This is a genomic window from Salipiger marinus, assembly GCF_035481585.1.
Taxonomy (GTDB): Bacteria; Pseudomonadota; Alphaproteobacteria; order Rhodobacterales; family Rhodobacteraceae; genus Salipiger; species Salipiger marinus.
In genome coordinates this window covers 1-54,101 of record NZ_JAYKSL010000024.1, presented here as the reverse complement: position 1 = coordinate 54,101, position 54,101 = coordinate 1, and the positions used below count along the sequence as shown (strand labels likewise).

The 54,101-nt window shown below is 66.2% G+C and carries 56 protein-coding genes, 2 tRNA genes and 1 pseudogene; 37 read left to right on the top strand and 22 right to left on the bottom strand.

The window, feature by feature from the left end; all coding sequences use genetic code 11:
• Positions 1-191: 191 nt before the first annotated feature.
• Positions 192-1,772 carry an RNA repair transcriptional activator RtcR family protein gene (locus tag VK682_RS22905; protein ID WP_230797823.1) on the bottom strand — a complete coding sequence of 527 codons (1,581 nt, stop codon included), beginning with the start codon at positions 1,770-1,772 and terminating at the stop codon, positions 192-194.
• A 176-nt stretch (positions 1,773-1,948) separates the two neighbouring features.
• Here VK682_RS22905 and VK682_RS22900 point away from each other — a divergent pair, with 176 nt between their 5' ends.
• The 3 genes from VK682_RS22900 to VK682_RS22890 all read left to right on the top strand — a co-directional run bounded on the left by VK682_RS22900 (position 1,949) and on the right by VK682_RS22890 (position 4,510).
• Positions 1,949-3,505: a vWA domain-containing protein gene (locus VK682_RS22900; protein WP_324782598.1), complete on the top strand. Its 1,557-nt coding sequence runs from the start codon at positions 1,949-1,951 to the stop codon at positions 3,503-3,505.
• Positions 3,506-3,686: 181 nt separating this feature from the next.
• Positions 3,687-3,835, top strand: a tRNA-OTHER gene (locus tag VK682_RS22895).
• Positions 3,836-4,000: 165 nt separating this feature from the next.
• Positions 4,001-4,510: an RtcB family protein gene (locus tag VK682_RS22890; RefSeq protein WP_230797825.1), complete on the top strand. Its 510-nt coding sequence runs from the start codon at positions 4,001-4,003 to the stop codon at positions 4,508-4,510.
• Between the two features lie 274 nt (positions 4,511-4,784).
• Here the strand turns inward: VK682_RS22890 and ggt are convergent, their stop codons facing one another.
• Complete coding sequence (gene ggt, locus VK682_RS22885; RefSeq protein WP_230797826.1) at positions 4,785-6,575, bottom strand: gamma-glutamyltransferase; 1,791 nt, start codon at positions 6,573-6,575, stop codon at positions 4,785-4,787.
• 418 nt (positions 6,576-6,993) lie between these two features.
• Between ggt and VK682_RS22880 the strand changes: the two genes are divergently transcribed.
• On the top strand, positions 6,994-7,590 hold the full coding sequence (locus VK682_RS22880) for an ATP-binding protein (RefSeq protein ID WP_230797850.1): 597 nt from the start codon (positions 6,994-6,996) through the stop codon (positions 7,588-7,590).
• Positions 7,591-7,668: 78 nt separating this feature from the next.
• Here VK682_RS22880 and VK682_RS22875 read toward each other — a convergent pair.
• Positions 7,669-8,058: pseudogene (locus VK682_RS22875) on the bottom strand (GNAT family N-acetyltransferase); the annotation flags it as partial.
• Positions 8,059-8,174: 116 nt separating this feature from the next.
• Positions 8,175-8,819, bottom strand: a complete 645-nt coding sequence (locus tag VK682_RS22870; RefSeq protein WP_230797827.1) for a GntR family transcriptional regulator — start codon at positions 8,817-8,819, stop codon at positions 8,175-8,177.
• A gap of 117 nt (positions 8,820-8,936) precedes the next feature.
• On the opposite strand from VK682_RS22870, the gene VK682_RS22865 reads away from it, so the two are divergent.
• From VK682_RS22865 to VK682_RS22855, 3 genes are all read left to right on the top strand, one after another.
• Complete coding sequence (locus VK682_RS22865; protein WP_230797828.1) at positions 8,937-9,131, top strand: hypothetical protein; 195 nt, start codon at positions 8,937-8,939, stop codon at positions 9,129-9,131.
• Positions 9,132-9,416: 285 nt separating this feature from the next.
• Positions 9,417-9,584, top strand: coding sequence for an SDR family oxidoreductase (locus tag VK682_RS22860; protein ID WP_324782602.1), 168 nt, complete (start codon positions 9,417-9,419; stop codon positions 9,582-9,584).
• A gap of 11 nt (positions 9,585-9,595) precedes the next feature.
• Complete coding sequence (locus tag VK682_RS22855) at positions 9,596-10,786, top strand: mandelate racemase/muconate lactonizing enzyme family protein (RefSeq protein WP_230797829.1); 1,191 nt, start codon at positions 9,596-9,598, stop codon at positions 10,784-10,786.
• Positions 10,787-11,009: 223 nt separating this feature from the next.
• Here VK682_RS22855 and VK682_RS22850 read toward each other — a convergent pair whose 3' ends face one another.
• From VK682_RS22850 to VK682_RS22840, 3 genes are all read right to left on the bottom strand, one after another.
• A complete protein-coding gene (locus VK682_RS22850; protein ID WP_324782597.1) occupies positions 11,010-11,204 on the bottom strand; it encodes a hypothetical protein in 195 nt (64 codons plus the stop codon).
• A gap of 313 nt (positions 11,205-11,517) precedes the next feature.
• On the bottom strand, positions 11,518-11,970 hold the full coding sequence (locus tag VK682_RS22845; protein ID WP_230797831.1) for a GNAT family N-acetyltransferase: 453 nt from the start codon (positions 11,968-11,970) through the stop codon (positions 11,518-11,520).
• A gap of 421 nt (positions 11,971-12,391) precedes the next feature.
• Entirely contained in the window at positions 12,392-12,856 is a 465-nt protein-coding gene (locus tag VK682_RS22840) for a helix-turn-helix domain-containing protein (RefSeq protein WP_230797832.1), read from the bottom strand.
• A 52-nt stretch (positions 12,857-12,908) separates the two neighbouring features.
• Here VK682_RS22840 and VK682_RS22835 point away from each other — a divergent pair, with 52 nt between their 5' ends.
• The 4 genes from VK682_RS22835 (at position 12,909) to VK682_RS22820 (ending at position 14,384) form a co-directional block, all read left to right on the top strand.
• A complete protein-coding gene (locus VK682_RS22835) occupies positions 12,909-13,388 on the top strand; it encodes a hypothetical protein (protein WP_230797833.1) in 480 nt (159 codons plus the stop codon).
• A gap of 13 nt (positions 13,389-13,401) precedes the next feature.
• A complete protein-coding gene (locus VK682_RS22830; RefSeq protein ID WP_230797834.1) occupies positions 13,402-13,623 on the top strand; it encodes a hypothetical protein in 222 nt (73 codons plus the stop codon).
• Between the two features lie 19 nt (positions 13,624-13,642).
• Positions 13,643-13,942, top strand: a complete 300-nt coding sequence (locus VK682_RS22825; protein ID WP_230797835.1) for a hypothetical protein — start codon at positions 13,643-13,645, stop codon at positions 13,940-13,942.
• Between the two features lie 244 nt (positions 13,943-14,186).
• A complete protein-coding gene (locus VK682_RS22820; protein ID WP_324782596.1) occupies positions 14,187-14,384 on the top strand; it encodes a hypothetical protein in 198 nt (65 codons plus the stop codon).
• A 249-nt stretch (positions 14,385-14,633) separates the two neighbouring features.
• Here VK682_RS22820 and VK682_RS22815 read toward each other — a convergent pair whose 3' ends face one another.
• From VK682_RS22815 to VK682_RS22790, 6 genes are all read right to left on the bottom strand, one after another.
• Positions 14,634-14,957 carry a PRC-barrel domain-containing protein gene (locus tag VK682_RS22815; RefSeq protein ID WP_230797836.1) on the bottom strand — a complete coding sequence of 108 codons (324 nt, stop codon included), beginning with the start codon at positions 14,955-14,957 and terminating at the stop codon, positions 14,634-14,636.
• 369 nt (positions 14,958-15,326) lie between these two features.
• A complete protein-coding gene (locus VK682_RS22810) occupies positions 15,327-16,619 on the bottom strand; it encodes a PQQ-dependent sugar dehydrogenase (RefSeq protein WP_230797837.1) in 1,293 nt (430 codons plus the stop codon).
• Between the two features lie 129 nt (positions 16,620-16,748).
• A complete protein-coding gene (locus tag VK682_RS22805) occupies positions 16,749-17,672 on the bottom strand; it encodes a plasmid partitioning protein RepB C-terminal domain-containing protein (protein ID WP_230797838.1) in 924 nt (307 codons plus the stop codon).
• Positions 17,669-18,571 (bottom strand): plasmid partitioning protein RepB C-terminal domain-containing protein, encoded by a 903-nt coding sequence (locus VK682_RS22800; RefSeq protein WP_324782595.1) that lies wholly within the window; start codon positions 18,569-18,571, stop codon positions 17,669-17,671. Before VK682_RS22800 ends, VK682_RS22805 begins: the two co-directional genes overlap by 4 nt.
• Positions 18,568-20,130 (bottom strand): recombinase family protein, encoded by a 1,563-nt coding sequence (locus VK682_RS22795; protein ID WP_269062099.1) that lies wholly within the window; start codon positions 20,128-20,130, stop codon positions 18,568-18,570. Before VK682_RS22795 ends, VK682_RS22800 begins: the two co-directional genes overlap by 4 nt.
• A 390-nt stretch (positions 20,131-20,520) precedes the next feature.
• Positions 20,521-20,610, bottom strand: a tRNA-Ser gene (locus tag VK682_RS22790).
• Positions 20,611-20,829: 219 nt separating this feature from the next.
• Here VK682_RS22790 and VK682_RS22785 point away from each other — a divergent pair.
• The 6 genes from VK682_RS22785 (at position 20,830) to VK682_RS22760 (ending at position 27,753) form a co-directional block, all read left to right on the top strand.
• On the top strand, positions 20,830-21,720 hold the full coding sequence (locus VK682_RS22785) for a LysR family transcriptional regulator (protein WP_230797917.1): 891 nt from the start codon (positions 20,830-20,832) through the stop codon (positions 21,718-21,720).
• Positions 21,721-21,812: 92 nt separating this feature from the next.
• Positions 21,813-22,289, top strand: coding sequence for a formate dehydrogenase subunit gamma (locus tag VK682_RS22780; RefSeq protein ID WP_230797916.1), 477 nt, complete (start codon positions 21,813-21,815; stop codon positions 22,287-22,289).
• Positions 22,286-23,806 carry a formate dehydrogenase beta subunit gene (locus VK682_RS22775; protein WP_324782594.1) on the top strand — a complete coding sequence of 507 codons (1,521 nt, stop codon included), beginning with the start codon at positions 22,286-22,288 and terminating at the stop codon, positions 23,804-23,806. The genes VK682_RS22780 and VK682_RS22775 overlap by 4 nt, the downstream gene beginning before the upstream one ends.
• Positions 23,803-26,712 (top strand): formate dehydrogenase subunit alpha, encoded by a 2,910-nt coding sequence (fdhF, locus tag VK682_RS22770; RefSeq protein WP_230797914.1) that lies wholly within the window; start codon positions 23,803-23,805, stop codon positions 26,710-26,712. Before VK682_RS22775 ends, fdhF begins: the two co-directional genes overlap by 4 nt.
• Positions 26,709-27,542: a formate dehydrogenase accessory sulfurtransferase FdhD gene (gene fdhD, locus VK682_RS22765; protein WP_380714680.1), complete on the top strand. Its 834-nt coding sequence runs from the start codon at positions 26,709-26,711 to the stop codon at positions 27,540-27,542. The genes fdhF and fdhD overlap by 4 nt, the downstream gene beginning before the upstream one ends.
• Positions 27,532-27,753 (top strand): formate dehydrogenase subunit delta, encoded by a 222-nt coding sequence (locus tag VK682_RS22760; protein WP_230797912.1) that lies wholly within the window; start codon positions 27,532-27,534, stop codon positions 27,751-27,753. The genes fdhD and VK682_RS22760 overlap by 11 nt, the downstream gene beginning before the upstream one ends.
• 19 nt (positions 27,754-27,772) lie before the next feature.
• On the opposite strand, the gene VK682_RS22755 is transcribed toward VK682_RS22760, so the two are convergent.
• The gene (locus VK682_RS22755; RefSeq protein WP_089851633.1) at positions 27,773-28,018 is read right to left on the bottom strand and encodes an accessory factor UbiK family protein; all 246 of its coding nucleotides are present in this window, start codon (positions 28,016-28,018) and stop codon (positions 27,773-27,775) included.
• Positions 28,019-28,113: 95 nt separating this feature from the next.
• On the opposite strand from VK682_RS22755, the gene lgt reads away from it, so the two are divergent.
• The 5 genes from lgt (at position 28,114) to VK682_RS22730 (ending at position 32,167) form a co-directional block, all read left to right on the top strand.
• Positions 28,114-29,001, top strand: coding sequence for a prolipoprotein diacylglyceryl transferase (lgt, locus tag VK682_RS22750; RefSeq protein WP_089851635.1), 888 nt, complete (start codon positions 28,114-28,116; stop codon positions 28,999-29,001).
• On the top strand, positions 28,998-30,062 hold the full coding sequence (locus tag VK682_RS22745; RefSeq protein ID WP_324782592.1) for a class I SAM-dependent methyltransferase: 1,065 nt from the start codon (positions 28,998-29,000) through the stop codon (positions 30,060-30,062). The genes lgt and VK682_RS22745 overlap by 4 nt, the downstream gene beginning before the upstream one ends.
• On the top strand, positions 30,059-30,814 hold the full coding sequence (gene pgeF / locus VK682_RS22740; protein ID WP_089851639.1) for a peptidoglycan editing factor PgeF: 756 nt from the start codon (positions 30,059-30,061) through the stop codon (positions 30,812-30,814). Before VK682_RS22745 ends, pgeF begins: the two co-directional genes overlap by 4 nt.
• A gap of 142 nt (positions 30,815-30,956) precedes the next feature.
• The gene (locus VK682_RS22735) at positions 30,957-31,100 is read left to right on the top strand and encodes a hypothetical protein (RefSeq protein ID WP_324782591.1); all 144 of its coding nucleotides are present in this window, start codon (positions 30,957-30,959) and stop codon (positions 31,098-31,100) included.
• Positions 31,101-31,375: 275 nt separating this feature from the next.
• Positions 31,376-32,167, top strand: coding sequence for a Hint domain-containing protein (locus VK682_RS22730; RefSeq protein ID WP_324782590.1), 792 nt, complete (start codon positions 31,376-31,378; stop codon positions 32,165-32,167).
• Here the strand turns inward: VK682_RS22730 and VK682_RS22725 are convergent.
• Positions 32,164-32,664: an Lrp/AsnC family transcriptional regulator gene (locus VK682_RS22725; RefSeq protein ID WP_089851641.1), complete on the bottom strand. Its 501-nt coding sequence runs from the start codon at positions 32,662-32,664 to the stop codon at positions 32,164-32,166. The two genes, VK682_RS22730 and VK682_RS22725, sit on opposite strands and share 4 nt — an antisense overlap.
• Positions 32,665-32,858: 194 nt before the next feature.
• Between VK682_RS22725 and trxB the strand changes: the two genes are divergently transcribed.
• Positions 32,859-33,863 (top strand): thioredoxin-disulfide reductase, encoded by a 1,005-nt coding sequence (gene trxB, locus VK682_RS22720; protein ID WP_324782589.1) that lies wholly within the window; start codon positions 32,859-32,861, stop codon positions 33,861-33,863.
• A 222-nt stretch (positions 33,864-34,085) separates the two neighbouring features.
• Positions 34,086-35,807 carry a bifunctional sulfate adenylyltransferase/adenylylsulfate kinase gene (locus VK682_RS22715; RefSeq protein WP_230797906.1) on the top strand — a complete coding sequence of 574 codons (1,722 nt, stop codon included), beginning with the start codon at positions 34,086-34,088 and terminating at the stop codon, positions 35,805-35,807.
• Positions 35,808-35,911: 104 nt separating this feature from the next.
• Here the strand turns inward: VK682_RS22715 and VK682_RS22710 are convergent, their stop codons facing one another.
• Together VK682_RS22710 and VK682_RS22705 are read right to left on the bottom strand one after the other, a co-directional pair.
• Positions 35,912-36,139 (bottom strand): DUF1150 family protein, encoded by a 228-nt coding sequence (locus VK682_RS22710; protein ID WP_089851644.1) that lies wholly within the window; start codon positions 36,137-36,139, stop codon positions 35,912-35,914.
• Between the two features lie 3 nt (positions 36,140-36,142).
• Positions 36,143-36,553, bottom strand: coding sequence for an Hsp20 family protein (locus VK682_RS22705; RefSeq protein WP_089851647.1), 411 nt, complete (start codon positions 36,551-36,553; stop codon positions 36,143-36,145).
• A gap of 159 nt (positions 36,554-36,712) precedes the next feature.
• On the opposite strand from VK682_RS22705, the gene VK682_RS22700 reads away from it, so the two are divergent.
• Positions 36,713-36,937 (top strand): YdcH family protein, encoded by a 225-nt coding sequence (locus tag VK682_RS22700; RefSeq protein ID WP_089851649.1) that lies wholly within the window; start codon positions 36,713-36,715, stop codon positions 36,935-36,937.
• Between the two features lie 6 nt (positions 36,938-36,943).
• Here VK682_RS22700 and VK682_RS22695 read toward each other — a convergent pair whose 3' ends face one another.
• Positions 36,944-37,873, bottom strand: a complete 930-nt coding sequence (locus VK682_RS22695; protein ID WP_230797905.1) for an L-lactate dehydrogenase — start codon at positions 37,871-37,873, stop codon at positions 36,944-36,946.
• A gap of 121 nt (positions 37,874-37,994) precedes the next feature.
• Here VK682_RS22695 and purE point away from each other — a divergent pair, with 121 nt between their 5' ends.
• The 3 genes from purE to VK682_RS22680 all read left to right on the top strand — a co-directional run bounded on the left by purE (position 37,995) and on the right by VK682_RS22680 (position 40,732).
• A complete protein-coding gene (gene purE, locus VK682_RS22690; protein ID WP_089851651.1) occupies positions 37,995-38,489 on the top strand; it encodes a 5-(carboxyamino)imidazole ribonucleotide mutase in 495 nt (164 codons plus the stop codon).
• A gap of 73 nt (positions 38,490-38,562) precedes the next feature.
• Positions 38,563-39,636 carry a 5-(carboxyamino)imidazole ribonucleotide synthase gene (locus VK682_RS22685; protein WP_089851653.1) on the top strand — a complete coding sequence of 358 codons (1,074 nt, stop codon included), beginning with the start codon at positions 38,563-38,565 and terminating at the stop codon, positions 39,634-39,636.
• A 1-nt stretch (position 39,637) separates the two neighbouring features.
• On the top strand, positions 39,638-40,732 hold the full coding sequence (locus VK682_RS22680) for a glycosyltransferase family 4 protein (protein WP_230797904.1): 1,095 nt from the start codon (positions 39,638-39,640) through the stop codon (positions 40,730-40,732).
• Here VK682_RS22680 and VK682_RS22675 read toward each other — a convergent pair.
• Positions 40,725-41,867, bottom strand: coding sequence for an alpha-D-ribose 1-methylphosphonate 5-triphosphate diphosphatase (locus VK682_RS22675; RefSeq protein ID WP_230797903.1), 1,143 nt, complete (start codon positions 41,865-41,867; stop codon positions 40,725-40,727). The two genes, VK682_RS22680 and VK682_RS22675, sit on opposite strands and share 8 nt — an antisense overlap.
• Positions 41,868-41,948: 81 nt before the next feature.
• Between VK682_RS22675 and VK682_RS22670 the strand changes: the two genes are divergently transcribed.
• The 5 genes from VK682_RS22670 (at position 41,949) to VK682_RS22650 (ending at position 47,099) form a co-directional block, all read left to right on the top strand.
• Positions 41,949-42,392, top strand: coding sequence for an NUDIX domain-containing protein (locus VK682_RS22670; RefSeq protein ID WP_230797902.1), 444 nt, complete (start codon positions 41,949-41,951; stop codon positions 42,390-42,392).
• Positions 42,393-42,431: 39 nt separating this feature from the next.
• Positions 42,432-43,376 (top strand): ABC transporter permease, encoded by a 945-nt coding sequence (locus VK682_RS22665; protein ID WP_324782587.1) that lies wholly within the window; start codon positions 42,432-42,434, stop codon positions 43,374-43,376.
• A complete protein-coding gene (locus VK682_RS22660; RefSeq protein ID WP_089851663.1) occupies positions 43,373-44,191 on the top strand; it encodes an ABC transporter permease in 819 nt (272 codons plus the stop codon). The genes VK682_RS22665 and VK682_RS22660 overlap by 4 nt, the downstream gene beginning before the upstream one ends.
• Before the next feature lie 217 nt (positions 44,192-44,408).
• Positions 44,409-46,025 carry a dipeptide ABC transporter ATP-binding protein gene (locus tag VK682_RS22655; protein ID WP_324782586.1) on the top strand — a complete coding sequence of 539 codons (1,617 nt, stop codon included), beginning with the start codon at positions 44,409-44,411 and terminating at the stop codon, positions 46,023-46,025.
• A 72-nt stretch (positions 46,026-46,097) separates the two neighbouring features.
• Positions 46,098-47,099, top strand: coding sequence for a P1 family peptidase (locus VK682_RS22650; protein ID WP_230797900.1), 1,002 nt, complete (start codon positions 46,098-46,100; stop codon positions 47,097-47,099).
• Here the strand turns inward: VK682_RS22650 and VK682_RS22645 are convergent.
• Complete coding sequence (locus VK682_RS22645; protein WP_089851669.1) at positions 47,096-47,884, bottom strand: SseB family protein; 789 nt, start codon at positions 47,882-47,884, stop codon at positions 47,096-47,098. The two genes, VK682_RS22650 and VK682_RS22645, sit on opposite strands and share 4 nt — an antisense overlap.
• Positions 47,881-48,477 carry a uracil-DNA glycosylase family protein gene (locus VK682_RS22640; protein ID WP_230797920.1) on the bottom strand — a complete coding sequence of 199 codons (597 nt, stop codon included), beginning with the start codon at positions 48,475-48,477 and terminating at the stop codon, positions 47,881-47,883. The genes VK682_RS22645 and VK682_RS22640 overlap by 4 nt, the downstream gene beginning before the upstream one ends.
• A gap of 258 nt (positions 48,478-48,735) precedes the next feature.
• Here VK682_RS22640 and VK682_RS22635 point away from each other — a divergent pair, with 258 nt between their 5' ends.
• The 3 genes from VK682_RS22635 (at position 48,736) to VK682_RS22625 (ending at position 52,393) form a co-directional block, all read left to right on the top strand.
• Positions 48,736-49,983: a Na+/H+ antiporter NhaA gene (locus VK682_RS22635; protein WP_089851671.1), complete on the top strand. Its 1,248-nt coding sequence runs from the start codon at positions 48,736-48,738 to the stop codon at positions 49,981-49,983.
• Positions 49,984-50,154: 171 nt separating this feature from the next.
• Positions 50,155-50,814, top strand: a complete 660-nt coding sequence (locus tag VK682_RS22630; RefSeq protein WP_089851673.1) for an ABC transporter ATP-binding protein — start codon at positions 50,155-50,157, stop codon at positions 50,812-50,814.
• Positions 50,792-52,393, top strand: coding sequence for a KpsE/RkpR family capsule polysaccharide export protein (locus VK682_RS22625; RefSeq protein WP_230797899.1), 1,602 nt, complete (start codon positions 50,792-50,794; stop codon positions 52,391-52,393). Before VK682_RS22630 ends, VK682_RS22625 begins: the two co-directional genes overlap by 23 nt.
• A gap of 70 nt (positions 52,394-52,463) precedes the next feature.
• Here VK682_RS22625 and VK682_RS22620 read toward each other — a convergent pair whose 3' ends face one another.
• A complete protein-coding gene (locus VK682_RS22620) occupies positions 52,464-53,030 on the bottom strand; it encodes an NADPH-dependent FMN reductase (RefSeq protein ID WP_089851677.1) in 567 nt (188 codons plus the stop codon).
• A 209-nt stretch (positions 53,031-53,239) separates the two neighbouring features.
• Here VK682_RS22620 and VK682_RS22615 point away from each other — a divergent pair, with 209 nt between their 5' ends.
• Complete coding sequence (locus VK682_RS22615; protein ID WP_230797898.1) at positions 53,240-53,992, top strand: MauE/DoxX family redox-associated membrane protein; 753 nt, start codon at positions 53,240-53,242, stop codon at positions 53,990-53,992.
• Positions 53,993-54,101: the final 109 nt, after the last annotated feature.

Here is a 54,101-nt window from a genome sequence, read left to right as displayed (position 1 = left end):
TTCCCGGCGCAGAGGCATTGCAGTCCGCAGGGGTGTCAGTCTCCTCGATGATTCCGAGGGCGCGCTTCCCCGCGGCATGTCCCAAAGCGGCCACTCAGACTTTCCGCCGCACCGGCGGGGTGGGAAGGGTTTCACAAAAGGCTGTTGTCACCGTGGAAAGAGGAAAAACGACCGAGATGCTGGTGTGGCCGTCAGCCGGGCTGATTGCCGGTCACTGTTCCCCAGTCGAGGCCAAAGCGCGACAAATACTTGCGCAAGCGGTCAGCGTCGTTCTGGCTGGCTTTTTCTTTCCGCGATACGGCGAACAGCCGACGCCCCGCCGCCGAAAGGCTGGCACATTCCCGGCAGGCGCGGACGACGGCGGCCAGTTGGGCGCGTTCGAATTCATCCAGACCAACGGCATCCGGGAGGAGTTCTGCCAGCAAGGCCTCGTCCAGATCGGCTGTTGCGGCGCTCCATTGGTCGGTCAGTGTTGCGATCTCGGCCTCGACCATCGGCACGGTGATGCGTCCACGCTGGGCCAGCACGGCCATGCGATGGGTCGAGGCCTGCAGATCCCGCAGATTGCCCGGCCACAGGGTGGCAGGATCCTGCGCGAACCTCAGATAGCGGGCCAGCGCATCAGCATTGAAGCCGGTCTTGCGGCCCAACTGACGCTCGGTGCTGTCGATCATGTCCAGAAGATGCGCCCGAATGTCCTGGCGTCGTTCCCGCAGGGGCGGCAGGCGCACCACCCATTGCGACAGCCTTGCGTGCAGATCGGGCCGCAGCCGCCCTGCGCGCAGCAGCGCGCCGGGGTCGCTGGCGGCGGTGGCGATCAGGTGGAACCGGGCTGTCACCTCGGCCTCTGACCCGACCGGGCAATAGCGGCCGGTTTCGATCACCTGCAGCAAAGCTGCCTGTTCGTCCGGACCTAGCTCATCGATCCGGTCAAGAAACAGAACGCCCCCGTCAGCCTCGTGCAGAAAGCCGGGCCGCTCGCTTCCCACCACGCCGGTCGCGGCGCGGCGCTGGCCAAACAGAGCGGGCAGCGCCTGTCCGCCGCGCAGGGTGGCACAGTTGACCTGCACCAGCCGTCCCTTGATGCGACGGCGCACCAGTTTCAGCTCATGAATACGGGCGGCGAGGGCGGATTTTCCGGTGCCCGGCTCTCCCAGAAGCAGGATCGGTCCGTCCGATCCGGTGGCAATCAGGTCCAGCCGTTCGGCCACGGCCTGCATCGCGGGGTTGGCGGTGTCCACCCCGCCCAGCAGCAGGGCGGAATGGTCCCGCGCGGCCGCCTCGAACCGACGCTGCAAAGCGTTGTAGCGGGCAAGATCTAGGTCGATGATATCCAGCGTGCCTTGTGGCGCCGCGCCATCACGCGGCGGGCCGGTCTGCACCAGCCGCGCCGGGATGTGGCGGCTTTCCGTCAGAAGAAACCAGCAGATCTGCGCCACATGCGTGCCGGTGGTCAGGTGGACATGATAGCGCTCGCGATCCTCGTCAAACCCGTAATCGGCGGCAAGGTCGTAAAGCTTGCCGTAGACCTCCTGGAAATCCCAAGGGTCGGCCATGTCGATCCTGACCTGGCGCACCTCGGTTTGGGGTGAGGTCTTGGCGATGGCGGCAGCCACATTGCAAGCCAGATGGTAGTGGCGCTGGTCGTGGATCAGTTCCAGCCGGTCGATGGGGAAATCGGGGTGCGCGCAGAGTTGAACCGAAGGCCGCCATTGGCGTCGCTTGCCCATGTCGAGCTGGGTGCCGAGAAAGCCAATGACGACATTGCGCATAGAGGTGATCCTTTTGGATAAATCCATATATCATCAGATAAATTTCGACGGAAGGCTTTCTGCCAATTCGTGGTTTAGTTTAATTTTTTCAACGACTTGAACGAAAGGCATGAATTTCTTCATGTCCCGCCCTGAACCGGGCAGAACGAGAGGGCGAAAACTGAAGGAATTCGATCATGGCAAACAAATCCGTGTTTGCATCGCGGGCAGAGCGGCTCCTGCCGCGAGCAACCGCCACCAACGCTGCAGGGGCCAAGGCTTATGCCTCTGGTGCCGAGCACAGGCTGGCGCAGCTGGCGATGACCGGCACCTTTGGCGGCGGGTACTATCAGGACGCACAGGCCGAGGTCTCGACCCTGGTCGAGGTGGCGATGGCGGTGGACCCGATGTTTCTGGCGCAGACGGCCGTGCATGTCCGCGAAAAGGGGCATATGAAGGATACCCCGGCGTTGTTGCTGGCGGTGCTGTCGGCCCGCGATCCGGCGCTGTTTGCGCAGGTTTTCGGTCGGGTGGTCACCTCGAGCAAGGTGCTGCGCAGCTTCGTGCAGATCCTGCGGTCGGGGCAGACCGGGCGGAAATCGCTGGGCTCGCGGCCCAAGGCCATGGTGCAGCACTGGCTGAACACGGCTACGGATGCGCAGCTGCTGGCAGCTTCGGTCGGGAAAGCTCCGTCGCTGGCAGATGTGATCCGGATGGTTCACCCCAAGCCGGGCACGGCGGAACGGGAGGCCTTCTATGCGTGGCTGATTGGCAAGCCTGCCGATATGGCGGCACTGCCGCGGCTGGTGCAGGATCTGCTGGCCTTCCGGGCGGGGACTTCGGCACAAGTGCCGGATGTGCCGTTCCAGATGCTGGCCGATCTGCCGATGACGCCGGACCAATGGGCCGATGTGGCGCGCAAGGGCTCGTGGCAGATGCTGCGGCAGGGGCTGAACATGCTGGATCGCAAAGGCGCCTTCACGAAGCCCGGTGTGGTCGATCATGTGGCAGGCGTCCTGCGCGATCCGGGGCGGATCCGGGCTGCGAAGGCGCTGCCCTATCAGCTGCTGGCGACGCTGAAGGCACTATCGCCCGAGGTGGACGCAAAGCTGCGCAATGCGCTGCATGACGCGATGGAACTGTCTGTGGCGAACGTGCCGGTGCTGAGCGGGTCGGTTGCGGTCTGCCCCGACGTGTCGGGCTCCATGTCCTCGCCGGTCACCGGCTATCGGCCCGGCGCCACTTCGGTTGTGCGGTGCATCGATGTCGGGGCTTTGGTCGCGGCGGCGGTGCTGCGCAAGAACCCCAAGGCCCGTGTCATGCCCTTCGAGGTGGGGGTGCGCGAGGCGACGCTGGAGGCGCGTGACACGATCCTGACCAATGCCGCGAAACTGGCGGCACTGGGCGGGGGCGGCACCAACTGCTCGGCGCCGCTGGCAGCACTGAATGCGGTCGGCCTGGCGCCCGATCTGGTGATCTTCGTCTCGGACAACCAGTCTTGGGTCGATGGTCGGCAGGGCAGGCAGGCCACGGCGATGATGGCGGAGTGGGGCAGGCTCAAGGCCCGGAACCGGGCGGCGAAACTGGTCTGCCTCGACATCCAGCCCCTTGGCACGACGCAGGCGGCCGAGCGGCGGGACGTGCTGAACATCGGCGGATTCTCGGATCAGGTCTTTGACCAGATCGCCGATTTCGCGGCCGGGCGGATGGGGCCGGACCATTGGGTCGGCCAGATCCGCGCGGTGGCGCTGTAAGCCTTTCCCGGGCTTCTGGCCGGGACGCGAGGCCGGGATCACTCTGTATCCCGTCCGGTTTGAATCCGGCCTCGCGCAGGGGGCGAAAGCCATTGCGCAGGTGTCCCGGCCCCAAGGCCTCCCGGCGAATGCTGGCGGAACTACAGACTGTCGCGGGTTCGATACCCGCCCGCCCCTTGGGGCGGTAGCTCAGCGGTAGAGCACCTGTTTCGCCGAGACCTTGTCGCCGGCGCCATTGAGAAGGAGATCACCCCCGGCGAATGCCGGCAGGACTACAGGGAAGAGCACCGGGTAAACCGGAGGTCGCGCGTTCAACTCGCGCCACGCGCAAGCGTGTAGCTCATGGAAAAGTCTTGCCAAACCTTGTCGCCGGACCCCGAAACCGGGGCGAATGCCGAAGAGACTACAACTCGACCCCGGATAACCTGTGGGGCTCAAGCCCCCACCTTGCTGGCGGTCATTCGTGTGGCCGGGCTTCCCATGGTCTCTTCCCCCATGTCGCCCCGGCCTCAACACCCCGGCGAATGCCGTGCGGCACTACAGGCTGTCAACTTCGTCTTCCGTCGCGGCGATCTGTTCCTGCACGGCAAGGGGGCGACCCCGGCCTGGGAAGGCTATGCATCAGATGCCACCGGTCTGACCCTGATCCCGCTGAACATGGCAGAGCCGGTTCTGGTGGTGCGTGGACGCGACGCCACGCGTGCGCTGGGGTTTTCTCCGCACGGGGCGGGACGCAACTTCTCGCGCACGGAACATCGCCGCCGGATGGGGGCGGTGACGCCCGCGCAGATGCTGGCGGCGGAAACGGCTGGGCTGGACATCCGCTTCCATGCCGGGGCGGTGGATGCCTCTGAACTGCCCTCCAGCTATAAGCGCGCCGGGGCGGTGATGGACCAGATGCGCGACTATGGTCTGGCCGATGTGGTCGATTGCATCGACCCCTATGGCTGCATCATGGCCGGAGGCATCGTGCCCCACTGGCAAGCAAAGCGGACCCGGCGCTAGCAGGGTTCGTTCCTTGGTCTTTGGTGGCTTTTGCGCTGTTTGCGTGATTGCCTAAACAATGTGCGGGCGCACGGCCGAACAAGATGCCGAACTTGCCACCTTGCAGGTCGCGACGAACGTCTACTGTTCTTGGGTCTTGCAAGAGCAAACGGGCGGCAGCAGATGACCGCTCTCCGCCCCCCGTGTGACGTCTATGCCTGTCCGCAGGCTCGGCGCAGACTTGCCGTTCATCCCAGCAATTGATGCTGCACTGCGACCTCACGGCGCGGCGACGTCACTCGCCCAGGGCAATGCCCTCCCGCCGCGGGTCGGCACCGCCACGCAGGCCCTCGCCAAGCGAGATCGCGTGCAGGCCCGAGGTCATCGTCGTCACGTTCGTCTCGAAACCCAGCCCGGACAGGGGCTCCGTCAGATCCTCGGCCCAGGTTCCGGCCTCGATCTGGTAGGTGCCGAAGCTGTTGACCAGATGCGGCATCGAGACGGCTTCCTGCACATCCATGCCCCAGTCGAGATGCGCGATGATCGCCTGCGCGGTGAAGCCGATGATCGTGGCGCCCCCCGGGCTGCCGATGGCCAGCACCGGCGCCCCGTCGCGCAGGACGATGGTGGGCGACATCGACGAGCGCGGGCGCTTGCCCGGTTCCACCCGGTTGGCGATGGGCCAGCCATTCGCGTGGGTGCGGAAGGAGAAATCGGTCAGCTCGTTGTTGAGCAGGAGCCCCCGCACGAAGATCCGCGATCCGAACGCGCCCTCGATCGTCGTGGTCATCGACAGCACGTTGCCGTCCGCATCGACGATGGAGATATGCGAGGTGCCCGGGCGCTCGTCGCGCAGGTCATCCCCCCAGAGAAAGGCGTGATCCCACTCCGGCGCGCCCGCCGAGACCTCCGGCAGGGCATCGTCGCCGCGCAGCAGTTCGGCCCGTTCGGCCAGATAGCTGCGGTCGATCAGCCCCTGCACCGGCACCGGGACGAAGTCGCTGTCAGCGAGGTAGCGCCCCCGGTCGGCAAAGGCGAGCCGTGTCGCATCCCCGATCAGGCGCCGCGCCTCCACATCCCGTGGCCCCATCCCGCCCAGATCGAAAGTCTCGAGCATGCCGAGGATCTGCGCGATGGCCACCGCCCCGGAGGAGGGCGGACCCATGCCGCAGACCTCGGCGCTGCGGTAATCAAAGCAGACCGCGGGCCGCTCGATCACCGCGTAGCGGGCAAGGTCGGTCACCGACAGCAGGCCGGGATGGGCGTCGGTGCGGGTCGCCGCTACGATGTCGGCCGCGATCTCGCCCGTATAGAAGGCGGCCGTGCCGTCTGCCGCGATCCGGCGCAGCGTCGCCGCGTAGTCGGGATTGACCAGGGTGGCACCGGCGGCAAGGGGCGCGCCGTCCGGCAGGAAGTACTCCGCCGCTGCGGGGAAGGTGGCAAGGCTTTCTGCTGCTGCAGCGACCGACTCCGACAGACGGGTCGAGACGCTGAAGCCCTCCTCGGCGTGCGCTATGGCCGCGTCGAAGAGGCTGCGCCAGTTCGACCGCCCCCAGCGGCGGTGCGCCTCCTCCATCAGCCTCGGCGTGCCCGGCGTCCCAACCGAGCGGCCGCTGGCGACGGCCGTCATGAACTCCAGCGGTTCGCCCTCCGCGTCCTGAAAGTAGCGCGGGTCGGCGGCCAGCGGCGCCGTCTCGCGCGCATCAAGCGTCGTGATTTCCCCCGTCGCGGCGTCATACCAGACCAGAAAGGCACCGCCGCCAAGGCCCGAGGACTGCGGCTCCACCAGCCCCAGCACCGCCTGAACGGCGACCATCGCATCCGCGGCACTCCCGCCCTCGCGCAGCACCCGGGCGCCCGCATCGACGGCCAACGGATGGGCGGCGGCGACCATCCAGTCTTCGGCTTCCGTCGGTTGACCGTCGCGCTTTGCCGCAAGCGCCGAAGCTGCGGCATCCGAGATCCCGGCAAAGTCCTGCGTGACCTGCGTTTCAGGCTCCGGCACGACGACATCGGAGGCCTGCTGCGCCATCGCGGGTGCCGCCAGAAAGAAAGCCAGAAGGGCCGTGGCTGTCGAAGGATACATGCGGATCTCCCCGGGCTGCATTGCGGGCGCTGTGCCCTGAAGACGGCACGCGACCAGGTCTCGAGGCAGTCTTTCCCCGAGACTGGCCTTCCACCTGATTTCAGAAACGCATGTCAGGGGGAGCAGATCAAGTATTTCTCGCCCTATGCGGAACTGTTCAGGACCGAGGCGCCTTCATACCTGATGCGCTCTGGTCGCCACGGCAAAAGACCGGGGACTGCAGTTCTCAGATTCATAGTCGTTAACTATTTCATCTGAAACACCGCCGGTTTGCCATCGACACGACCGGCCCAGAGCCACCATTCTGGACGCCGCGGAAGCCGCAGCGCAGCGTCACTGAACCGGCCATTTGTACTTGCCGCAGCATGCCGAGTGGCGCGAATGTCGGTAGTGCGGGACGGAGCGGACATTGCAGAAGGTGACGCGCACCGCTATTGCCCTCATGGTTTTGAATGTTAACGGCGGGACTGATGTGCCAAGAATATACTTGATCGGAGCATCATGCTCGGGCGTCTCAACGCTTGGTGCGACGCTGTCCGCGCAGATGGGCGTTCCAGTGCTGGACGTAGACGACTTCTATTGGATGCCAACAGACCCACCATTCACGACAAAGCGCCTGCCAGAAGATCGGGTCCGCTTGATGCAACAGCGGCAATCCCAGACGGATGGCTGGGTTCTGTCAGGCTCCTTTATGGGTTGGGGGGATATCCTGATTGAGCATGTCGAGATCATCGCCTTCCTATATACACCCACCGCGATACGGTTGCGACGTCTGGAGAGCCGAGAGGCACAAAGACATGGTGATCGTATCCTGCCGGGTGGCGACATGTATGAAGGCCATCTGGCATTCCGTGATTGGGCATCTCGCTATGATGAATCCTCGTTCACAGGACGCAATCTCGCGCAGCATGAACGCTGGCTCAAAGCACAAACTGCTCCGGTTCTGAGGCTTGACGGCACACAGCCTGCTGAAGTGTTAGCTGAGACAGTCACGACCGCGCTGGAACGGCTCTGAAAGGCCACGAAGGTCTCGATCCCTACCTTCGCGAATGTGGTCTGGCAGGGAATAGCCCTGCCAGACCTGTTCCCAGGTCTTTAAACGGAGTGCCACATTCGGGAACGGGAACCCGAAGTCATCGACCGCGCGCCGGGAAACCTCCTGAAATCCGAGCGTCCTGTAAAAGCGGAAGGCTTGTTCATTCTCGGTATAGACCTCAAGGGACAGTTCGCCCTTCCAGGTCAGGGCATCGGCGATAAGCGTGCGCCCGATACCGCGACCTTGCCAGCCCGGCGCGATGAATATCCCGCCAATGAAACATCCCAGAAGGCTGATGAAGCCAACAACTTCTCCGCCTAGGCAAGCCACGGAAGTCTCCGCCTTCGGCAGATAATCCTCCTCGATCAGCTTGCGCTGTTCAGTCAGCCTTTTCTCACCGATGAAGGGGTGCGCCTTCAGAGAGCCTTCGAACCAGATCACCCACAGAGAAACACTCTATGGGTGATCTGGTTCGTAGTCTGGTCGATATGCGGGTCTTTGCGGTTTAGAAAGCCGGTCCCGGGGATATCGACGGTTGGCTGAATTTGGCAACGCAATGCTCGCTATTCTCCGCTGAAGTGGTCCCGCAACGTTTCTTGTATCGCTGTGCAATCACCCGAGCGTAACAGGTCGAGAAGGCGGAGGTGAAGTTCCACCTCGCCGATCTTGTCGGAATGCCTGTGCCAGTCGCGGCAGAACTGGATGAGAAGCTGGGCGGAGAAATCGTCCCACATGCGGAGCAGAAGCGGGTTGTCTGACAACTCCATGATCGTGCGGTGGAAACGCACGTCGCATTGCGCGAGTGCGAGCATGTCCCCTCCATTGGCGAGACCATGCATGTCCTTGATGATCCGTTCGAGGGGATCGAGAAGGCCGGGCACATCCCACGATGCCGCCATCACCTTCTCGACGGCGATACCCTCCAGGCCAAGCCGGACCTCGCGGATGTTCGCGGCATCGTCGTCGGACACCGGGATGACGTGAAGCCCGCGCGCCCCGACGGGCACCAGCACGCCACGCGCGGCCAGGTTCAACAAGGCTTCCCTCGCGGGCGCGCGGCTGACGTTCATCGCCTCTGCGATCTGCGCCTCGGTGATACGCGCGCCGGGGGGCTGCTCTCCACTCGCAATCGCAAGGACGAGCCGTTCCGTGATTTCCTCGGAGATCGTCCGTTGTCGGGCGAGCGGGGCGAGTTGGAGCGCGGGCATCGGAATCCTCATGAGTTCAGGCTGACGGGGACTATCAGACATCAGCGTTGCAAAATCAAGACTTGCATACGGTATACAGTATTCCGTATGGAGTGATATGAGTGTCGAGACGACAGCATGGCGCAAATGATGATCACATGGTTTCTCTTGTGGGAGAGGGCGACCCCACCGGTCCGGCTCAACGCCCTGCGTCGCGATGGCATATTCGCCGAGGTCGATGCGCCGAGCTCCCTGACCCCGATCATTGCGATCGTCCCAGTCGCCTTGGCATTGGCTCTGACCGTGCGCCGCCAGTTTGAGATTGCACGATGACCAAGACCTACGCCGTTGCCGGCGCTGCCGGCGGAATCGAGCTTACCATCTTCCGCAGACTCGTGGCTCGTGGCGTCGTGATGCGTCTCGTCGATATCGACGCGGATGATGTGCCCGCCACGGCGGCCGCTATGAAGACCAAGCTGGCGAAAGGCGTGTGCCCCGTCATCAGAGACGAGGAGGCAATCAAGACTTTATTTTTTGGGGGGGCGACGCCAACGACGGCTTGGTTAACAACGCCAGTATTTCGGGTGTCACTCCGTTCGAGACGATGGACATGGCGCAATACCGGAAGGTCACGTCCGTCAAGCTCGAGGGGGCCGCCTGCCAGCGGGCCGGATCGGCACGCCCAAGGACATCGCCGGCCCCGTGGCATTCCTCCTCTCTCCCGACGCAGCCTACATCACCAAACAAGTCCTAATCGCCGACGGCGGCGTGACGGCATCCTACTGAAAGTATTTTCGATGACAGATGACCCTGTAACAACCCGCCAGACAACCACCAGCGATGGCTTCGCGATCACCGAGGTCGTGTGCGTTCCTTTGGTGGGCGAAAGCCCGGAAGGGGGATGGCGTGCCGAGATAAAGCCCGAGGACTCGGTCCATGGCATCATCGCTGTCCATACGGAAGGCGGCATATCCGGTTACGGATCGGTGTTCACGGACGGCTTTCTCGCAGCCGAGGCCGTGCGGCTGCTGACGCCGCACCTGATCGGTTGTGATGCCCGCAACGTCGGCCAGCTGACCGAGACGCTGCATCAGAATACGTTCTGGATGGGGCGGGGCGGCACAGTGACCCACGTGATCGGCGGCGTCGACATTGCACTCTGGGATATCCTCGGCAAGGCGACCGGACTGCCGATTTCCACCCTCCTCGGCGGGCGCTATCAGGAGAGAGTTCGCCCTTACGCGTCCATGCTTATGACGGGGGCCGAAGACATGGCCGAGCGCATCAAGCCGTACAAGGCACGAGGCTACCGCGCGGTGAAGATCGGGTGGGGGCCGTTCGGGCGATCGGAAAGTTACAGGCTGGACGAGACTATTATCGCCGCTGCGCGCGACGTGTTGGACGACGGTGAGGCGCTGATGGTCGATCCGGGGGCGAGCGATGCGTTTTGGCCAAACGGTCGTGCTTGGGCGCGGCGGACGGCCGACATGCTGGCCGCCTACGACGTGGCCTGGTTCGAGGAGGCTCTTCCTCCCGATGACATCGAAGGCTATGCGGATTTGCGCCGAATGAGCCGCGTGCCGATCGCAGGGGGCGAGGTGCTGACCCGCCGCCAATCCTTCGTGCCCTACCTCAAGGCCGGGGCCTTCGATATCGTCCAGCCGGACGTCACGAAGGTCGGCGGTATATCCGAGCAACGCCAGATCGTTGAAATGGCGCGGGCGATGGGGACCGACTATGTCGGCCATGGCTGGAACACCGCGCTCGGGCTGGCGGCGGACCTTCAAATGGCGGCGGGTCTACCGGGGGTGCGCTTCGTGGAGCACATCGTCGGCAGCAGGTACGTCGACGGCATTCTGTCCGAACCCTTTGAGATGGACAGAGAGGGGTTCATCGCGATCCCGACCGGCCCCGGCCTCGGCATAACGCTGGACCCAGACCGCTTGGAGCCGGTCACGCACGGTCTGGACGCCCTACGGCTCGGTTGACCGATGATGATGCTCTAGGGTGCCCGGGAGCATCCGTGGGTCCGACCAAGCATCGGTGCCCGAGATCGGGGCTGTCGCAAACATTTCGCTTAACCGCCTGTGACCGTGATCGTTGACTTTCGCGCTCACTTTGGCGGAGCGCCTCGCAATGATCTTGAACACTAACGCCGAGCATCTTCGCCACCTTACTCAAACCAGCCCAAAAGGTCGCATGAGATTTGGATCAGAGATCGGGGCAGATCCCGCCTATCATCGTGTCCCACCAGATATGCGGGGCCAGCTCTTCCGCTAGGTCGAGATCGGCATCACTGGGCTGAAAAGGCCCGGCAGCTTTCTGAAGGGTGGCGGATAGCTGCCGTTCCGTTCTCGACTCATATGCGGCGTTCTTTGACGAGCCGCGCGACTTGACCAGCTCCATGCCAGTAATTCAGCGGCTGGTGCGTCTCGTATCGGCGGCGATGGGGCGCCGCCTTACCCCATCCGACATCCACATCTCGGGGTTGATCGATGGCGAACACATGGCGGCGCTTGAGGCTGGCAAGGGCTATATCGAGCACAGAGTTCATTCCGTTTGGGCCTCTGGCACGCCAAATAGCGCTCTCTGGATCGGCTACCCTTTTGCGCTTTTTCACGACGGAGAAGTTGGCAGCATTTCTGAATTGAATCACGTGCGCACGAACAACCGAAGAGCGGACATGGTCTGGCAGGGAAAAGCCCTGCCAGACCTGTTCTCAGGTCTCTATATGGAGCGCCGCATTCGGGAACGGGAAGCCGAAGTCATCGACCGCGCGCCGGGACACCTCCTGAAATCCGAGTCTCTTGTAAAAGCGGACGGCCTGTTCGTTTTCGGTATAGACCTCAAGGGACAGTTCGCCATTCCGGGCCAGGGCATGGGCGATAAGCGTGCGCCCGATCCCGTGACCCTGCCAGCCCGGCGCGATGAAGATCCCGCCGATGAAACAGTCCAGAAGGCTGATGAAGCCAACAGCGTCTCCGTCAAGGCAGGCCACGGAGGTCTCCGCCTTCGGCAGATACGACTCCTCGATCAGCCTGCGCTGTTCCGTCAGTCTCTTCTCACCGATGAAGGGGTGCGCCTTCAGCGAGGCTTCGAACCAGATATTTGACAGTATTTTCAGATCCGTTGCCGCATCAAAGGGCCGGATCACCACGTTTGCGTTCCTCATGAGAACTCCACAGAAATCATGCAAAAAGGGTCGGCATCCATGTGCCGAGCGATGCCGCTACATGCGGGTCAATCGAAGCCTCTTTGCATAAATCTCCTTCTGTGACGGGATGAGCATAAGCCGCCGTGCCACCAGTTTCAATGACGACTGAGGGCTCGAAGCTGACTTGTGGCGCTACAGCACGCATGGCGTCTGGTCCGCCTTGGCCGCTAATTGATCCCCGGCCCAGAGCTCCGTCCCGCACGGATGCCTGCCGTGGTGTTGCTATACTGAAGCCTCCATTCGTGATCCACACGGAAAACTCGAACCGGCGAGATCGCCGATGCGGGACGATGCTGCCTGTCCTGCGACGACCCAGTGCGCCTCCTTCAGTCTCCGTTGCCGCGCAACCATGCCAAAAGAGGCCTCTCCGTTTCGCCTTTCACGTCCTTGCGGACAGAGTCTGCGCCAATCTTTCGCCAAAGCTGCGGCGATAGGCAGCGGCAAACCGGCCCAGATGGCTGATGCCGCTGTCCAGCGAGGTGGTGACACTGTGCCGGTCTGACAGCAGCCAGATCCGCGCCGCGTCCAACCGGATCCCGGCCAGAACGTCCTGGGGCGTCGCATGGCCTGCTTCGCGGAATGCCGCCTGCAAGCTGCGACAACTGCACCCGAGTTCCCGCGCAAGCGACGCGAGCATGACCGACTCCCTGTGCCGATCATGCATCAGCGAGATGGTCTGCGCCACGCGCCGCCGCCCGGCCGACGCGGGCATCTGATCCGGAGCAGCAAGCGCAATCGCCAGATCGGCGATGATATCTTCACTGGCCGCAGCCTGAGCAGTGACGGCATGGTCCCCCATGTCGGCTGTCAGGATCGAGCCCACCCTCAGACGAAGGCGGGCCATTGCGGCCGCCGCTGCGTCAAGACGGGAAAGAAATCGAGGCGCGTCAGCGGCAATGTCAGCACGTCTGCCAGATAAGGAGCTTGCCCGGAAGCTCGACCACCGTCCGTCTCTGGTTCGGCGCGAAGGCCAGAATCCCCCCCGCATCTGTCGCGATCATGTCATCGCGCACGGCACAGGTGAGGTGTCCGGCCCATGGAAACAGCACCGTCAGGCGGTCAGGCTCCTCCAGGGTGAGGTCGTGCCCGGTGGATCATACGCGGGCAAGGACCATCTGGTCAGCGCCGGCGCGGTGAACCGCCAGCCGCCCCGTCTTGTCCAGAAAGCGGAATCTGTCAGTGCGATGAAACAGCTGGGGCGTGTGGTCTGCGCCCTCATGCCACGCCGGAATGAAGCCATGACCTCTCATCTGCACCAGCAACTCCTTCCCGCAGGATTAAGCCTTCTCTCGCCCAGCCGTGAAGGCAGCCAGTTTCCACATTCTATGCATGTATTTTCACGTTCCGCCCTGAAAACCCTGATCTGCTTTCCCTGAAAGGTGCACTTCCATGACCCTGCGCAGATATAGCCGCATCGCGGCGCTTTTCCTGATGGTCACAGGCACGCCCGCGCTGGCGGATGACGTCCGGCGCGAGGCTGTGCATTTTGCTCCCGACACCTCGGTCACCATCCCGTCCAGCGGCAATTGCCTCATCGACGTCTATCTGATGCGCAATACTGCCCGACGCAATGAGACCGCCAATGACACCCTGACCCTTTACGTCGAATGACTCTGAAGGAGCTTTGGACATGACCACGAAATATGGGGCTTTGCTGTTGGGCGCGGTGATCCTTGCCGGATGTGACGACACGGGGATTGGTGGCGTCGCCGGAACGGGCCGCGATGATTTCCCCGAGGATGTCTCCGCCTGCAAACAGGCGATGGCGTTCCGGGAATCGACCACGCCAACCTTCATCGAGATTGTCAGCGCCGCACCCCTGCGGGACGGATCGGGGGTCCAGATGTTCGTGACGCATAACGGTCAGAACATGACCATCTGCCGCACTGACAGAAATCACAAGGTGACCGAGCTTTTCGCCTATGGCTGATCCACGATCCGGGATGCGCCTTGGCGCACCCGGCCTTTTTGCAGCATAGGTGGACATCGCATGACGGACAGGCCGGATTTTCCCTTTTATGCGGATCGCCCGATGCGTCTGGGTGGGCGGGACTGGCTGATCCTGATGGTATCTCTGGCGATTGCATTTGCCGCCTTGGTGCTGGTGCCGCTGAACCTCTTTCCCTTCAGCCCTGGCGCTGCTGTTTGTCGGCATTCCGCTGATCGTCCTGCGTATGGTGGCCGGGCCGCGCTGGACCAGCCTGTTCCGCAGGGTCGGCCCGCTCCAGATCGGCCAGATGGTGCTGTTCGGCGCGCTGCCTCTGGAGGGGTCAATGATCATTGGCCTGCTGCTGTCGCAGATCGTGACGTTCAGCCACAACCCGATTTCCATGTCGCTTGGCGCGATGACCACAGCAGAACTGCTCGCGTAGCTGATCTCCACCATTCCGCACCTGATCGGCGAGGAACTGTTCGGCATCCTGCCTTTCCTCGCCCTGCCTTCCGGCAGATCTCGGGCCCGGGTGTGCCGTCTTTGTCTTGTTTCAGGATAAATGTCTTCCGCGCGTCCGTGGTCCCTGTCTGATCCACGCAAAACTGTCCCCCGACCGTAAGCCGGGGGACAATCGTGTTTTTTGTATGGTGTGGATAAGCCGCTTCGTCAGCAGCCCGTCAAGCTGTGATCAGTCGTCCCATTTGGGAAGGTTTTTCAGCTCGTCCTCGGTCATGGAGGTGGTGAAATCGCCATCTTCGAAGGTCAGCTCTTCGAGCGGGACCACGATATCTTCGTCGCCGATGTCCAGAAAACCACCGGCTTCGACCACGGCGGCGACGGGGGTGCCGGAATCGTCGACGAGGATCTGCTCGATCTCTCCGATCCGGTTGCCATCGGGGCCCATTACGTCCGCGTCGTCGATGCTGTGCAGCGAGGATGTCTCCATGGTCTGAGCCGATGCGGCGCCAGCCATGAGGATGAGCGAAAGGGCGGGAAGGGTGATGTTGCGCATGGTGCCTCCGTTATCTTGCGTGTCAGAGTATCAATGCGGCACAGGTCAGGTGGTTCCATCCTGCGACAGGGCAGGCTGCGGGCAGAAGACTTTGCGGCTCTGCCGGAAGTCCCGCCGCACCTGCGCTGGCGGGGGGCTTCTGAGCCATTTCCCTGCGCGCCTGCCGCATCTGGCGCCCCGGTTGCGGGACCGGGATGTTCGGCATCGCCTCGGGTCGCGGGGGTTCATGGGCCTTGCGGCGCCACCTGCACATGACGTTCGGATCGTCCTTGGCAGCGTGGCGGGGGCTGGTGTGGCTGTGCTGGAGGTCTGGTCGGGGCGGCCTCTCGGCGTGCCGGGCGCGCGGGGATGTCGCGCGCCCCGGATGGTTCAGCTTGCGCCCGTAACGCGCCAGATGATGTCGCCCACGTCATCCGCCATCAGGAGCGATTTGCGGTCCGGCCCCAGCGTCACGCCGACAGGCCGCCCATAGGCCAGCTTTTCGTCCTCGGAGAGGAAGCCGGACAGGATGTCCCGTGCCGGACCGCTGGGCATTCCGTTCTCGAACGGCACGAAGATCAGCTTGTAGCCGCTCAGCTTCGAACGGTTCCACGATCCGTGCTGCCCGATCACCATGCCAGCGCCGAAGCCCGGCAGGGTGCCGTCCGGCATCCAGCACAGGCCAAGCGAGGCCGTGTGGCCGCCAAGCGCAAAATCCGGTGTGATGGCTTTGGCGACCATGGCCGCGTCCTGCGGCACGCGGTCATCCACGGTCTTGCCCCAGTAGCAATAGGGCCAGCCGTAGAAGCCGCCATCCACGACCGAGGTCAGATAGTCGGGCGGAGTCTCGTCGCCCAGACCGTCGCGTTCGTTGACGACTGTCCAGAGCTTCTGCGTTACCGGTTCCCACGCCATGCCCACGGCATTGCGCAGGCCCGAGGCAAAGATGCGCGCCTCATGGGTGGCCACGTCCAGTTCCCAGATCGCGGCGCGGCCTTCTTCGGCCTCCATGCCCTGATCGCCGATATTCGACAGCGACCCGACGCCCGCATAGATCTTGCTGCCATCGGGGGAGACGATCAGGCTTCTTGTCCAGTGGCCATGCGGCTTGAATTCGACCAGCGGCTCGCCGCTGCCCGCCAGCGCGGTGGCGCCGGGCACATAGTCAAAAACCCGGATGCCGTCGGTATTGCCGAGATAGAAGCGGTTGCCCACCAGCGCCATGCCAAAGGGCTGGTTCTGGTTTTCGACAAACACCTCGCGGATCTCTGCCGTGCCGTCCCCGTCGGCATCGCGCCACAGGGTCACGCGGTTCGCACTTGTGCCGATGGCCTTGACGCGCCGCATCGTCGCCTGCGCGGCATGATCCATCAGGGTCTTTGGCGGCCCGGCCTGTTCTTTCGACTCCGCCACCAGAACGTCGCCGTTCGGCAGAACCTCGATCCAGCGCGGATGATCCAGCCCGCTGGCAAAGGCATTGACCTTCAGCCCCGGCGCGCAGACGGGCAGGCGACCGTCTTTCCAGCCTTCCGCAGCCGGCATCTTCAGGGTCATGATCCCCTGCTTGCGGGCTGCCGGAATGTCGGGAGTGGCGCCGAAAGCCTGATGCGCGGGCGATCCCATCCGCCGCAGGAACGCGATCGTGCCGCCCACCACTGCGGTTGCTCTGGCGATAAGCTCCATGTCTGACTCCTTTAATGCCGGGAAAACCTATCGGAAGTCCTGGGTCAGTGAAAGCGTCTTGCGCCAGCGGCAGGATCGCGGAAAAGCCCGTGATGGTCGGGGGTGGGTGCAGGCTTTGCCCGGACCGGGTCAACGCGCAGGGGGCTGGCTTGCCTGTTCCGCCTCGGCAATGTCCCGAAACTCGCCAAGATATTCCGCGCGGTTTTTCTCGAGCCATCGGGTGATCCGGGGATTGCCCAGAATCCTGCGCAGATAGCCCCTCGCGACGGTCAGGTGCAGGGTGTCGACACCGAAACTCTCTTCAAAAGACCGGACCTGCGCCTGAAGGCTTGCCAGCTCACGCTCCATCTTCGCGATGTTTTCGCGGGATATGCTGCGCCCGTCAGCGACGGCAGCCCGTCCTCTTGGGTGCAGAAGCTGCGTGTCGGGTGTTGCGGCAAGCAGGGCCCTGGCAAATCCGGCGGTGAAATTGTTCTGTCCGATCATCAGATCTGCCGCCTCGATCTGGCGCAGCGGCACCATCTTGCGCAGGATGTCGAAGCTCGTCATCGGGCAGGCCGCCGCGTGAAGCAGCTCCGCCGCTTCCGGGCAGATGCCATCAAGCAGACGGGACCGGCGCAGGATCGACGTGACCTCCATGCCAAGCGCGTCCGCGATGGCCGCCTCCGGCACGCCACGGGCAATGGCCCGCTTGATCATCATGTGCTCTTGGATCGGCGGAATGCGGTTGATGCGCTTGTTATAGGTGTAGGCCTCGTCATCGGTGCTGACCAGACATTCGACGGTCGGGATCCCGAGGTCTTTCAGCGCTTCAAGACGCAAGGATCCGTCGAGCAGAAAGAAGACGCCGCTGGCCTCCGGATTTCGGGCCACCACCGGCGCCTCGACAAGGCCAACCGCCCTGACCGAGACGAGGACCTGCTTGTATTTGCTGCTGTCCTTCGTTCCGGGCCGAAGGGTCTTGAGCGGCAGGATCTGATCCAGCCGCAGCAGGACCGGGTCGGGTTCAAAGCCGAGCTTCACCGGTCGGGAGGGAGGATCGTCGCTGCTCATGGCGCCGCTTTCGGCTGAAGCCGTTCAGCCAGCGCTTTTGGCATGTCGGTCAGGCCCTCCTCCCTGAGCAGCGTGGAAAATTCGACGGCTGACAGAAGATCGCGCATCGCTTCGACGATGAAAAGAAGGCGGGCCTGCGTGACATCCGATTTCCGGACAAGGATGCGCTGGCGGTCGGCTTCCCGCTGGTAGAGTTGCATCAGATCGGTCTGGGTGAGCCTGCGTTTGGGGTCCCTGACCCCACGTCCAAGACGGCCCGTCTGCACGGTCTTTCGCTGCGCCGCCCGCTGCTCGAGGATGCGCCGGATCTGGGCGAGCTTCTTTCCCTTGAGGTGTCCGGCCTGATAGGCCTCCATCAGAAGGCTCTGCACATCATCGCCTTCGGCACGGGCAATTTCGGCGGCCAGCGTGACGGGGATCACGCCGGATTCAACCGCAGCGACCAGCCGCTCTTCGCCATTTTCCAGCAGGGCAGAGATCAGGCGCACCCAGCTTGGCGCAGAGCCGGTCTTGGTCGCGATCTCGCTTTCGGAATAGCCGCGCTGCCGCAGACTGCCGATTTCCCGCATCAGATCGATAGGCCGGTGCTGGCGACGGGCGATGTTTTCGACAAGGCTCATGACCATGCAATCGGCCTCGCTTGCGTCGATGATCACCGCAGGAATGACAGTCTGGCCCAGCATTCTGAATGCTTGCAGGCGGCCCTCGCCGCAGACCAGATCATAGCGATCCTCAGCCTCCGGGTGACGGCGCACCGTGACCGGGCGCTTCAGTCCGATGGCATCGATATTGTCGACGATTTCCTGATGGATGCGCCTGTTCCGCGCACGCGGGTTCAGGACCTCGATCTGGGATATCGGGATCATCTGCAGGGCGTGTGGTCGGGCCTTCTGCGTCATGCGACCTCCTCCAGACCCCGTCTCTCTGTCAGTGCGAAGAGCGGTGCGAGCGTTTCTGTCCGGAACGCATCCAGCGCGAGACCATTGTCCTCTCCAAGGCGGATCTGCCCCGTTCCGATGTCGATCAAGGGAAACAGGAAATAGTCAAGCGGGCGCTGGTTGCGCAGGTCCATCCGGATGACCACCGAGAGATCGGGAACAAGACCGGTGTCGAACCGGATCCGCCAGCGCAACGTACCCGAGGGCATCTGCGAGCATCGCGCGATCACAAGGGACAGGGTCAGTTCGTCATTGATGCACAGACATCCGGAAGCGGCGTCCGTGACCCGGCCCCCGGCAGTGCGAATGCCGTCGACGATGTCGCGGACGATCTCGGGGTGGACGTCGCGCAGCCGCCTGTTGATTTCGATATAGCGGTAATCCCGCCGCGGGTGGTAGCCGACAAGGCTGTAGGCGCGCAGCAGGCTTCCGAACCGGCTGGCATAGGCACGGCTGGACGGCAGGCCCTCCGCCTCGTTGATGATGAGGCCAGAAAGCGCGCCCTGTTCTGACAGAAGGCGTCCGAGGGCCGCCAGCATCTCGCCATCGGACAGGCCAGCGGAGCGCGCGGCGATGATCCGGGCGGCGGCCTTGAACGCTTCGGGATCGACAATCGCGGGAAAGCTGTTCGGCGCGCACAGCCAGTGGTCCGGATCATTCCGGATGCGGGTCTGCTTGAGCTTGAACGACACCCGGTTCCAGACATTCGTGCCGATGTATTTTTCGTTGATCAGAACCTGATGAACGGTGCCCCGAGTCCAGGCCCGGCCATGGTCGGTCAGAATGCCCCGCATGTTCAGGTCTTCGGCAATCTGCGCCTCGGTCCGGCCCTGCGTGACAAAATCGCGGTAGATGCCGCGCACAAGCGCAACCTCTTCCTCGGGGCCCGGCACAAGCACGACGCGATCGGTTTGCAGGCTCTTCTGCTCGCCTCGGGACAGCGTCGCTTTTGGCACCCCGTTCTGGTCAATCAGAAGACGCCGGAGGCCAAACCCTGCAGGGCCGCCCTGACGGAAGCCTTTCTCGATCAGGCGGCACTGGCCCGCAAACACCTTGTTTGACAGCTCCCGACTGTATTCGGCGGCCATGGAGCGTTTCATGCCTTTGAAGGCGGTCGCGATCAGGCTGCCATCATTCTCGAACGGTTCGGCGCAGTAATGAACCGCAATCCCGGCGCGGCGGCAGACATACTCGTAATAGGCGCTTTCATCAGCATCCTGAAACCGCCCCCAGCGGCTGATGTTATAGACGACGATGACCGCGAAATCGGCCTGTCCCGAACTCACCGTCTCGATCAGGGATTTGAGCGCGCTGCGGCCTTCGATGCGCAGGCCGCTCTTGCCCTCGTCGGCAAAGGTGCGCACGATTTCCATGCCGCGACCGGAGGCATAGGCCCTGATCGCGTCGGACTGGTTCTCGGTCGAATAGCGCTGGTGGTCTGTGGACATGCGCACATATTGAGCCGCGCGGAGCAAGGGCTTGGACTGCTCGTCATGTCCCGAACGCTTCGTCCGTTTCATCAGGCCCGCGCTTTCTCAATATCCGCTGACGCACCCGTCTGCTGGCATGGAACGCGCCAGAGACGAAATCGATTCCGAAATATCAATCAGAGAGCAGTGAGCGGCAGGATAGCACAAAATGCGCATGGTGGGGCAGCGCATTTCTTTCGGGGGGCAATGTCGTCGATCCAGAAGGCAAAGCTGGCGCACGCGCGGTCTGCAGATCCAGCACACTCGCAGGAGGCGCCTTGCGCCACGAGGTCGGGCAACCGCAGGCGACGGGTGTCAGGGCGCGCTTTGGAACAGCGCGAACAGCGGCCTGTCGCATGGCACCCAAAGGCTGAAAATTGAGGGGGGGAATCGCACGAAGCGCCGCAGCAGCGGGTGCTTTTGTGCACTGTCAAAGCCATATGGCGGAGACGATGGGATTCGAACCCACGAGACCCTTTCGGGCCTACTCCCTTAGCAGGGGAGCGCCTTCGACCACTCGGCCACGTCTCCGCTGACCCGTATAGCGAAGGCGGGGACGGGAGCACAAGGCGAAATTTCCCGGCTCTGGCCTGTCGCGGAACTTTCCTCTGGCGAGGGCCGCACGCGCCTGATCCGTTGCTTTGCCTGCGGTTTTCCCGCGTCGAGGCCGGGCGGGCGGAGGCGGGCAGAGTTGCGTCGCGCGGTATTATTGGCTTTTCTGATCGAAACCGCCGGATCAAAGAGGGCAGCATGATCGCCAAGCTGGAAATGTTCATTGCGCTGGCCCGGGAGCGGCATTTCGGGCGGGCGGCGCTGAGCCTTGGGGTCACGCAGCCCACGCTGTCGACCGGCATCCGCCAGCTGGAGGATCAGCTGGGCGTGAAGCTGGTCAGCCGGGGGTCGCGCTTTGGCGGGCTCACGCCGGAAGGCCAGCGCGCGCTGGTCATGGCGCGGCAGATCGTGGGCGATGCCCGCCGCCTGCGCGAAGAGATGCGCGCCTCGCGCGAGGGGCTGGCGGGCCATCTGCGGCTGGCGGTCATTCCCACGGCGCTGACATGGGGCTCGGCGCTGGCGGCGCGGTTCACGGCGCGTCATCCCAAGGTCAGCTTCACGGTGCTGTCGCGGGCCAGTGCCGACATCCTGTCGATGCTCGACGATCTGGAGATCGACGCGGGCATCTCCTATCTCGACAACGAACCGCTGGGCCGGGTCGTCACGCGTCCGCTGTACCGGGAATCCTATCGGCTGGTCTGCCGTCCGGATCATCCCTTGGCCGGGCGGGCGGATCTGGGCTGGGCGGAGCTTGCCGAGCAGAAGCTGTGCCTGCTGACCCCGGAGATGCAGAACCGCCGCATCATCAACCGCCAGTTTCTGGAGGCGGGGCTGACCCCGGCGGCGGCCATCGAGTCAAATTCCACCGTGGTGCTGGTGGCGACGGTGCTGCAGGGGCCATGGGTCACCATCCTGCCCAGCGATCTCGCGGCCTTTCTGACCGAGGGCAAGCCGCTGGCGCTGGTGCCGCTGCGACAGGAGGCCGTGGCGCCGGAGGTCGGGCTGATCGCGCCGCACCAGCCGCCCTATACCCCGGTGCTGCAGGCGCTTCTGGACGAGGCGGGAGAGCTGGCGCAGGTGCCGGATTGATAGGGATTCTTTATCGACTGACGGATCAACGCTATTGATTTAACAATGATCCGGGTGGCATCACCGGCGACATCCGCAAGGAGGAGACGCCGATGCGCCACGTTGCCCCGCAGCCAACGGTCGAAGATATCGAGACCCTGATCGCGCCGTTTCTGGCGCTGGAGGGGCCGCTGCTGCCGATCCTGCATGCGCTGCAGGAGGAATATGGCCATATCCCCGCGCAGGCGCATGTGCCGGTGGCCGAGGCGCTGAACATCAGCCGCGCCGAACTGCATGGCGTCATCAGTTTTTACCATGATTTCCGCGACAAGCCCGCCGGACGGCATGTGCTGAAACTGTGCCGGGCGGAAGCCTGCCAGTCGGTGGGCGGCGCGGCGCTTGCGGCGGAGACGCTGGCGCGGCTGGGGCTCGACTGGCACGGCACCACGCCGGATGGCGCGCTGACGGTGGAGCCGGTCTACTGTCTGGGCCTTTGCGCCTGCGCCCCGGCGGCGATGCTCGACAACCGGGTGGTGGCGCGCGTGGATGCGGCCAAGCTCGACCGTCTGCTGGCGGAGGCACGGGCATGAAGCTGCGGGTTCCCATGGACAGCGCCGCCCGGGCGCTGGGCGCCGACGAGGTGGTGGCCGCGCTGGTGGCGGAAGCCGGTCGGCGCGAGCAGCAGATCGAGGTGATCCGCACCGGATCGCGCGGGATGGTCTGGCTGGAGCCGCTGGTCGAGGTGGAGATTGACGGCATCCGCCATGGCTATGGCCCCGCCGGTCCCGAGGATGCGGCGGCCATTCTGGACGGCACCAGCGCCAAGGCGCTGGGTCCGGTCGCAGATCTGGACTGGATGCGGCGGCAGACCCGGCTGACCTTTGCCCGGGTCGGCGTGATCGATCCGCTGTCCTTGGCGGAATATGAGGCGCATGGCGGGCTGGCGGGGCTGCGCCGCGCGCTGGCCATGACCGGCCAGCAGATCGTGGACGAGGTCAAGCGTTCGGGGCTGCGCGGGCGCGGCGGCGCGGGCTTTCCGACCGGGATCAAATGGCAGACCGTGCATGATGCGGCGGGACCGCAGAAATACATCGTCTGCAACGCCGACGAGGGCGACAGCGGCACATTTGCCGACCGGATGCTGATGGAAGGCGACCCCTTCACCCTGATCGAGGGCATGGCGATTGCCGGGCTCGGCGTGGGGGCTACGCGGGGCTATGTCTATCTGCGGTCGGAATATCCTGATGCCGTCGCGGTGATGCGCCGCGCGGTGCTGACCGCGCGCGAGGCGGGGCTGCTGGGGCGCGACGTGCTGGGATCGGGCCGCGCCTTCGACATGGAGATCCGCGTGGGCGCGGGCGCCTATGTCTGCGGCGAGGAGACCTCGCTGCTCAATTCTCTGGAAGGCAAGCGGGGCGTGGTGCGGGCCAAGCCGCCGCTGCCCGCGCTGGAGGGCTTTCTGGGCCGTCCGACGGTGGTGAACAACGTGATCTCGCTGGCGACGGTGCCGGTGATCTTTGAAAAGGGCGCGCAGCATTACGCCGATTTTGGTCTGGGCCGGTCGCGCGGCACGGTGACGCTGCAGATCGCGGGCAATGTGGCGCGGGGCGGGCTGTTCGAAACCGCCTTCGGCATCTCGCTGGGCGAGGTGGTCAACGATCTGGGCGGCGGCACCGCCTCGGGGCGCCCGGTGAAGGCGGTGCAGGTGGGCGGCCCCTTGGGCGCCTATCTGCCGGTGTCGCGATTCGATGCGGCACTGGGCTATGAAGAACTGGATGCCAGCGGCGGGCTGCTGGGCCATGCCGGGCTGGTGGTGTTCGACGACACGGCGGACATGCTGGCCATGGCGCGCTTTGCCATGGAATTCTGCGCGGTGGAATCCTGCGGCAAATGCACCCCCTGCCGCATCGGTGCGGTGCGCGGGGTGGAAACGCTGGACCGCATCGCCGCCGGCGATCCGGCGGCCCTGCCGCTGCTGACCGACCTGTGCGAGACCATGAAAGACGGATCGCTCTGCGCGCTGGGGGGCTTCACGCCTTTCCCGGTGATGTCGGCGGTCACGCATTTCCCGGACGAATTTGCCCGCCTGAAGGAGGCTGCCGAATGAAGGATTTCATCCTGCCCGCCGATGCGCGCGACATGGGCACGCCCGCACGGCAGGGCGCGCCGGTCACGCTGCTGATCGACGGAGTCGAGGTGACGGTGCCCGAAGGCACCAGCGTCATGCGCGCCGCGGCAGAGGCTGGCATTTCCGTGCCCCGGCTCTGCGCCACCGACAGCCTCGAGGCCTTTGGCTCCTGCCGTCTCTGCGCGGTGGAAATCGAGGGGCGGCGCGGCACGCCCGCTTCCTGCACCACGCCGGTCAGCGCCGGAATGGTGGTGCGCACCCAGTCCGAAAAGGTGCGCCGCATCCGCCGGGGGGTGATGGAGCTTTACATCTCCGACCATCCGCTGGACTGCCTGACCTGCTCGGCCAATGGCGACTGCGAATTGCAGGACATGGCGGGCGCCGTGGGGCTGCGCGAGGTGCGCTATACCGCGCCCGAGGCCGGGATGGCCACACATTTCAAGGCGCGCAACACCTCGGGCGAGGTCAATCCGGACTGGCGCCCCAAGGACGACAGCAACCCCTATTTCAGCTATGATCCGTCGAAATGCATCGTCTGCAACCGTTGCGTGCGCGCATGCGAAGAGGTGCAGGGCACCTTCGCGCTGACTATCGAGGGGCGCGGCTTTGACAGCCGGGTGAAGGCCGGAGGGCCGGAGGACGATTTCCTGACCTCGGACTGCGTGTCCTGCGGCGCCTGCGTGCAGGCCTGCCCGACCGCGACCCTGCAGGAAAAATCCGTCATCGAACTGGGCACGCCGGAACGGTCGGTGGTGACCACCTGCGCCTATTGCGGGGTCGGCTGTTCCTTCAAGGCTGAACTGCAGGGCGACCAGCTGGTGCGCATGGTGCCGTGGAAGGACGGCAAGGCCAATCGCGGCCATAGCTGCGTCAAGGGCCGCTTCGCCTATGGCTATGCCGCGCATCGCGACCGCATCCTGTCGCCGATGATCCGCGACCGCATCGAAGATCCGTGGCGCGAAGTGTCATGGGACGAGGCGCTGCGCTTTGCCGCCGACCGAATGCGCGGCGTGCAGCAGACCTATGGCGCCAAATCGGTGGGGGTCATCACCTCCAGCCGCTGCACCAACGAAGAGGCCTATCTGGTGCAGAAGCTGACCCGCGCGGTCTTTGGCAACAACAACACCGACACCTGCGCGCGGGTCTGCCATTCGCCCACCGGCTACGGGCTGGGCCAGACCTTCGGCACCTCTGCGGGGACGCAGGATTTCGACAGCGTCGCCCATACCGATGTGGTGCTGGTCATCGGCGCCAACCCGACCGACGGCCACCCGGTCTTTGCCAGCCGCCTGAAGAAGCGGCTGCGTCAGGGCGCGCAGCTGATCGTCATCGACCCGCGCCGCATCGATCTGGTGAAATCGCCGCATGTGCGCGCAGCACATCATCTGGCGCTGACGCCGGGCACCAATGTGGCGGTGGTCACGGCACTGGCCCATGTCATCGTCACCGAAGGGCTGATGGACGAGGCCTTCATCCGCGAGCGCTGCGACTGGGACGAATTCCAGCATTACGCCGAATTTGTCAGCGAAGCGCGCCACAGCCCCGAAGCGGTGGCGCTGCTGACCGGGGTCAACGCGCAGGAGCTGCGCGCGGCGGCGCGGCTTTTTGCGACGGGGGGCAATGGCGCGATCTATTACGGGCTGGGCGTGACCGAACACAGCCAAGGATCGACCACCGTCATGGCCATCGCCAATCTGGCGATGCTGACCGGCAATGTCGGGCGCCCCGGCGTGGGGGTGAACCCGCTGCGCGGCCAGAACAACGTGCAGGGCAGCTGCGACATGGGGTCTTTCCCGCATGAACTGCCGGGTTACCGGCATGTGAAGGGCCCGGAGGTGCGCGACATCTTCCAGCAGGCCTGGGGCGTGGAGATCGACCCGGAGCCGGGCCTGCGCATCCCCAACATGCTTGACGCGGCGGTGGCGGGCAGCTTCAAGGGGCTTTACTGTCAGGGCGAGGACATCCTGCAGTCCGATCCCGACACCAAACATGTGGCGGCGGGACTGGCGGCCATGGACTGCGTCATCGTGCATGACCTGTTCCTGAACGAGACGGCGCATTACGCGCATGTCTTCCTGCCCGGCAGCAGCTTTCTGGAAAAGAACGGCACCTTCACCAATGCCGAACGGCGCATCAACCGCGTCCGCAAGGTGATGGCGCCCCGCAATGGGCACGAGGACTGGGAAGTGACGCAGCTTCTGGCCAATGCCCTGCTGGAGGGCACCGGGCGCCCGCTCTGGTCCTATACCCATCCCGAACAGATCATGGCGGAGATCGCCGCCACCACGCCCAGCTTCGCGGGCGTGAGCTATGATCTGCTGGACCGGCTGGGATCGGTGCAGTGGCCCTGCAATGACGACCATCCCGAAGGCACGCCGCTGATGCATGTGGACGGGTTCATGCGCGGCAAGGGCCGCTTCATCGTCACCGAATATGTGGCGACGCATGAACGCTCCGGGCCGCGCTTCCCGCTGCTGTTGACCACCGGGCGCATCCTGTCCCAGTATAACGTCGGCGCCCAGACCCGGCGCACCCATAATGTGCTGTGGCACGAGGAGGATCTGCTGGAAATCCACCCGCATGATGCCGACAACCGGGGCGTGAAAAACGGCGACTGGGTGCGGCTGGCCTCCCGCGCGGGGGAAACGACGCTGCGCGCCACGGTGACCGACAGGGTCAGCCCCGGCGTGGTCTACACCACCTTCCACCATCCCGACACGCAGGCCAACGTGATCACCACCGATCACTCGGACTGGGCCACCAACTGCCCCGAATACAAGGTGACGGCGGTGCAGGTGAGCCCCTCCAACGGTCCCACCGAATGGCAGGAACGTTACGCCGCGCAGGCCGTGCAGGCGCGCCGCATCCTGCCCGCTGCGGAATGACCGGCGTGCCGCCCGTTCCCCCGGTGCAAAGCCGGGCCGGGCTGGCGGTGCGCCGCGACGGCACGCGGGCGCTGTGCCGCAGCCTGCCCGAAGAGGTGCCGGTGGCGCTGGTCTTTGACGGCACCACGCAGGCGGTGATGATGGCGACCCCCGCCGACATCGCCGATTTCGCCATGGGCTTCGCACTGAGCGAGGGGATCGTGACCAACCCCGCGCAGATCCGCGAGATCGAGGTGGTGGACCAGGCGGCAGGGATCGAGGCCCGCCTCTGGCTGACCGAAGAACGCGGCGAGGCACTGGCCGCCCGCAGGCGGGCCATGCTGGGGCCGGTGGGCTGCGGGCTCTGCGGGATCGACAGTCTGGAGCAGGCGCTGCGCCCGCTGCCGGTGCTGCCCGACAGCGGGCTGCGGCTGACCCGGGCCGAGGTTGCGCAGGCCACGGAGGCGCTGCGCGACTTTCAGCCGCTGCATGACCAGACCCATGCGGTGCATGCCGCAGGCTTCCTGCGCCCCGGCGAGGGCATCGTGACGGTGCGCGAGGATGTGGGGCGGCATAACGCGCTCGACAAGCTGATTGGCGCGCTGGTCCGCGCCGGGAGTGATCCGGCGCAGGGTGCCGTGGTTCTGACCAGCCGCGTGTCGGTGGACATGGTGCAGAAAACCGTGATGGCGGGCTGTCCGGTGCTGATCGCCGTCTCCGCCCCCACCGCGCAGGCGCTGCGCGTGGCCGAGGCCGCCGGGCTGACCGTTGCGGCCTTTGCCCGTGCCAGCGCCTTTGATCTTTACGCCGCCCCCCACCGCATCATTCACGGAGAAGCGGATGTCGCCTGAAAAAATGGTCATGATGGCCAACCAGATCGCCACGTTTTTTGCCACCCAGCCCGGCACGGACGGGGCGGAGCGTGTCGCCGACCACCTCAACGATTTCTGGGAGCCCCGGATGCGCGCCCAGCTTCTGGACCATGCCGGGGCAGGGGGGGCGGGCCTGCATCCGCTGGTGATGCAGGCCATGGTTCACGTGAAACGCCCGGCCGAGGCGTAACCGGGCCGGGCAGGGGGGCTTAGCCCTGCTGCCGCTCCAGCGCGTCAAGCCGCGCCTTCAGCGTCTCGTTTTCTTCGCGGGCTTTCTGGGCCATGGCCCGGACCGCGTCGAATTCCTCGCGGGTCACGAAATCGCGATCCGCAAGCCAGCGGTCGACCAGCGATTTCAGCGCGGTTTCCGCCTCGGCGCGGGCGCCCTGGGCCACGCCCATGGCATTGGTCATCAGTTGGGACAGGTCGTCAAAGACCTTGTTGCGCGTCTGCATGGCTTTCTCCAGCTTGGAACTTGCCTTTAATATGGGCCGCCGGGCCCTGCGCCACAAGGTTGACTTCACCGCGAAACTCCCGGCACACATCGCGCATGAAAGCCGCCATTCCCTTTCCCCCTCTCTCGCCCGAGATCTTTTCGATCTCGCTCGGGGGCTTTGACTTTGCGCTGCGCTGGTATGCGCTGGCCTATATCGCGGGCATCCTGATCGGGTGGCGGCTGGCCGTGGCCGCCGTGCGCCGACCGGGGCTATGGCCCGCCCAGACCCCGCCGATGACGGCGGGGCGGGTCGAGGAACTGCTGACTTGGGTCATCCTTGGGGTGATCCTTGGCGGGCGCCTCGGCTTCGTGCTGTTCTACCAGCCCGCCTATTACCTGAGCCACCCGGCCGAAATCCTGATGGTCTGGCAGGGCGGCATGTCCTTCCATGGCGGTCTGCTGGGGGTCGTGCTTGCCGGTCTGGGCTTCTGCCTGAAACATGGCGTGCCGCTGGGATCCGCCGCCGACATGATGGCGCTGGCCACCCCGCCGGGCCTGCTGCTGGGGCGGCTGGCGAATTTCATCAATGCCGAGCTTTGGGGCCGTCCCACCGATCTGCCTTGGGGCGTGATCTTTCCGGGCGAGGCGGCGCAGGCCTGCGGGCAGGCGCTGGGTCAGGCCTGCGCGCGCCATCCCTCGCAGCTTTATGAAGCGGCGCTAGAGGGGCTGATCCTTGGCGCGCTGCTGCTCTGGCTCGCCTTCCGGCGCGGCGCGCTGAAAATGCCGTGGCTGGTGGCGGGCGTGTTCTTCGCGGGCTACGGGCTGGGGCGGTTTCTGGTGGAATTCGCCCGCCAGCCCGATGCGCAGTTCGTGACCGAGGGCAACCCGCTGGGGCTGGCGCTGCATGTCGGCGGCTGGGGCCTGACCATGGGGCAGATCCTGTCGCTGCCGATGATCGCTCTGGGGCTGGCGCTGGTCTGGACGGCGCGGCGGCGGGCATGAGCGCGCTGCTGCCGCTGCTGCAGGCGCGCCTGCGCGCCGAGGGCCCGATGACCGTGGCGGAATACATGATGCTGTGCCTGCAGCATCCGCAGCATGGCTATTACACCACCCGCGATCCGCTGGGCGTGGCAGGCGATTTCACCACCGCGCCGGAAATCAGCCAGATGTTCGGCGAAGTGCTGGGCCTCTGTCTGGGGCAGTGCTGGCTGGATCAGGGGCGGCCCGCGCGCTTCGTGCTGGCGGAACTGGGGCCGGGACGCGGCACGCTGATGGCCGATGCCCTGCGCGCCCTGCGCAGCGTGCCGGGCTTTCTGGACGCGGCAGAGCTGCATCTGGTGGAAAGCTCGCAGCATCTGCGCGCCGAACAGGCCAGCCGGCTGCAGGGCGCCGCCCCCGTCTGGCATGACGGGCTGGACACGCTGCCCGAAGCCCCGCTGTACCTGCTGGCCAACGAATTTTTTGACGCGCTGCCGGTGCGGCAGTTCCTGCGCGACGGCGCGGGCTGGCGCGAACGGGTGATCGGTCTGCGCGAGGATCAGCTTGCCTTTGGCCTGACCGAGGTCACGCCGCAGGCAGTGCTGGAGCCGCGGCTGGCCGACACGCAGGACGGCGATCTGGTCGAACGCTGCGCCCCCGCCGAGGCGCTGACCGCCGAGATCGGGCGGCGCATCGCCGAGCATGGCGGCGCCGCTTTGATCGTGGATTATGGGTCGGACCGCAGCCTTGGCGACACGCTGCAGGCGGTGCGCGCCCATGCCAAGGTGCCGGTGCTGGCGGATCCGGGGCAGGCCGATCTGACCGCGCATGTGGATTTTGGCGCGCTGGCCCGGGCCGCCGCCCCGGCCTGCGCCAGTGGCGCCGTGCCGCAGGGGGTGTTTCTGGAACGGCTTGGCATCACGCAGCGGGCGCAGGCGCTGGCCCGCAGGCTGGACGGTGCGGCGCTGCAAAGCCACATTGCCGCACATCGCCGGTTGACGCACCCCGATGAAATGGGAAGGCTGTTCAAGGTGCTGGGGTTACACCCGCGATCCGCACCGCCGCCGCCGGGACTGACCGAATGACGCTTGACTACATCACTTCGCCGCTGCTCGATCCGCTGCGGCATGGCTTTTTCACCCGCAAGGGCGGCGCCTCCTCCGGGATTTTCGCCGGGCTGAACTGCGGCCCCGGATCCTCGGACCAGTCAGAGATCGTGGCGATCAACCGCGCCCGCGTGGCGGCGGCGATGGATCTTGCGCCCGAGGCGCTGGTCAGCGTGACGCAGGTGCATTCGCCCGATGTGGTGACGGTGACCGCGCCGCTGCCCGATCCGCGCCCGCGCGCCGATGCCATGGTCACCGCCACGCCGGGTCTGGCGCTGGCCGTGCTGACCGCTGACTGCCAGCCGGTGCTGTTTGCCGATGCCGAGGCAGGCGTGATCGGCGCCGCCCATGCGGGCTGGCGCGGCGCCATGGCCGGGGTGCTGGGCGCCACGGTGGATGCGATGCTGGCGCTTGGCGCCAGCCGCAGCGGCATCCGCGCCGTCATCGGCCCCACGATCAGCCAGCGCGCCTATGAGGTCGGGCCGGAATTTCTGGAGGATTTCGTGACCGAGGATCCGCAGAATGCCCGGTTCTTCGCCGGGGGGCAGGGGGACCGGCTGCATTTCGATCTGCCCGCCTATGGTCTGCATCGCCTGCGCGACGAGGGGATCGAGGCGGAATGGACCCGGCACTGCACCTATGCCGATCCCGACCGCTTCTATTCCTACCGGCGGTCCTGCCACGAACGGCACGCGGATTATGGCAGGCTGATCTCTGTCATCCGCCTTTAATCAACAACTCGCAACAAACCGGGTCGAGTGCAGGGATTGTCTCTGTCCCGACCAAGATGTGCCGCATTCGGCAGCGAAACTGCGGAGACTGGGCACAGGCCACCGGCCCCCGCACAAGAAAAACACGAGCACGGAGCAGACCATGACCCGCAAAAGCCGTTTCCTGAAATCGGTGATCGCCGCCAGCCAGAACGCAAAGCTGACCCTGCCTTGGGCCCGGGGCACGGCGCGGGCCGCGATGATCGCCCGCCGCAAGCCGGTCGACGCCGGCACCCGCCGCGCCTGACCTTTGCCCCCCTTCGACACGCCGCTGCGGCGTCCGGGTCATGATCCGGGCGCCGATTCGCTTTTTTCGCGCCACACCTCTGGCAGACTGTCGCCTGTTTGCGGATCAGTCCGGGCGGGCGGGCCGGGATTGATCGTCAGGTTTACATCAAAATAAGGTCAAATTTGACAACCTGCGCCGATTGCGGCCATTTCTGGGCCTACGAACCACAATCGTCCTTCTGTCGTTGCTGGTGGGGGCCAGCACGGATGTGACCAGCCTGTGAAGGTGCTCACATGTTCCGTATCGTCCCACCCCCGCGCCCGCAGGCCGACGCGGTTCCGTCGTCTTTATCCGGTGACCTTGTCGCTCTTCGGGACGGGCGGCCTCGGCGCGCAGCTTCTCTCCTGCGCAAATACGAGGCCGCCGCGCTCCTGCCTGATCTTTCCGTCACCTTCCGGCAGCAGATGGCCCCGGCAATCCCGCTGTTCGAACAGGCCTGTTCGGCATTGGCACGGGGCACGCTGCTGCGCAGCCCGCGTGGGCCGGTGGCGATTGAGGATCTGCTGCCCGGCGATGTCATCGACACCAGCCATGGTCCGCAGCCGGTGACATGGATCGGCGCCACCAGCTATGTGCCGGGCCTGTCCGATCAGCCCTGCGGGGTGCAGGCGCTGACACGGCTTACCGCGGATGCGCTGGGGCTGGGGCGGCCTGCGGGCGATCTGCTGCTGGGGCCCGCCGCGCGCATGGTGGTCACGCGCCCCTATCTGCGCCGCCTGATCGGACGGGACCGGGTGCTGGTGCCGGTGGCCGATTACGCCGATGGCGACCGCATCATCGAGGTGCGGCCCGGCGGGGCGGTGCAGCTTTATCATCTGATGACACCGCGCCACGGCACCTTTTTCGTCGGCGGGATCGAGCTGGAAACCTATCATCCCGGTCGTGCCGTGGCCGATCTGACCGGGCACAACCTGCGGGCGCTGTTTCTGTCGCTCTTCCCGCAGCTGTCGGCGGTGGAGGAGTTTGGCGCGCTCAGCCTGACCCGGTCCACCCGCGAGGTGATCGACGGGCTGGTCGCCTCCTAGGCAGAGCGGTTGAGCCGCGCTTCCAGCACCTCGAAGGGCACGCCGGGTTCATCCTTGGCGCCACGGATCACCAGAGAGGTCTTGACCGATCCGACATTGGGCGCGGTCAGCAGCTGCCCGGTCAGGAAGCTCTGAAAGGTCGACAGATCCGGCGCCACGCATTTGAGGATAAAATCCACCTCGCCGTTCAGCATGTGGCATTCGCGGACCAGCGGCCATGCGCGGCAGCGATCCTCGAAGGCGCGCAGATCCACCTCGGCCTGACTCTGCAGCCCGACCATGGCAAAGACCTGCACTTCGAATCCCAGCTCGCGCGGGTCGACCTCGGCGTGATAGCCCCGGATGAAGCCCTGTTCCTCCAGCGTGCGCACGCGGCGCAGGCAGGGGGGCGCGGAAATGCCCACGCGGCGGGCAAGCTCCACGTTGGTCATCCGGCCATCGGCCTGAAGCTCTGCCAGAATTTTCCTGTCGATGGGATCGAGCCGGTTAGCGGGCATGCGCGGTCCTCAATGCTGTTCGCGATTATTATACCATTCGGGGCTGGCTGCGCAATTATCTTTCGCATTTTTGAAAGAATCTTGTCCGAGTGCAAAAGCCGCAGGATCCCGAAGATGCGCGGGGTTTGCGTCGCCGCGCGCCGTGGCTATATGCAGGTTCCAAACCAAATACCATAGCTTCCAAGAGGCGCGCCATGTCCGACACCCGCCACACCCGGCTTCTTATCATCGGCTCCGGCCCGGCAGGCTACACCGCCGGTGTCTATGGCGCCCGCGCGATGCTGCAGCCGCTGCTGGTGCAGGGGCTGGAGCCCGGCGGCCAGCTGACCACCACCACCGAGGTGGAGAACTGGCCCGGCGAGGTCGAGGTGCAGGGCCCCGAACTGATGGTCAAGATGGAGGCGCATGCCCGCGCCATGGGCACCGAGATTGTCGGCGACATCATCACCAAGCTTGATCTGGGCGTGCGGCCCTTCGTGGCACATGGCGACAGCGGCACCACCTATACCGCCGACGCGGTGATCCTTGCCACCGGCGCGCGGGCGAAATGGCTGGGCCTGCCCTCCGAAGACGCCTTCAAGGGCTTCGGCGTGTCGGCCTGCGCCACCTGTGACGGCTTCTTCTATCGCGGGCAGGAGATCGTGGTGATCGGCGGCGGCAACACCGCTGTCGAAGAGGCGCTGTTCCTGACCAACTTCGCCTCCAAGGTCACGCTGATCCACCGCCGCGACGAACTGCGCGCCGAAAAGATCCTGCAGGAGCGGCTGAAGAAGAACCCCAAGATCTCCCCGCTGTGGTTCCATGAACTGGTCGAGGTGGTGGGCGAGGACAGCCCCAAGGGCGTGACCGGCATCCGGGTGCGCGACGTGCGCAGCGGCGAGGAATCCGAAATTCCCTGCAAGGGCGTGTTTGTCGCCATCGGCCATGCGCCCGCGTCGGAACTGGTCAAAGACCAGCTGGAAACGCATATGGGCGGCTATGTGGTGACCAAGCCCGGATCGACCGAAACCGCCATTCCCGGCGTGTTCGCGGCGGGCGACCTGACCGATCACAAATATCGGCAGGCCGTGACCTCGGCGGGCATGGGCTGCATGGCCGCGCTGGAGGCGGAGCGCTGGCTGGCCGAACAGGGGCTGGACGAGGGCCGCGACGAGACCCTGCCGCTGGGCTATGGCGCCCCGGTCGACGAAGGCGTGTAAGACGGGCAAGGCGCCGGGCAACAGCTCCGTTTCCCGGCGCGCTGGCCCTGACATCGGCAAATTCATGCCACTGCCCGGCCAATCGCGGGGCAGTGGTGCGGCGTTTCCGTAACCGGGCGCTGCGGCGGGCACTGAAAATGTTGATTTTGCGCAGAGCGCGGCGCTAAGCCTTTTGGCGCAGATCCGTAATTTCTCACGCCATACATTATGAGAGCCTTGCCCATGTCCATGTCCAGCAACCTTGCCCCGATCCCCGAGCTTTACGTCTCTTACGAGAGCGCCCAGAAGCTCAAGATCGAGGCGGGGACTCTCGTCTCCCATGATCTATCGCCGCGTCAGATCTGCGATCTGGAACTGCTGATGAACGGCGGGTTCAACCCGCTGAAAGGCTTCCTGTCCGAGGCGGATTACACCGGCGTGGTCGAGGACATGCGCCTTGCCGATGGCACGCTCTGGCCCATGCCCGTCACGCTGGACGTGTCGCAGGCCTTTGCCGACAAGATCGAGATCGGTCAGGACATCGCGCTGCGCGATCAGGAAGGCGTCATTCTTGCCACCATGACCGTCACCGACAAATGGGTGCCCAACAAGGCGCGCGAGGCCGAGAAGGTGTTCGGCGCCGATGATTCCGCCCATCCCGCCGTGCATTACCTGCACCACACCGCCGGAGAGGTGTATCTGGGTGGTCCGGTGACCGGCATCCAGCAGCCGGTGCATTACGATTTCCGGGGTCGCCGCGACACGCCCAACGAACTGCGCGCCTATTTCCGCAAGCTGGGCTGGCGCAAGGTCGTGGCGTTCCAGACCCGCAACCCGCTGCACCGGGCGCATCAGGAACTGACCTTCCGCGCCGCGCGCGAGGCCGAGGCCAACCTGCTGATCCATCCCGTGGTCGGCATGACCAAGCCCGGCGATGTGGACCATTTCACCCGCGTCCGCTGCTACGAGGCGGTGCTGGACAAGTATCCGGCGGCCACCACCACCATGTCGCTGCTGCCGCTGGCCATGCGCATGGCGGGCCCGCGCGAGGCGGTGTGGCACGGGCTGATCCGCCGCAACCACGGCTGCACCCATTTCATCGTGGGCCGCGACCATGCGGGGCCGGGCAAGAACTCCAAGGGCGAGGATTTCTACGGCCCCTACGAGGCGCAGGATCTGTTCCGCGAACACGAGGAGGAGATCGGCGTCAAGATGGTGGACTTCAAGCACATGGTCTATGTGCAGGAGCGCGCCCAGTATGAGCCCGCCGACGAGATCGCCGACCGCGACACCGTCACCATCCTGAACATCTCCGGCACCGAACTGCGCCGCCGTCTGCAGGAAGGTCTGGAGATCCCGGAATGGTTCTCCTTCCCCGAAGTGGTGAAGGAGTTGCGCCGCACCAAGCCGCCGCGCTCCAATCAGGGGTTTACCGTGTTCTTCACCGGCTTTTCGGGCTCGGGAAAGTCGACTATCGCCAACGCGCTGTTGGTCAAGCTGATGGAAATGGGGGGCCGTCCGGTGACGCTGCTGGATGGCGACGTGGTGCGCAAGCATCTGTCCTCGGAGCTGGGCTTTTCCAAGGAGCATCGCGACATCAACATCAAGCGGATCGGCTATGTCGCGTCCGAGATCACCAAGAATGGCGGCATCGCCATCTGCGCCCCCATCGCGCCCTATGCGGCCACCCGCCGCGACGTGCGCGAGATGATCGAGAGTTATGGCGCCTTTGTCGAAGTCCATGTCGCCACCTCGATCGAGGATTGCGAAAAGCGGGATCGCAAGGGGCTCTACAAGCTGGCGCGCGAAGGCAAGATCAAGGAATTCACCGGCATCTCCGATCCCTATGACGTGCCGGAAAATCCTGAACTGCGCGTCGACACAGTGAATGTCGATGTCGACAACTGCGCGCATCAGGTGATCTTGAAGCTGGAAGCGATGGGCCTGATCGGCGGCGCGCAGTAACCGCCGCCAAGGTGCTGGAATGACGAAGGCCGGGCACTGCGCCCGGCCTTTTTCTGTGTGCGGCGTCAGGGATGCGGCGCGGGAAGGGCCCGGGCCGCTGCGGGCTAGTGCACCGTCACCGGCGCCAGATCGTTCTGGCGGGCCAGCGCAAAGGCCAGCTTGCGGTCGCGCACCAGTGCGAGCCGTTCGCCATCGGCGCGGTGCACGGCATACAGCGTCTGCTGCTGTCCGGCCTGCTGCTGCACCTCTTCGGGCAGGTCGGCGACCGCCACGGGGCGCACATAGACGATCCGTTCGGCGTCGAAATCGGGGAAACTCGTATTGATATTCATGGCTCAGCCCTTTCTGATCTGGATCGTCTGCACCACCGTTTCCGGGCGGGACATGGTCAGATCGATGTGCAGAAGACCGTTTTCCATCACGGCCTCACCCACCTCAACTCCATCAGCCAGCACAAAGCTCCGCTGAAACTGCCGCGCTGCAATGCCGCGATGCAGAAAGATGCGTTCGGACCCGTCATCGCGCTGACGCCCGCGGATCACCAGTTGGCGTTCTTCCACGGTGATGGACAGCTCGCCTTCGGCGAAGCCGGCCACGGCCAGAGTGATGCGATACGAGCGGTCCGAAGTCTGCTCGATGTTGAAGGGCGGGTATCCCTCGCTGGTTTTTGCGGTACGCTCGAGCAGACGCTCAAGCTGCTCGAAACCGAGCATATGCGGGTAGGAGCCCAGGGTCAGTTTGCTCATCGACATGTCCTTGACTTTAAGCGACCGTCTGCCCGAGTCCCGCTTTGCGGCGGCTCGGACATGTTAAATATGGGAAGCAGCCGTTTGTTGCGCAAGGGCTTTGCGAAACGGTCGCGACGCGGTATGTTTCTGCTCTGCCAAGGAACAGGGGTTTCCCGAATGAACGCACCGCAGGACATCTCGATGAAGACCGAGGAAGTGCTGCGCGTCGAACTGGCGGTGTTCAAACGGGAACACCGCGATCTCGACGACGCCATCCGCGCGCTGCAGGAGCGTGGTGTGGCCGATCAGCTGACGCTGCAGCGGCTGAAGAAGAAAAAGCTGCACCTCAAGGACAAGATCGCCCTGATCGAGGACCGGCTGACCCCCGACATCATCGCCTGAACCGGCTCAGCGCAGCTGCGCCGCCGTCTCCGCCAGCAGCTCGGCCGAGGCGCGCAGCGCCGTCGCCTCGTCCGCGTCCAGATCGGGCAGCAGCGTGGCGATGACCCCGGCGCGCCCGATGACCCGCGGCAGGCTCAGCGCCACGTCCGCCACGCCCTGAATTTCGGGCGTTGTGGCAGAGACCGACAGCACCGCGCGCTGGTCGTCGCGGATCGCCTGCACGATGCGCGCCAGCCCCGCGCCGATGCCATACCATGTGGCGCCCTTGCCCTCGATGATGCGATAGGCGGCGCGGCGCACCGCGTCGTCGATGCGGGCGCGCACTTCGGCGGTCAGGGGCGCGCCCATCTGGTCGGCAAAGCCCGCCAAAGGCACCGCCCCGGCGCGGGCGGAGGACCAGCCCAGCACCTCTGAATCGCCGTGTTCGCCCAGCACATAGGCATGCACCGACTGCGCGGCGATGCCCAGATGATCCCCCAGCAGGGCGCGGAACCGCGCGCTGTCCAGTATCGTGCCCGATCCGATCACCCGCGCCGCAGGCAGGCCCGAGACGCGCCGCGCCACGTCGGTCATCACGTCCACCGGGTTGGTCGCCACCAGCAGCAGCGCGTCGGGCGCGGCATCCCGCACCGACCCGATGACCTCGGCGAACACTTGGGCGTTGCGGGCCAGCAGGCTGAGCCTGCTTTCGCCGGGCTTCTGCGCCACACCGGCGGCAAGGATGACCACGGCGGCACCTGCCAGCGCGTCATAGCCGCCCGCGTGGATCTGGCACGGATGGGCAAAGGGCACGGCATGGGCGATGTCCTCGGCCTGCGCGCGGGCCAGTGCCGCGTTGCGGTCCACCAGCACCACCTCGCTCGCGCCGCCGCGCAGGGCCAGCGCATAGGCCGCCGCCGATCCGACCATGCCCGCCCCGATGATTCCCGCCTTCATGGCCATCTCCCTGTCTCTGGCCGCAGCCTTGCACGGCACGGGCCAAACACAAAGCGCCGCCATGGACACGGGGGGCGCAGCGGCTATAGTGCGTCTTTTCCCGGCGGCGCAGAGGGCACGGATGACGGAACAAGCGGTGAAGGTCGGCATCATCATGGGCAGCCAGTCGGACTGGTCCACGATGCAGGAAGCGGCGGCGATGCTGGACGAACTGGGCATCCCGCACGAGGTGCGCATCGTGTCGGCCCATCGCACGCCGGACCGGCTGTGGTCCTATGGCAAGGAAGCCGTGGCGCGCGGGCTGCAGGTCATCATCGCGGGCGCTGGCGGTGCGGCGCATCTGCCCGGCATGATGGCGTCCAAGACGCGGGTGCCGGTGATCGGCGTGCCGGTGCAGACCCGCGCGCTTCATGGTGTGGACAGCCTTTATTCCATCCTGCAGATGCCGCGCGGCTTTCCGGTGGCCACCATGGCGATCGGGGCGGCGGGTGCGGCCAATGCCGGGCTGATGGCGGCGGGGATCCTCGCGCTGCAGGATCCGGCGCTGGCGCAGCGGCTGGAGGACTGGCGCGACGCGCTGTCGGCCTCGATCCCCGAAGAGCCGCTGCGCGACTGAGCCGCCCAAATGCGCGGTTGCGGGCGCGGGCGTTTCGCAGGAAAAGCGGGAACAGACACGCAAGGAGGCGCAGATGACCGGACCCCTGCCGCAAGGCGCAACTCTCGGTATTCTTGGCGGTGGCCAGCTGGGCCGCATGCTGTCGGTGGCGGCCAGCCGTCTGGGGTTCCGGAGCCACATCTTTGAACCGGGGGCGGATGCGCCCGCGGCGCAGGTGGCCGATGCCGTCACCACCGCCTCTTACGAGGATGTGCAGGCGCTGACCCGCTTCGCCGAAGCGGTCGATGTGGTGACCTATGAATTCGAGAACGTGCCGACCTCGGCGCTGGAGGTGCTGCAGGTGCTGCGGCCCATCCGTCCGGGGCGCGAGGCGCTGCGGGTCAGTCAGGACCGGCTGACCGAAAAGGATTTCCTGTCCGGTCTCGGCCTGCGCACGGCGCCCTATGCGCCCGTCGACAGCCTTGAGGATCTGCACCGCGCGCTGGGGGCAATCGGCGCGCCCGCCATCCTCAAGACCCGCCGCTTCGGCTATGACGGCAAGGGGCAGGTGCGGATCATGGCCCCCGAAGAGGCCGTGGCCGCCTTTGACGCGCTGCAGGGCGCGCCCGCGATTCTGGAAGGCTTTGTCGATTTCAGCCACGAGGTGTCGGTGATCGCCGCGCGCGGGCAGGACGGATCGGTGGCCTGTTACGATCCCGGCGAAAACGTGCATCGCGACGGCATCCTGCGCACCACCACCGTGCCCGCGCGGCTGACCGCCTCGCAGCGGCAGGATGCGGTGCTGCTGGCCGGGCGCATCCTGACCGAGCTTGACTATGTGGGCGTGATGGGGGTGGAGCTGTTCTGCGCGCCCGGCGGGCTGGTGGTCAACGAGATCGCGCCGCGCGTCCACAATTCCGGCCACTGGACCCAGAACGGCTGCACCATCGACCAGTTCGAACAGCATATCCGCGCCGTGGCGGGCTGGCCTTTGGGCGATGGCAGCCGCTATGCCGATGTGCAGATGGAAAACCTGATCGGCGCCGATATGGACCGCGTGCCCGAACTGGCCCGCGAAGCCGACACCGCGCTGCATCTTTACGGCAAGGCCGAGGTCAAGGCCGGGCGCAAGATGGGCCATGTGAACCGCATCATCCGGGGCACCTGACATGGCGGCGGTGTTCCTGCTGCTGGCCTCCAGCCGTGACACCGGGTCGGGATGGGGCGCCGTGGCGCAGCATCTGTCAGAGGCGCTGGCGGCAGAAGGCCGGGTGATCCTGCTGACCGGCGACGAGGCCGAGCCGGAGGCGCGGCGCCTGACCAGCCAGCAGCGGGGGCGCGGGCGGCTGCTGCGGCTCTGGCGCGACGCGGCGCGGGTGCGCAGGGTGCTGGCCTCCGAAGGGCTCGATCCGGCGCGGGTCACGCTGCTGGCGGTGGATGAGACCGTGCTGCCGCTGGCCGCCTTTCTGAACATGCGGCACGGGCTGCGCTTCGGTCTGGTCTATCACGGCACCTATGCGGTGGATCCCGGCACCGGGTTCGACCGCCGCGCCATGGCGCTGGCCGAACGCCGGGCCACGGCGATCTTTGCCGTCAGCCGCTTTACCCGCGATGCTGTGCTGGAAACCCGTCCGGCGCTTGCCGCCAAGATCCATGTCGCCAATCCCGGCGTGCCCCGGCGCGACATCACCCCCTTGCCCCGCGCCGACCGGGCGCCCGTGGTGCTGTCGGTCGCGGCGGTCAAGCCGCGCAAGGGCGCCGACCGTCTGGTGGAAGCGCTGGCGCTGATCCCCGCCGCGCGCAGGCCAAGGCTGGAGATTCTCGGCCTGACCAAGCCGCGCAGCACCTTTCAGCGCAAGGTCATGGACCGCATCGCCGCGCTGGGGCTGGAGGATCATGTCACCTTCCGCGGCTTTGTCAGCGCGGCAGAGCGCGATCAGGCCTATGCCCGCGCCATGCTGTTCGCGCTGCCCTCGCAGCAGTCCCGCACCGGGTTCGAAGGCTTCGGTCTGGTGCATCTGGAGGCCAACCAGTTCGGCACCCCCACCATCGGCTGCCTGAACTGCGGCAACGAGGATGCCATCACCGATGGCGAAACCGGTTTTCTGGTCGATCCCGAGGATACGGCGGCCCTCGCCGACCGTATCGACCGGCTCTGTTCCGACCCCGGCCTGTGGCAGCGCCTGTCCGAGGCAGGTCATGCGCAAGTGCAGGCGCAGACCTATGCGCCCATGGCCGAGGTGGTGCGCCGCACTCTTAGCTGAGGAACCGCGCCGCCACCGCGCCCGACATGAAGGCCAGCTGCCCCCCGGCAAAGGTGGCCTCGATCCGGCGGGTGGCGCTGTCCCTCACGATCAGGTCGGCGCGCAGGCCCGGCTCCAGCCGTCCGCGATCCGTCAGACCCAGCAGCCGCGCGGGCCCTTCCGACACCAGCGCCCAGGCCTGCGCTTCGGTCAGGATCCCCAGTTCCACGCAGCGCCACGCCGCGCGGGCAGGGGCGGGATAATGGTAATCCGAGGCGAGCGCATCACACAGCCCCTCTGCCACCAGATCCAGCGCCGAGACATTGCCCGCATGGCTGGCGCCGCGCACCACATTGGGCGCGCCCAGCACCACGGCATCGCCCGCCTGCCGCGCCGCCAGCGCCGCCTCGCGCGTTTCGGGAAATTCGGACACGCGCGCGCCGCGCGCGCGCCACAGCGCGCGGGTGTCGGCGCTGCCATCATCATGGCTGCCCATGGTCACGCCGCGCGCCGCCAGCCGCGCGCAGAGCGCGTCCAGGGCGGCGGGCACCTCGGCGGCGCGGGCATGCAGCCCCTGCATCAGCGCCAGATGCGCCTCCGGGCTGCGACCGCTTTTCAGCGCCTGCCCGGTCAGCCGGGGCGGGGTGCGCCCCGCCGCCAGCCGGTCATGCGGCAGATGGTCGTTGAACACCACATGCCCGATCCCCCAGCGCGCGACCGCCGCCTCTGCCGCGGCGAAGCCATCCAGAAAATGCGTCTCCAGCCGCAGCTGCAGGCGCAGATCCACCGGCACCGTCGGCGCCACGGCGGCCACGGCGGCAAAAACCTCGGCGGCGAAGTCCGGGCCGCGCATCCCGCCTTCCCATGACCAGAACTGCGCAAGGGCGGCGGTGGTGATGCCATTGGCGGCAAGCTCTGCCGCCACCGCCACCATGCCCGCATCGCGTTCGCGCAGCGCGCCCCGGCGCGGCGCCATATGCCGTTCGAACCCGTCGCCATGGGCATCCACGATCCCCGGCAGCAGATCATAGCCCGCCAGATCCACCCGCCGCACCTGTGGGTCGGCACAGATCCGCCCCCCGGCCATGGACAGCGGCTGGTCGTCCCAGCCTTCGGGGCGCAGCACGCGGGCATTGTCGAAGCTGAGCGCGATCATCCGGGTCTCCCTTGGCGGCACGGCGCTTGAGATACAGGCGCCCCTGCGCTTATGAAAGGGCGAACAGCCGGAGCCCTGCCCATGTCCCTTTCGCCCCGTCTTGCGGCTCGTGCCGTGATCCTGATGGACAACCGGCTGCTGCTGGTCAACGCTTGGCCGGGCGGGGTCAGCGACCTGTGGTGCGCGCCCGGCGGCGGGGTCGAACGCGGCGCCTCGCTGCCCGACAACCTCGCCCGCGAGGTGCATGAGGAAACCGGCCTGACCGTCGCCGTAGGCCCGCCCTGTCTGGTCAACGAATACCACGACCCCGCCAGCGGCTTTCATCAGGTCGAGGTGTTCTTTCGCGCCCGCATCACCGCCGGCGTGCTGGACCCGCTCTGGCGCGATCCCGAAGGCGTGGTCAGCGAACGCCGGTTCGTCACGCGCGAAGAAATGGCGGGCCTGCGCTTCAAACCCGACAGCCTGCCGCATGTGGCATGGGGCCGGGGCCTTGGCTACGATCCGCTTGAACTGCTGGCGCGCTAGGTGCTGGACCGCCGCGCGCGCCGCGCCTAACCTCGCGCCATGATGGGCTATCTCCTCAAACGTCTGGCGTCGCTTGCGGTCTCGCTGCTGGCTGCCTCGCTGGTGATCTTTCTGGTGGTCGAGGTCGCGCCCGGCGACCCCGCCAGCTTCATGCTGGGGATGAACGCGCGGCCCGATACGGTGGCGGCGCTGCGGGCGGAACTGGGGCTCGATCTGCCGGTGCACCTGCGCTATCTCGACTGGCTGGGCGGGATGCTCACCGGTGATTTCGGCATTTCCTACACTTACCGCACGCCGGTGGCGCAGATGGTGGCGGACCGGCTGGCGGTCTCGCTGCCGCTGGCGGCGGGGGCGCTGGCGCTGTCGACGCTGATCGCGCTGCCCGCCGGGCTGATCGCCGCCGCGCGCCGGGGCCGGGCGCCGGACATGGCGGTGATGGGCGCCACGCAGCTGGGCATCGCGCTGCCGAATTTCTGGCTGGCCCTGCTGCTGGTGCTGCTCTTCGCGCTGAAGCTGCACTGGCTGCCTGCGGGCGGCTTTCCCGGCTGGGAGGATCCCGCCGCCGCCCTGCGCGCGCTGATCCTGCCCGCCACGGCGCTGGCCCTGCCGCAGGCGGCGATCCTTGCGCGGGTGCTGCGCTCGGCCCTGCTCGACATTCTGGAGGAGGAGTTCATCCGCACCGCCCGCGCCAAGGGGCTGAGCCGCGGTCAGGCGCTGCTGCGCCACGGGCTGCGCAACGCGCTGATCCCGGTGCTGACCATTCTGGGGCTGCAGTTTTCCTTCCTGCTGGCGGGGGCGATCATCATCGAACAGGTGTTCTTCCTGCCCGGGCTCGGGCGGCTGATCTTTCAGGCCATCACCCAGCGCGACCTGATCGTGGTGGAATCGGTGGTGCTGCTGCTGGTCTTTGCGGTGATCGTGGTGAATTTCCTGACCGATCTCGCCTATGCCGCCGCCGATCCACGGCTGAGGCACCGGCGGTGAGGCGCGCCGCGATCCTGCTGGGCCTGCCGCTCAGCGCGCTGGTTCTGGGCGCGGCGCTGCTGTCGCTGGTCTGGACGCCCGGCGATGTCACGGCGCTCGACATCCCGGCACGGCTGCAGCCGCCCTCGTCCGCGCACTGGCTGGGCACCGACCATTTTGGCCGCGACCTCCTCAGCATGGTGATGGTGGGGGCGCGCGCCTCGCTGATGGTGGCGCTGGTGGCGGTGGGGCTGGGCCTGCTGCTGGGGGTGCCGCTGGGGCTTGCCGCCGCCTCCCGTGCGGGCGGGCCGCTGGACGAGCTGGTGATGCGCACCAATGACCTGATCTTCGCCTTTCCCTCGCTGGTCATCGCCATCCTGATCACCGCGCTGGCGGGCCCCGGGGCGCTCAACGCCATCCTCGCCATCGGCATCTTCAACATTCCGGTGTTTGCCCGCGTGACGCGCGGCGCGGCGCTGCCGCTCTGGCGGCGCGACTTCATCCTTGCCGCGCGGCTGGCGGGCAAGCACCGCAGCCGCATCAGCGCCGAACATATCCTTCCCAACCTGATCCCGCTGCTGATCGTGCAGGGCACCATCCAGATCTCGCTGGGCATTCTGGCCGAGGCGGGCCTGTCCTATGTCGGGCTGGGCGCGCAGCCGCCGCTGCCCTCATGGGGCCGGATGCTGGCCGAGGCGCAGACCATGGTGGCGCTGGCGCCGCATGTGGCGCTGGTGCCCGGAGCGGCGATCCTGCTGAGCGTGCTGGGTCTGAACCTGCTCGGCGACGGGCTGCGCGACCATCTCGACCCAAGGCTGAGGCCCGCGCGCGCATGAGTGTTTCCATTGGCTCCAAATATCCCGGGGAGCGCGAGGGGCAGAGCCCCTCGTCTCTTCGCGTGTTGCAGCGCGGCGGCGCCGGGTCAGGCGGCGAATTCCGCCCGGGAATAGCCCTGCAGGAACAGCAGCGCGGTCAGATCGCCGTGATTCACCNCCCCCCCCCCCCCCTTTGCCGGAGCCGGGCCTTCGTCCCGAGGGGCAGAGCCCCTCGCCTTTGTCGGAACCGGGCCCTCGCCCCGAGGGGCAGCGCCTTTCCCTGCGCGGCCTGTCGGTGACGCTGGGCGGCAGCGCGGTGCTGCAGGAAATCTCGCTGGATCTGGCGGCGGGGGAAATCCTTGCGCTGACCGGGGAATCGGGCTCGGGCAAATCCATGACCGCGCTCGCCATCATGGGCCTTCTGCCCGAGGGCGCCGCGACCCGCGGGGACATCACGCTGGGCGACACCCGGCTGGACACCCTGACCGACCAGCAGATGTGCGGCCTGCGCGGGCGGCGGCTTGGCATGGTGTTTCAGGAACCGATGACGGCGCTCGATCCGGTGATGACCATCGGCGCGCAGGTGATGGAGACGATCCTCATCCACCGCGCCCTGCCTCGGGCCGAGGCGCGGATCCGTGCGGCGGAAACCCTTGCGCGGGTCGGGCTGCCGCCCGATCAGGTGCCGCCGACGCGTTATCCGCATGAACTCTCCGGCGGGCAGCGCCAGCGCGTGGTCATCGCCATGGCCATCGCGCTGCGCCCGCAGATCCTGATCGCGGACGAACCGACCACGGCGCTGGACGTGACCACACAGGCGCAGATCCTCGATCTGCTGACGGATCTGGTGCGGCAGGAGGGCATGGGCCTGCTGCTGGTGACCCATGATCTTGCGGTGGTGGCGGGCCGGGCCGACCGGCTGGCGGTGATGCAGGCCGGGCGCATCGTCGAGGAGGGGCCCGCCGCAGATCTGCTGGCCGCACCGCGCCATGCCTATACCCGCGCGCTGATCGCCGCCGCGCGCCACCAGCCGGTTCTGCCCCCGCGCGACCCCGGCGGCCCGCTCTTGCAGGTCAGCGGGCTGCACCGCCACCACGCGCTGCCGCGCGCCCATCCCTTTGCGAAGCGTCGCCTGTTCCACGCGGTGCAGGGGGTCGATCTGCAGATCCGGCAGGGCGAACGGGTGGCTCTGGTCGGCGCCTCGGGCTGTGGCAAATCCACGCTGGCGCGCGCGCTGCTGGGGCTGGATGCGGTGCAGGGGGGCACGATCACGCTGGCCGGGCATCCGGTGCTGGCGGGCCGCCGTGCCGATCCCGACCAGCGCCGCCGCCTTCAGGCGGTGTTTCAGGATCCCTATGGCTCGTTCAATCCGCGTCACAGCGTGGGCCGCCTGATCGCCGAACCGTTCCACCTGCTGCCCGACCCGCCGCAGGGGGCCGCACGAGAGGCCGCCGTGGCCGAGGCGCTGCGCGCGGTGGGTCTGTCGCCCGATCATGCCCGGAGCCCGATCCACGCCTTTTCCGGCGGCCAGCGCCAGCGCATCGCCATCGCCCGCGCGCTGATCATCCGGCCCGACATGGTGATCTTCGACGAGGCGGTGTCGGCGCTGGACGTGCGGGTGCGGGCGCAGATCCTCGACCTGATCGCGGATCTGTCGCGCAGTCACGGGCTGGCCTGGCTTTTCATCAGCCACGATCTGTCGGTGGTGCGGGGAATCGCCGACCGGGTGCTGGTCATGGAGGCCGGGCGCATCGTGGAGGAGGGCGCGCCCGCGCGGATTTTTGATGCGCCCCAGCATCCCGCCACCCGCGCGCTGCTGGCCGCGGCACCACATCTGCCCGATCCGGTGGGCTGACCGCTGCGCGGGGCTTGCCTTGGGCGGCTCCTGCGGCGGAAGATGGGGCGACACGTCCGCAAGGAGGATGCGATGCGACCCGGACCGCGCAACCTGATCACCGATGTCGCGGGGCTGCGCGTCGGCAATGCCGATGACCTTGCGCTGAAAAGCGGCACCACGGTGGTGGTGGCGGAGGCGCCTTTTGTCGCCTCGGTGGCGGTGATGGGCGGCGCCCCCGGCACGCGGGAAACCGATCTGCTGGCCCCGGACAAGACCGCGCCCGGGGTCGATGCGCTGGTGCTGTCGGGGGGCAGCGCCTTTGGTCTGGCGGCGGCGCAGGGGGTGATGGACGCGCTGCACGAACAGGGGCGCGGCTTTGCCGTGCTGTCGGCGCGGGTGCCCATCGTGCCCGCCGCCATCCTGTTCGACCTGCTGAATGGCGGGCACAAGGGCTGGGGCGTGAACCCCTATCCGGCGCTGGGGCGGCAGGCGCTGGCCAATGCCGGCGAAAGCTTTGCGCTTGGCAGCGCCGGGGCAGGGACCGGGGCGCAGACGGCGCAGCACAAGGGCGGGCTGGGCTCGGCTTCGGTGGTGCTGCCGGGCGGGGTCACCGTGGGGGCGCTGGTGGCGGTGAACCCGATGGGCAGCGTCACCACGCCTTCGGGGCGGCATTTCTGGGCGGCCCCCTTCGAGATGGGCGAGGAATTCGGCGGGCTGGGGCCTGATCCCGCGCGCGGCTTCCAGCCGCTGCCCGACAGCCGCAAGCTGGCGGCCATGGCGGGCATGGGCAATACCACCATCGCCGTGGTGGCCACCGATGCCGAGCTTGACAAGGCACAGGCGCACCGGCTGGCGGTGGCCGCGCATGACGGCATCGGGCGGGCGATCCATCCCGCCCATTCGCCCATGGATGGCGATCTGGTCTTTGCCGCCGCCACCGGGCACAGACGCCTGACATCGCCACAGCAGCTGGCCGAGATCGGCCATGCCGCCAGCCTGTGCCTTGCCCGCGCCATCGCCCGCGCGGTCTGGGAGGCGCGGCCCGCCCCCGGCGACACCCTGCCGACGCTGCGGCAGGATCTGGGGCTTTAGCGCAGGATCGGCGGGCGGTTCGGATCCGATCCCGGCGCCACCGGCTCCAGCCGTTCGGGTGCGGTGATCTGCGGCAGATCAAACCGCAGGCCGACCCGCGCCAGCCGCGCCGCAAGCTCGTCGCTGTCGCGCAGGAACAGCACGTCCAGCGCCCCCGCCTCGATGCCCGAAAAGACCAGCGCCTCGTTCACGGCGCGGGCCAGCGCGGATTCCGCCCCCGGCACATGCCCGGCAAAGGCCAGCACATGGCCGCGCGTGCCATCGGCATAGCGCGCCGCCGCCAGCCACGCGCAGCGCGCAAACCCCGCCGCCGTGGCAAGCTTGGTGTCAAGCGCGGTCAGCAGCGCCTCTGGCAGGCCCTTGGGGGCCAGCACCTCGGCCAGCTGCGCCTCTTCCTCGGCGGGGCCATGGGTCAGGGTTTCCGCCAGCCAGTCCACCGCCTCGGCGGGCAGCAGGATGGAGGCGGGGGAGACGTCAAGGTTCACGCCCAGCCCGATGCCCTGACCGGCCAGCATGCTGACCACGGCGCGGCCCGACAGCGCCGCATAGGGGGCAGCACGGCCCACGAACTGCGACAGCCGGTCCTCCCGGTCGAAGACCAGCACGAAGCGGGCATCGCCCAGATCGAACACTTCGGGATCGACGCTGTCGCCGCTTGCCTCGTGCGCCAGCAGCAGGAACAGTTCGCCATCGGCCAGCCGTTCGTAAAAGCGCAGGCGCTTGGTCTCATCCTCGGGGCTGGCCTCCATCGCGGAGAGCGCGGCATCAAGCGGTGTCTGTGTCATTCCATCACCTCGCGGACCCGGCTGCGGAGCGCGGGCAGAAGCTCCTCGCCGAACCATGGGTTGCGTTTCAGCCATCCCGTATTGCGCCAAGACGGATGCGGCAAGGGCATGGCGCGGGGCATGTGGTCGCGCCAGCCCCGCACGGTGTCGGTCACGCTGGCCCGCGTGCCCAGATGATAGCGCTGCGCATGGCCGCCAACATAGACCCGCAGCGGAATTTCGCCCAGTTCGGCGAAGATCGCGTCATGCCATGTGGCGCGGCAGACCGGGGGCGGCGGCAGGTCCGATCCTTTGGCGTCATAGCCGGGAAAACAGAAGGCCATGGGCACGATGGCCACAAGCGAGGTGTCCCAGAACTGCGCCTCGGTCAGGCCCAGCCAGTCGCGCAGCCGCACCCCCGACGCATCGTCGAAGGGCCGCCCGGACCCGTGCACGCGCGCGCCGGGCGCTTGACCCGCGACCAGAATCCGCGCGCCGGGGCGGAACCAGACCACGGGACGCGGCGCATGACGGGTGGCGGTGGCGGCAAAGCGCGGCGCGCACAGGCGGCAGGACCGCAGCCGGGTGGCAAGATCGGGCAGGGCATCGGTCATGCTGGTGAGATAGGGGCGCAAAGCCCGCGCCGCCAGACCCGGCGAGGGCGGCGACAGGGGCCGGGCGCAGGAAAGTGAACCGGGCGGTTCGCAAGGCTCTTTTCTTTCGCTGCGGCCTGTCACAAGACTGCGCGCATGCATGACCATGGACACCAGAGTCGGACGAGACAGGACGGGGCGGCGCAGCCAAATCCCCCGCTTCGGGTGTTTCGCCACATCATCAAGACAATCACCGGAACCGGGAGCGGGGGGAGACTTATGTATCGCGTCTGGAATTTCCTGACGAGTTATTCGTTGCTGCTGATCATCGGCGCGCTGGCCGCGCTGGTCTGGGCCAACACGAATGCCGAAAGCTATCATCATTTCGTGGAGTTCGTGATCTGGGACAATGCGCCCATCGGTCACCTGCATGACGGCCACCGCACCCTGACGCTGCACTACCTGATCAATGACGTGCTGATGGCGATGTTCTTCGCCATCGCCGCCAAGGAGGTCTGGGAGGCGGTCATTCTGGAAAAGGGCAGCCTGCGGGGCCGCCGGGCGGCGACGCCGCTTTTCGCCACGCTGGGCGGCATGCTGGGGCCGATCGTGGTCTTTCTGGGGCTGGCCACGGTCATGGGATCCAGCGTGTATACCGCCGTGGCGAATGGCTGGGCGATCCCCACGGCCACCGACATCGCCTTTTCCTACCTGGTGGGGCGGCTGGTCTTCGGTGCCGGGCATCCGGCGGTGCGGTTCCTGCTGCTGCTGGCCATCGCCGATGACGCGGCGGGGCTGATCATTCTGGCGCTGTTCTACCCTTCGGCCGATCTTGCGCCGCAATGGCTGCTGCTGTCGCTGGGTGCGGCCATCGGGGTGTTTGTGCTGTTCAACTGGCTGCCGCGTCGGCTGGACGCGGGCAAGCAGGAGCGGCCCAATTCCACATGGGTCCGCAACAAGCTCAGCTTCTGGCCCTATGCCATCGCGGGCTGCCTGTCGTGGTATGGCTTCATGCGGTCGGGGATCCATCCGGCGCTGGGGCTGCTGCCGATCGTGCCCGCCATCCCCCATGCCGACCGCGCCTTCGGCATCTTCGCCGAGGCCGAGGAGCACTTGACCGACCTGCTCAACACGATGGAACACGCGCTGAAATATCCCGTGGAGATCGTGCTGTTCTTCTTCGGCCTGCTCAATGCCGGGGTGGAGTTTTCCTTCATCGGTCCGGCCACATGGCTGGTGCTGCTGGGGCTGCTGGTGGGCAAGCCGATGGGCATCTTCCTGTTCGGCTGGATCGCTGCCCGCCCGCTGCGGCTGGGGATCCCGCAGGGGATGCGCATCCTTGATCTGGTGGTGGTGGGCTGCGTCGCGGCCATCGGCTTTACCGTGTCGCTGTTCGTGGCCTCCGTCGCCTTTCAGGCGGGGCCGGTGCAGGACGCCGCCAAGATGGGCGCGCTGTTCAGCTTTGCCGCCGCAGGCATCTCGATGATCATGGGGATGCTGCTGCGCGTGCAGAAACAGGCGATCTAAGACCAAGGCGCGGGCGCCTGCCGGACGGCGGGCGCCCGTAACATCTTCGCGCCCAAGTGTGGAATCATTGTGGTTTGCATCTAATTTAGGACATATTCTGACCAAACTCGCCGCCTAAGACATGCTTAATCGCCGCTTGCTAAACCGGCGCTTGCGGATCGGGGCAGGGCAATGATCGAATTCGATATGGTCAGCAAGTCCTTCTGGACGGGGCAGCGCCGCAAGGTGATCCTTGACCGTGTCTCGTTCCGGGTCGAGCTTGGCGAAAGTCTGGGCATCCTTGCGCCCAACGGCACCGGCAAGACCACGCTGATCAAGATGATGGCGGGGCTGGAAAAACCCGACGAGGGCGAGATCCGCCGCACCTCCCGCGTGTCCTTTCCGCTGGGCTTCATGGGCGGGGTGGTCAGCAAGATTTCGGCCCGCGAAAACGCCCGGTTCATCGCGCGGCTTTACGGGCTTGACCCCGACTATGTGGAATCGTTCTGCCGCTGGCTCTGTGATCTGCGGGAATATTTCGACCAGCCCATCGGCACCTATTCTTCGGGGATGCGGTCGCGGTTCACCTTTTCGCTGATGCTGGCGCTGGATTTCGACATCTACCTGATCGACGAGGGCATGCCCAATTCCACCGATGCGGAGTTCAACCGCAAGGCCAGCGAGATCCTGCTGGAACGGCTGCGCACCACGACCATCGTGATCGTGTCCCACCAGCCGGCGATTCTTGAAAAGTTTGCGCGCAAGGCTGCCGTCCTGATGGATGGGCGGCTGCACATGTTTGAAACCTTGGAAGAGGCGAAGCGGCTTTATGACTACGAAACCCAAGGCTAGAAAATTCCGCATCCGCCGCGCCACCCCCGCCGACGCCGATCTGCCCGAAGAGCGGTCCGTCGCCAGTGACACGCCGCCGCCTGCCGCGACTGGGCCGAGGCCGCCTGACCCCGCCGAGGCGCTGCGTCAGGAGGAACTGACCGGGCGCCAGCTGCGCATGGCCCGCCGTGTGGCACAGAAGCACGGGCTGGAGCCTGCCTCGGATCTGGATGCGGTGCGGCTGCTGCGCGCGCGGGGCATCGACCCGTTCCAGCGCACCACCATGCTGGAACTGGTGGTGCCGGGCCATGGCGCCGACGGCGCGGCGCCGCCCGCCCGCCCCGAGGGTCGGGTGCAGCTGCCCCAGACGGTGCCCACAGGCCAGAGCCTGCCGCAGACCGTGCCGGAGGGGCGCCCGCAGCTGCCCTCGACCCGGACGGCCAGCCCGGCGGAGCGCCGCGCGGCGGAGATCTCCCAGATCCAGCGCGACCTTGCCAAGCGGCGGCGGCGCAAGATGGTGCTGCTGCTGACGCGGCTGGCGTTTTTCGTGATGCTGCCGACGCTGATCGCGGGCTACTATTTTTATGTGGTCGCCACGCCGATGTATGCGACCAAATCGGAATTCCTGATCCTGAAGGCGGAAAGCTCTGCCGCCGGCATGGGCAGCCTGTTTTCCGGCACGCAGTTCGCCACCAATCAGGATGCCATCGCGGTGCAAAGCTATCTGCTGTCCAAGGATGCGATGCTGCGGCTGGACCGTGACGAGGGCTTCAAGACGCATTACGAACAGGCGTGGATCGACCCGATCCAGCGGCTGGAACCCGGAGCCTCGAACGAGGAGGCCTACAGTCTTTACAAGCGCAACATCGAGATCGGCTATGATCCGACCGAAGGCGTGGTGAAGATGGAAATCATGGCCGCAGATCCGGAAACCGCCGCCCGGTTCAGTCGCGCCCTGATCGGCTATGCCGAAGAGCGCGTGGACAACCTGTCGCTGCGCAAGCGGTCCAACGCCGTGACCGATGCCGAGGCCGGGCTGCTGGATGCCGAACGGCAGCGCGCCGAGGCGCAGGAAAAGCTGGTGCGGCTGCAGCAGGATGGCGCGGTGATCGACCCCGAGGGGCGCATCGCCTCGCTGCGGACGCAGATCAGCAATGTCGAGGTGCAGCTGCAGGAAAAGCGGCTGACGCTGCAGGCGCTTCTGGACAATGCCCGCCCCAACAGCAGCCGGGTCGATGGCGCGGAAGGCGACGTGCGGCGGCTGGAGGCGCTGCTGGCGCAGCTCAATTCGGAGATGACCACCGCCACCACCGGCGAAAACTCGCTGGCCGAGGTGGCGGTGCAGATCCAGCTGGCGCAGGCCGATCTGGCCACGCGCGACCTGATGCTGCAGACGGCGCTGGAACGGCTGGATCAGGCGCGGCGCGATGCCGACAGTCAGGCGCGCTATCTCACCACCTCGGTGGTGCCGGTCGCCTCCGAGGATCCGAGTTATCCGCGCAAGTTCGAGAATACGATCCTCGCCTTCCTGATCTTTGCGGGGATCTATCTGATGATCTCGCTGACCGCGTCGATCCTGCGCGAACAGGTGTCGACCTGACCGGTGGGCATCGAACGAAAAAGGGCCGCCGGAGCGATCCGGCGGCCCTTCTTTTCGGGTAAGCCTTGGCTCAGGCGCGGGTGGGCTTCAGCGCTGCGGCCCAGATGGCCAGCTCGTCCAGCATGCCTGCCGTGCCCTTGCCGACTTCCGAGTTGGGCGAAAGTTTGCCATCCTCTTTGATGTCGCCAAAGACCATGGGCATCGGCACGACCTGCTTCAGCGGCATGATGTTCATGTTGGCGAGCAGCATCCGCAGTTCCTGAGCGGAGCGCAGACCCCCCGAGATGCCGCCATAGGAGACGACGCCCGCGGGCTTGCGTTCCCATTCCAGCACCAGCGCCTGCAGCGCGTTGACCACGGCGGCGGGCGGGAAGGAGTTGTATTCCGGCGTCACGAAGATGAAGGCATCGGCATCATTGACCGCAGCGCTCCATGCCTTGGTGTGCTCGTGCGTGTAGGACTGCATCGCCGGGTGGTTCGGCTCGTCAAGCAGGGGCAGGCCGAAGGTGTCGAGGTCAAGGATCTCGACCTCGAACTTGCCATGCGCGGTGGCCTGTTCGGCAACCCAGCTGCTGATGATGGGCCCGATTCGGCCGGGGCGGGTGCTGGAGGTGATGATCTTCAGCTTGAGCGACATAAGACGTCCTTTCGTGATCCAGTGGGCCGGGGCAGGGCGCACCGGCAAATGCTTACCGACGCCAACCTAGGCTTTCGCCGCAGCGCCGCAATTGCCTGCACCGCACAGCGCGGGTGCATTGCCGCACGAAGCCTGCGTGCGGGAACCATCAGGGTGCGGTGATGCGTTGGTCCTGATCTGCCAGACAAAGCCCGCGAAAGGAGCATCCGATGCCCGATGCCGCCCCCGCCACCGCCCGGCTTTACCGGATGGTGATGCCTGACCACCTGTGCCCATGGGGCCTGAAATCCCGCCACCTGCTGCGCCGTCAGGGCTACAAGGTCGAGGATCATCCCCTGACCAGCCGTGCCGAAACCGAAGAGTTCCAGCGCCGGGAGGGCGTGAAGACCACGCCACAAACCTATATCGACGGCGAGCGGATCGGCGGCTACGAGGATCTGCGCCGCTTTTTCGGCAAGCCGGTGGCGGATCCCGACGCGACCTCCTACCGCCCGGTGATCGCGATCTTTGCCGTGGCGCTGCTGGTCGCGCTGGCGCTTGCTTGGGTGGCGGAGGGGAGCCTGCTGGCGCCGCGGCTGCCGGAATGGTTTGTGGCCACCGCGATGGTGCTGCTGGGGCTGCAGAAGCTGCAGGATGTCGACAGTTTTGCCACCATGTTCCTGAATTACGACCTGCTGGCGCAGCGCTGGGTGCCCTATGGCCATGTCTATCCCTTTGCCGAAACCGGTGCGGGGGTGCTGATGCTGGCCGGGGTCCTGACATGGATCGCGGCACCGGTGGCGCTGTTCATCGGCACGGTGGGCGCGGTCTCGGTGCTCAAGGCGGTCTATGTCGACCGGAGAGAGCTGAAATGCGCCTGTGTCGGCGGCTCCAGCAACGTGCCGCTGGGGTTCGTGTCGCTGACCGAAAACCTTGGCATGGCTGGCATGGCGGTCTGGATGATGGCCAAAAGCCTTATGTAAAAACCCAAACAAAAAGGCCCGCCGGAGCGGGCCTTTGTCATGGATGTGCAGGGTCTCAGACTTTCTGGGTCAGCTCGGGGACCAGCTGGAACAGGTCGCCGACGAGGCC

What these genes read in the sequence shown, in the direction of transcription:
- VK682_RS22905 (WP_230797823.1), bottom strand. Translation starts at nt 1,772, where the DNA reads ATGCGCAATGTCGTCATTGGCTTTCTCGGCACCCAGCTCGACATGGGC.
- VK682_RS22900 (WP_324782598.1), top strand. Translation starts at nt 1,949, where the DNA reads ATGGCAAACAAATCCGTGTTTGCATCGCGGGCAGAGCGGCTCCTGCCG.
- VK682_RS22890 (WP_230797825.1), top strand. Translation starts at nt 4,001, where the DNA reads ATGTCGCCCCGGCCTCAACACCCCGGCGAATGCCGTGCGGCACTACAG.
- ggt (WP_230797826.1), bottom strand. Translation starts at nt 6,575, where the DNA reads ATGTATCCTTCGACAGCCACGGCCCTTCTGGCTTTCTTTCTGGCGGCA.
- VK682_RS22870 (WP_230797827.1), bottom strand. Translation starts at nt 8,819, where the DNA reads ATGCCCGCGCTCCAACTCGCCCCGCTCGCCCGACAACGGACGATCTCC.
- VK682_RS22865 (WP_230797828.1), top strand. Translation starts at nt 8,937, where the DNA reads ATGGCGCAAATGATGATCACATGGTTTCTCTTGTGGGAGAGGGCGACC.
- VK682_RS22855 (WP_230797829.1), top strand. Translation starts at nt 9,596, where the DNA reads ATGACAGATGACCCTGTAACAACCCGCCAGACAACCACCAGCGATGGC.
- VK682_RS22850 (WP_324782597.1), bottom strand. Translation starts at nt 11,204, where the DNA reads ATGGAGCTGGTCAAGTCGCGCGGCTCGTCAAAGAACGCCGCATATGAG.
- VK682_RS22845 (WP_230797831.1), bottom strand. Translation starts at nt 11,970, where the DNA reads ATGAGGAACGCAAACGTGGTGATCCGGCCCTTTGATGCGGCAACGGAT.
- VK682_RS22840 (WP_230797832.1), bottom strand. Translation starts at nt 12,856, where the DNA reads ATGGCCCGCCTTCGTCTGAGGGTGGGCTCGATCCTGACAGCCGACATG.
- VK682_RS22835 (WP_230797833.1), top strand. Translation starts at nt 12,909, where the DNA reads ATGTCAGCACGTCTGCCAGATAAGGAGCTTGCCCGGAAGCTCGACCAC.
- VK682_RS22830 (WP_230797834.1), top strand. Translation starts at nt 13,402, where the DNA reads ATGACCCTGCGCAGATATAGCCGCATCGCGGCGCTTTTCCTGATGGTC.
- VK682_RS22825 (WP_230797835.1), top strand. Translation starts at nt 13,643, where the DNA reads ATGACCACGAAATATGGGGCTTTGCTGTTGGGCGCGGTGATCCTTGCC.
- VK682_RS22820 (WP_324782596.1), top strand. Translation starts at nt 14,187, where the DNA reads ATGGTGGCCGGGCCGCGCTGGACCAGCCTGTTCCGCAGGGTCGGCCCG.
- VK682_RS22815 (WP_230797836.1), bottom strand. Translation starts at nt 14,957, where the DNA reads ATGCGCAACATCACCCTTCCCGCCCTTTCGCTCATCCTCATGGCTGGC.
- VK682_RS22810 (WP_230797837.1), bottom strand. Translation starts at nt 16,619, where the DNA reads ATGGAGCTTATCGCCAGAGCAACCGCAGTGGTGGGCGGCACGATCGCG.
- VK682_RS22805 (WP_230797838.1), bottom strand. Translation starts at nt 17,672, where the DNA reads ATGAGCAGCGACGATCCTCCCTCCCGACCGGTGAAGCTCGGCTTTGAA.
- VK682_RS22800 (WP_324782595.1), bottom strand. Translation starts at nt 18,571, where the DNA reads ATGACGCAGAAGGCCCGACCACACGCCCTGCAGATGATCCCGATATCC.
- VK682_RS22795 (WP_269062099.1), bottom strand. Translation starts at nt 20,130, where the DNA reads ATGAAACGGACGAAGCGTTCGGGACATGACGAGCAGTCCAAGCCCTTG.
- VK682_RS22785 (WP_230797917.1), top strand. Translation starts at nt 20,830, where the DNA reads ATGATCGCCAAGCTGGAAATGTTCATTGCGCTGGCCCGGGAGCGGCAT.
- VK682_RS22780 (WP_230797916.1), top strand. Translation starts at nt 21,813, where the DNA reads ATGCGCCACGTTGCCCCGCAGCCAACGGTCGAAGATATCGAGACCCTG.
- VK682_RS22775 (WP_324782594.1), top strand. Translation starts at nt 22,286, where the DNA reads ATGAAGCTGCGGGTTCCCATGGACAGCGCCGCCCGGGCGCTGGGCGCC.
- fdhF (WP_230797914.1), top strand. Translation starts at nt 23,803, where the DNA reads ATGAAGGATTTCATCCTGCCCGCCGATGCGCGCGACATGGGCACGCCC.
- fdhD (WP_380714680.1), top strand. Translation starts at nt 26,709, where the DNA reads ATGACCGGCGTGCCGCCCGTTCCCCCGGTGCAAAGCCGGGCCGGGCTG.
- VK682_RS22760 (WP_230797912.1), top strand. Translation starts at nt 27,532, where the DNA reads ATGTCGCCTGAAAAAATGGTCATGATGGCCAACCAGATCGCCACGTTT.
- VK682_RS22755 (WP_089851633.1), bottom strand. Translation starts at nt 28,018, where the DNA reads ATGCAGACGCGCAACAAGGTCTTTGACGACCTGTCCCAACTGATGACC.
- lgt (WP_089851635.1), top strand. Translation starts at nt 28,114, where the DNA reads ATGAAAGCCGCCATTCCCTTTCCCCCTCTCTCGCCCGAGATCTTTTCG.
- VK682_RS22745 (WP_324782592.1), top strand. Translation starts at nt 28,998, where the DNA reads ATGAGCGCGCTGCTGCCGCTGCTGCAGGCGCGCCTGCGCGCCGAGGGC.
- pgeF (WP_089851639.1), top strand. Translation starts at nt 30,059, where the DNA reads ATGACGCTTGACTACATCACTTCGCCGCTGCTCGATCCGCTGCGGCAT.
- VK682_RS22735 (WP_324782591.1), top strand. Translation starts at nt 30,957, where the DNA reads ATGACCCGCAAAAGCCGTTTCCTGAAATCGGTGATCGCCGCCAGCCAG.
- VK682_RS22730 (WP_324782590.1), top strand. Translation starts at nt 31,376, where the DNA reads ATGTTCCGTATCGTCCCACCCCCGCGCCCGCAGGCCGACGCGGTTCCG.
- VK682_RS22725 (WP_089851641.1), bottom strand. Translation starts at nt 32,664, where the DNA reads ATGCCCGCTAACCGGCTCGATCCCATCGACAGGAAAATTCTGGCAGAG.
- trxB (WP_324782589.1), top strand. Translation starts at nt 32,859, where the DNA reads ATGTCCGACACCCGCCACACCCGGCTTCTTATCATCGGCTCCGGCCCG.
- VK682_RS22715 (WP_230797906.1), top strand. Translation starts at nt 34,086, where the DNA reads ATGTCCATGTCCAGCAACCTTGCCCCGATCCCCGAGCTTTACGTCTCT.
- VK682_RS22710 (WP_089851644.1), bottom strand. Translation starts at nt 36,139, where the DNA reads ATGAATATCAATACGAGTTTCCCCGATTTCGACGCCGAACGGATCGTC.
- VK682_RS22705 (WP_089851647.1), bottom strand. Translation starts at nt 36,553, where the DNA reads ATGAGCAAACTGACCCTGGGCTCCTACCCGCATATGCTCGGTTTCGAG.
- VK682_RS22700 (WP_089851649.1), top strand. Translation starts at nt 36,713, where the DNA reads ATGAACGCACCGCAGGACATCTCGATGAAGACCGAGGAAGTGCTGCGC.
- VK682_RS22695 (WP_230797905.1), bottom strand. Translation starts at nt 37,873, where the DNA reads ATGAAGGCGGGAATCATCGGGGCGGGCATGGTCGGATCGGCGGCGGCC.
- purE (WP_089851651.1), top strand. Translation starts at nt 37,995, where the DNA reads ATGACGGAACAAGCGGTGAAGGTCGGCATCATCATGGGCAGCCAGTCG.
- VK682_RS22685 (WP_089851653.1), top strand. Translation starts at nt 38,563, where the DNA reads ATGACCGGACCCCTGCCGCAAGGCGCAACTCTCGGTATTCTTGGCGGT.
- VK682_RS22680 (WP_230797904.1), top strand. Translation starts at nt 39,638, where the DNA reads ATGGCGGCGGTGTTCCTGCTGCTGGCCTCCAGCCGTGACACCGGGTCG.
- VK682_RS22675 (WP_230797903.1), bottom strand. Translation starts at nt 41,867, where the DNA reads ATGATCGCGCTCAGCTTCGACAATGCCCGCGTGCTGCGCCCCGAAGGC.
- VK682_RS22670 (WP_230797902.1), top strand. Translation starts at nt 41,949, where the DNA reads ATGTCCCTTTCGCCCCGTCTTGCGGCTCGTGCCGTGATCCTGATGGAC.
- VK682_RS22665 (WP_324782587.1), top strand. Translation starts at nt 42,432, where the DNA reads ATGATGGGCTATCTCCTCAAACGTCTGGCGTCGCTTGCGGTCTCGCTG.
- VK682_RS22650 (WP_230797900.1), top strand. Translation starts at nt 46,098, where the DNA reads ATGCGACCCGGACCGCGCAACCTGATCACCGATGTCGCGGGGCTGCGC.
- VK682_RS22645 (WP_089851669.1), bottom strand. Translation starts at nt 47,884, where the DNA reads ATGACACAGACACCGCTTGATGCCGCGCTCTCCGCGATGGAGGCCAGC.
- VK682_RS22640 (WP_230797920.1), bottom strand. Translation starts at nt 48,477, where the DNA reads ATGACCGATGCCCTGCCCGATCTTGCCACCCGGCTGCGGTCCTGCCGC.
- VK682_RS22635 (WP_089851671.1), top strand. Translation starts at nt 48,736, where the DNA reads ATGTATCGCGTCTGGAATTTCCTGACGAGTTATTCGTTGCTGCTGATC.
- VK682_RS22630 (WP_089851673.1), top strand. Translation starts at nt 50,155, where the DNA reads ATGATCGAATTCGATATGGTCAGCAAGTCCTTCTGGACGGGGCAGCGC.
- VK682_RS22625 (WP_230797899.1), top strand. Translation starts at nt 50,792, where the DNA reads ATGACTACGAAACCCAAGGCTAGAAAATTCCGCATCCGCCGCGCCACC.
- VK682_RS22620 (WP_089851677.1), bottom strand. Translation starts at nt 53,030, where the DNA reads ATGTCGCTCAAGCTGAAGATCATCACCTCCAGCACCCGCCCCGGCCGA.
- VK682_RS22615 (WP_230797898.1), top strand. Translation starts at nt 53,240, where the DNA reads ATGCCCGATGCCGCCCCCGCCACCGCCCGGCTTTACCGGATGGTGATG.